The organism is Streptomyces sp. NPDC045431 (genome assembly GCF_040646655.1).
Taxonomy (GTDB): domain Bacteria; phylum Actinomycetota; class Actinomycetes; order Streptomycetales; family Streptomycetaceae; genus Streptomyces.
The window spans coordinates 1-55,487 of record NZ_JBEZAQ010000012.1 but is presented as its reverse complement, the minus strand read 5'-3'; the positions used below and the strand labels follow the sequence as shown (position 1 = coordinate 55,487).

Here is a 55,487-nt window from a genome sequence, read left to right as displayed (position 1 = left end):
CGGGCCAGCTCCGCGTCGAACTCCAGGCCCAGCAGGACCGCCAGGTTCGTGATCCACAGCCAGATCAGGAAGATGATCACGCCGGCGAGGGTGCCGTAGGTCTTGTTGTACGAACCGAAGTTCGCCACGTACAGGGCGAAGCCGCCGGAGGCCACCATCCAGATGAGCAGCGCGACCAGGCTTCCCGGTGTGATCCAGCGGAAGCCGCGGCCCCGGGCGTTGGGCGCGGCCCAGTACAGGATCGCGATCATGATGGTGACGAGGAGGACCAGGACCGGCCACTTCGCGATGGACCACACGGTCATCGCGGTGTCACCGAGACCCAGCGCCGTACCCGCCTGCCGGGCGAGCGTGCCGGTGAAGACCACGATCAGCGCGCTGACCAGCGCCAGCACCATCAGCGTGACGGTGAGCGCCAGCCGCAGCGGCATCACCTTCCACACCGGGCGGCCCTCGGGCATGTCGTACACCGCGTTGGAGGCGCGGATGAACGCCGCGATGTAACCGGAGGCCGACCACACCGCGGCCAGCAGACCGACCACGGCCATGATCGAGCCGACCCCCGCCGAGCCCTGCAGCTGCTGCACCGCGTTGGTGATGACGTCCCGCGCCGCGCCGGGCGCGAACTTCTGCAGGTTGTCCAGCACCGACCGGGTGACCGAGTCGCCCGCGAGGCCCAGCAGCGAGACGAGGACCAGCAGGGCCGGGAAGAGCGAGAGCACGCCGTAGTACGTCAGGGCCGCGGCCCGGTCGGCGAGCTCGTCGTCCTTGAACTCCGCGAGCGTCCGCCGCAGCACGGCCCCCCAGGACCGTTTGGGCATGTCGGTGGGCTCGTCGGGTGCCCTGTCCTCGACCTCGGGGTCGGGCCCGGGGCGGTCGTCGCGGTGAACGTCGCGGTGGCCGCCGCCGCCCTGGCCGGGGCCGGTGACGGGGGGCTCCGGTTCGTTCCTGTGCTGCCGTTTCGTCATCCGTGCCATGGATCCGCGAGTAACCGCTGGGACGGTGGTTCAACCCTCCCGCGGCGCGTCCGGATCCTCCCCGGTGCCGCCGCCGGTCCCCCCGCTCTCCAGGGGTTCCAGGGTGGCGGCCACGTACTCGGCCTCCCGCTCCGCCTGGGACATGTCGGGGACGAGGAAGCCGTCCCCCGGCCGCTCGGGCGTCCGGCCGCCCCCGGAGAGGCGCTCCCGCCACCGCTCGGCGAGCTGCTGCTGCCGCTCCTCCGGTTCCCGCTGGACGCGCGCCCGGCTGGCGGAGGTGAGGGCCGACAGGAAGTCACGCAGAACGTCGTTCATGGAGCCAGTGTTCTCCCGCCGGTCCCTTTCGGCACCCGTAAAACGGTTTGCTCGCCGTGCCGCCGGGCGCCGACAGTGATCCGATGCACCAAGCACCCCCATGGACCGTCCGGGCCGCCCGGACGGACGACGCGCCGCTGATATGCGAGCTGCTCAACGCCGTCGACACGATCGAAACGGGCGCGCCCGACACCGAGCTGCACAGCGTCGAGGCCGACCTCGCCCACCCCGACGTCGACCTCGCCGAGGACTCGTGGCTCGCCTTCGAGAACGGCCGGCTCGTCGCCTACGCGCTCGTGCTGCCCGCCACGAGGGCCGAGCGCGTGAACATCGACCACTACGTCCTGCCCGCGCACCAGGCCGCCGGCGAACGGCTGCTGGAGCTGGCCGAGGGGCGGGCCCGCACGCGGGCGGCCCGCAGCGGCGCGCACCGGGCGGTCGTCCACCTCCACCTCAACCACGAGCCCACCACCGACACCGCCCTGCTCGACGCCCGGGGCTGGCGGCGGGTGCGGCGCTACCACGTCATGAGCCGGGCCATCTCGCCGCAGGGCGACCCGGTGCCCGAGCCGCCCGCCGGGGTGACGCTGCGCGACTGCACCGACGAGGCCGACCGCCGCCGCGCCCACGCCCTCGTCGAGGAGACGTTCGCCGGGCACTTCGACCACCGGAGCCGTACGTACGAGCAGTGGCGCCACGACATGGACGCCGCGCAGTGCGACTGGTCACTCGTCTGGATCGCCGCCCTGGAGGGCGCCGGCGACGCCGCCGTCCTCGTCAGCCGCAACGACCGCGAGTCCATGGCCTGGGTGAACAACCTCGGCGTCCGCGAGGACGTACGCGGCCGGGGCCTCGGCGGCCACCTCCTGCGGCACGCCTTCGGCGCGTACGCGGCCCTGGGCCGCCGGACGCTGGGCCTGGGCGTGGACACGCTCAACACGACGGGCGCCCTGCGGCTCTACGAGGCGCACGGGATGCGGAGGGAGTACGCCGTCGACACCTGGGAGGTGAGGCTTCCCGTGGCGGCCTGACCGGGAAGAGGCCCCCGAGGCGCCCGCACGCCCCCCACGGCGGATCATGGGCCCGTACACTCGTGCCCGGCTTACCCCAGCGGCGGGGCGAGCGACGAGCGACCAACACGCTTTACCGGAAAGGTATTTCGACATGGACTCCGCTGTACTGGGCGATGCCCCGATCTACGACAGGCTGATAGCGGAAAGAGGAGACGTCCCCACCGACGTCCGCCGCGTCGCCGAGGAGACCCTCACGCAGGTGGGCCGCGCCATGGACTTCAGCGGGCTGGGCGGGCGCCAGGCGTACACGCCCCGCATGCCCTTCCCGCCCGCGCCGACGGGCTGACGCGCGACGGGCTGACGGCCGGCGGGCCGACCCGCGGCGTACGGAGGTCCCGGCGGGCTGCACAACGGTGCGGACCGCCCACACCCCCGCCCCGACCGCGCTCCGCCCCGCCCTCACCCGTTCGCCGCCGTCCTGTTACGGCCGTGCCCGGCGGGGTACCCCTCAGCCCCATGGAGATCGGTTACAAGCTCGCGGCAGAGTCCTTCGGACCCGGTGAACTGGTCAGGCAGGCGGTCCTGGCGGAGGAGGCGGGGTTCGACTTCGTCGAGATCAGCGACCACTTCCACCCCTGGCTGGACAACCAGGGGCACTCGCCGTTCGCCTGGACGGTGCTGGGCGCCATCGCCGCCCGGACCAGCCGGATCGGACTGGCGACCGGTGTCACCTGCCCGACCGTGCGCTACCACCCCGCGATCATCGCGCAGGCGGCCGCGACCCTCGCCGTCCTGTCGGAGGGCCGCTTCGTCCTCGGCGTCGGCTCCGGTGAGCGGCTCAACGAGCACGTCGTCGGCACCGGCTTCCCCGACGCCGTCAGCACCCGCCACGAGCTGCTCCGCGAGGCCCTGGAGATCATCCGCCTGCTGTGGCGCGGCGGCTACCGCTCGTACGAGGGCAAACACCTGCGCCTCGCCGACGCCCGCGTCTTCGACCTGCCCGCCGAGCCGCCCCTCATCGCCGTCGCCGCGAGCGGCGCGGCCTCCACCCGGATCGCCGCCGAACTCGGGGACGGCCTCTTCGCCACCGAACCCAAGGCCGACATCGTCCGCCAGTACCGCGAGGCGGGCGGCGGCGGCCCGCGGTACGCGGAGGTCCCGATGGCGTGGGCCCCCGACGAGCACACCGCGGCCCGCGCCGCGCTGGAGACCTCCCGGTGGGCGGTGACGGGGTGGAAGGTGATGAGCGAGCTGCCCAACCCCGTGAATTTCGACGCCGCCACGACGACCGTGCGCGAGGAGGACATCCTCGGCCGGTTCGCCTGCGGAAGCGACCCCGAGCGCTACGTGGAAGTGGCGCAGGGTTTTGTCGACGCGGGCTTCGACCGCCTGGTCATGCAGAACGCGGGCCCCGACCCGGACGGTTTCATCGACTTCTACCGCAGCGAACTCGATCTGCGGATGCGTCAGCTGAAGGCCGACGGGGAAACCGGCTGAACGCGGCCTGATGCGGGCCTGATGCAAGGCCTGCACGTCGACGCTGAGTCGAGGGTTGTCAACTTTCTGGTGGGCGAGCTATATAGAAAGCCGTAGGGCATCCCACGCAGTGAGGAAGACGAGAAAGGCGACTCGCACACCCATGCTCACCACCGTCCCGGCCCCGCGGTCCCACACGCCCCTCTCGTACGACGAGTTGGTCGACCTCGTGAAGCGCAACGGCCTGTACGCCACACGGGCGCAGGCGGACGCCATCACGCGCAGCGTGCTGGCGGAGCTCGGCCGCCAGGTGACCGGAGACGAGAGAGTGGAACTCGCGCAGCGGCTCCCCGCAGAAGCGGCGCGCGAGTTCGCCTCGCAGATCCCCGCGACCACGGCCGTGTCCGGATTCGGTTTCGTCCAGCAGATCGCCGCCCGCACCGGCGCCGGCCTGGGCGCCGCCCGCTGGGACACCGGCTCGGTGCTCCGCGCCGTCGCCCGTCTCGCCGGCCCGGAACTCCTCGACCGTCTGCTGACACGACTCCCCGACGGCTACGCCCTGCTGTTCGGCCAGGCGCAGCTGACCCGCCCCCAGGCCGCCTGAGAGCGGGCAAGGGGACGGGCCCGGGCCGGTCAGTCCTCCACGGCGTCCAGCACGTCACCGAGGTCCACGAACGTGAAGCCGGTGGCCGCGCGGTCGCCGTCGCCCGGGGTGTCGTGCCCGTCCTGGACGACGAGGAGCCCGCGCGGGTACCGCGTGCCCAGCGGGGCGTTGAGCACGGCGGCGCCGTCGCACTCCTCCGATCCGTCCAGGACGGAGGACGCGGCCGTGACGCGGAAGCCGCCTTCGTACTCGTTGGCGTCCGCCACCTCACGGTCGTAGAGGGCGAAGGTGTCGTCGCCCTGGCTGGAGGCGAGGAGGTAGCCGTCGCCGTCCGCCTCGGTGAGCAGGGTCAGCCCCTCGACATCGGCCGACAGCCGCGAGCCGCCGAACCCCGGATCGGCCCCCGCCACGCACTCGTCGCTCGGCTCGTCGTACACCGCCGGCACGCCGTACTCGCGTACGCGGTCGATCAGCCGCGGCGCCGTGGTGAGGTCGGCGCTCAGGCGCCAGATGCCGACGTCCTCCTGACCGGCGTACAGCACGCCGTTGGCCGGGTCGACCACCATGCCCTCGACCTGCGGCAGTTCGCCCGGCTCGGCGCACGGGGACCAGGTCGACCCGTCCGGGAGCCGGAAGGCGGAGGGCAGGTCCACGGTCCGCACCTTGCGGTAGCCCACCGTGCCGTCGGCACCGGCCGTCAGCTCCAGGAGCGCGATGCTCGTGCGCTCGCGGCGGCTGACGAGGGCGTACGAGCGGCCGGTCGCGCGGTCGGTCCAGGTGGCCAGACCGTACGCGGTCCGCTGCTCCTCGATCTCGCTCTCGTCGGCGGAGAAGACGGGCGGCGCGGCGGGGTCGGTGACGTCGACGAGCGGGCCGCCGGGCGCACCGGGCCGGATGCGGTAGACGCGCAGCCGGTCGTTGCCGCGGTCGGTGGTGACGGCGACGTCGGCGCGCCCGGTGGGCAGCCGCAGACCGTGGACGAGGTCGACGTTGTTGAACCGGCCGCCGGGCGGTGTCGCGAGGGACTGCACGGGCCGGGCGTCGAGGTCGTAGACCCGCAGGCCGCCCTCCTTGGCGGTGCCGATGACCAGACTGCGGCCGGGATCGGCGGCGTTGCGCCAGATGGCGGGGTCGTCCGCGTCGGCGTTGCCGCCCGCTTCGTCGTCGTACAGGGTGGGCGTCTCGGCCCTGGGGGTGACGGACGGCAGCGCCTCGGCGCCACCACCGCCCGCCTGTGCGGGCGGGGCGGTGGCGGTCAGCGACGCCAGCGCCGCGAGCGCGGCGACCGATGCGAGGACGGCCGGGGGGGTACGACGGACCCTGATCACGCACGAACTCCTTCATGCCGGGAACATGACACCTTCGGCCAGGGATCTTGGTCGGTTCCCGCGTCGCCGGGTCGTCTTCCGCCCGTGAAGGAGGTGTACGGCGCGTGAACCTACGCGTCCGGTGTGTCGCCCTCGGCCTCTCCCGGCGCCGCCTCGCCGTCGAGGCTCGTGGTGGCCGACTCCAGGGGGCCGAGGAGGTCCGGGGTGCTCAACCCGCCGCCGCCGGGCGCCGCTTGGGCGGAGGGAGCGGGGCTGAGGGCGGCGACCGCCGCTCCGACGGCGAGGGACGCGACGGCGAGCATGCTGCGCTTCTTCATGCCCTGTTCAACCGCGAAACCCCGCCCGGCGTCACGACCGACCCGCCTCGTACGGATGTACGGGTGGCGCCGCGGCCGGTCTCATGGCGCCGGATCGCGCGCGTCGTACCGCGCGAACCCGCGCCAGCGCAGTGCCAGCAGCCCCACCGCCACCACGCAGGCGACGCCGCCGCCCGTCACGGCGAGCGCGGGTGTGGTCAGGTCGGCCACCGATCCCGCGACGAAGTCACCGAGGCGCGGGCCGCCCGCGACGACGATGAGGAACACGCCCTGCAGACGCCCGCGCATGTCGTCGGGCACCGCCGCCTGGAGCATGGTGTTGCGGAAGACCATGCTGACCGTGTCCGAGAACCCGGCGAGCGCGAGGAAGAGCACGCCCAGCCACAGCTCGCGCGTCAGCCCGAAGACCGCGACGGCGGTCCCCCACGAGGCCACCGCGAGGAGCACCGCGAGCCCGTGCCGCCGGATCCGGCCCTGCCACCCCGAGAACAGTCCGCCCAGGAGCGCGCCGAAGGCGGGCGCGGCCACGAGCAGCCCGGTGGTGCGCGCGTCACCGCCGTACCAGAGGACGGCGACGGCCGGCAGCAGGGCCCGGGGGTGGGCGAGGATCATCGCGCAGAGGTCCGAGAAGAACGTCATCCGCAGGTTGGGCCGGGTGCCGAGGAAGCGCAGCCCGTCGAGGACCGAGGCCCGTCGGGCGCCGTCCTCGCCGCCCTTCCGGTCCGGGAGCATGGCGGGCAGTCGCCACATCGCGTACAGGGCGGCGCCGAAGGTGACGGTGTCCACCAGGTAGGCGGCCTCGTACCCCCACAGGCCGACGATGAAGCCGCCCAGCATGGGCCCGACCAGTGTGCCGGACGTCATCGTCATCGAGCTGAGCGCGTTGGCGGCCGGCAGCTGCTCGGGCGGCAGCAGCCTCGGGATCATGGAGCTTCGGGCGGGCCCGTTCAGCGCCTGGCAGACCGCTTGCAGCGCGACGATCCCGTACAGGAACCAGACGTGGTGGAACCCGGCGAGCGTGGCCGCGGTGAGCGCCGCGGACAGCACGGCCGAGCCGGTGGCGCTGCCGAGTCCGAGCTTGCGCCGGTCCATCGTGTCGGCGGCGGCGCCGCCGTACAGGCCGAAGAACAGCAGCGGTACGAGGGAGAACAGGCCGACCAGGCCGACCGAGAAGGTGGAGCCGGTGATGTCGTACACCTGGAGGGAGATCGCCAGGGTCGTCATGCCCTGACCGACCCAGGAGACGGTGTTCCCGAACCACAGACGCCGGAAGTGCACCGAGGACCGCAGGGGGGTCAGGTCGGCCAGTATCCGGCGGCGTACGGCGGTGGGCGCCGCGGTCACGGCCGGTCCACCGCGCGGCCGGAGGGGCGTGCGGGCGCGGAACCATGTGCGTGGTGCGTGCATCTGCGTATCGGCATGGGCAGCAGCATAGGGTTTGACCTTCAAGTCGCTTGAACGCCGACACTCGCAGACATGGACGACAACGACGGTTCCGACGACAACGACGGCCTGCTGAGCATCGGCGCCTTCGCGCGCAGAGTGGGACTCGCACCGAGCGCGCTGCGGTTCTACGACGACTGCGGCGTACTGTGCCCGGCCCGGGTCGACGAGGTGACGGGCTACCGCTACTACGCGCCCGGCCAGGAGCCCCGCGCTTCGCTGATGCGGCGCCTGCGGGAGGCCGGGGTACCGCTCACCGACGCCTCGCTGGTGCTCGACGGCCCTCCGGAGGAGGCGCGCGCGGTGCTCGAGGCGCATGCGCGGAAGGCGCGGGAGGCGGCCGACGCGGCCCGGTCGGTGATCGGGGAGGTTCTCGGCGGCGGCGTGGGGGACAGCGCCGCCGGGACGTGGACCCGGGCGCGTATCGGGGGAGCGGAACTGGCGAGTGCGGTACGGCAGGTGGCGCCCGCCGTCGCAGGCGCGGCCCTGCGGGAGGAGTTCCCCGCCCTCGGCTGCGTCCTCGTCGAACTCGACGGCCAGGAGGTACGGCTGGTGGCCACGGACCGCTACCGGCTGGCCGTCCGGACGCTGCGGCCGCTCGCGATCGAGGGCGGGCCCCGGCACCTCCTGATCGACGCCCGCGCCATGAGGGAGCTGGCGTCCTGGGCCGTACGCCGGTCCGAGATCGTGATCGAGACCGACGGCGGAGGCGGCACACGCCTCACGGGCGACGGCCACACCCGGGCCGTGACGCCCGTCGGCGGGCCCTTCCCCGACTACCGCCTGGTCCTGGACGGGCTGCCGGCGCCCCGGACGCGGATCATCGCGGACCGGACCGCCCTGCGCGCGGAACTCGCCACGACCGGGGAAGGCGGCCCCGTCACACTGTCCACCGAGGACCAGCACCTCCTGCTGTCGCCCCGGCGCGGCGCCCGTGCCCCAGCGCGCCATCCGCACCGGGGAGCCGCCGCGCGTCTCCTTCGACCCCGAGGTGCTGCTCGCGGCGCTCGATGCCGGGGTCGGGCCCGACGTGCTCCTGGAGGTCTCCTCACCCTCGGAGCCGGTCGTGGTCCGCTCCGCCGACCAGGGAAGCTTCACCACGCTCGTGATGCCCGTCAGAGAGAAGGCCGCGTGAACGCCGAGAACCCCGTCGTCCGGTTGTGCGCCCAGGGCATGCGGGCCGAGGCCGAGGGCCGGGACAGCGACGCGCTCGCGCTCCTCCTCGCGACGCGGGAGGCGGAGGAATGAGGACGCAGCGGCGCCGGCCGTAGCCCCGCGCGGGCGGGCAGGGGCTCGGAGGCTCAGCCCGTCAGGTCGATGACGACCTTGATGTCGTCGTCCTGCGCGGCGAAGGCCTCCTCGGCGCGCTCCAGCGGCACCCGCCGGGTGATCGTGCGCTCCAGCCAGTCCCGGTCCGCCTTGGCGAGTGCCTCGGCGGCGTGGCGGTAATGGCGCAGGTTGGCGTTGACGGAGCCCACGACCACGTCGTTTTCCAGCACCAGCTCCCGGTTGATGGTGCCCGCGTCGACGGACAGCTGCCGCCCCTGGGGCGACACGCCCGTCAGGCACACGATGCCGTATGGGGCCGTCCCGGCCATCGCGTCGAAGACCAGGTGCCCGGCCCCGGTCGCCTCGATCACCACGTCGGGCCGTACGGAGGAGGTCACCCGGTCGATGTCCTCGCTGTGGTACGTCGCCCCGAGGCCGGCCACCAGGTCCGGCTTCGGGCCGGACGTCACCCGGTCGAGGACGTGTACCTCCAGTCCGCGCTGTACGCCGAGGAGCGCGGCCAGCAGTCCGATCGGCCCGGCCCCCGTCACCAGGGCGCGCCGCGGTTCGAACCAGGCCCGGCCGCCCACGCGCTCCACCTGCTCCCACGCCTTGGCGACCACGGTGGTGGGCTCCAGCAGCACGCCGACCTCCTCCAGGCCGGGGTCGAGCCTGACCGCGTAGTCGCTCTCCACGGTCCAGGACTCGCTGCCGTACCCGTGACGCTCCTTGATGCCGCGCTCGGTGTAGCGGCCGTTGCGGCACATGTCGAACTCGCCGTGGGCGCAGGCCCCGCACGGCTCCGGGTCGGGGCGGCGCACCACACCGACCACCAGGTCGCCCGCGTCGAACCCGCTGCCCGGCGGGGCCTCGCGTACCCGCCCCAGCGACTCGTGCCCCAGCACCAGCCGCTCCTCGCCCGGTGGAGCCCACCCGTACGCGCCGGCCAGGATCTCCTTGTCCGTGCCGCAGACCCCCACCGCCAGACCCTGCACCAGCAGCTCGCCACGGCCCGGGACCGGCTCGGGGACGTCCCTCACCTCCAGGGATTGGGGGGACGAGGGACGGACGGTGACAGCGCGCATCGGCTTCTCCCTGGGCATGCGGAACTCGGGGTGCAGCGGCCGGGCGCACGCGACCACTGCACCACGCCTGGCTTCTCGCGGGTACCCGGCCAAAGGGTGCCAAACGGCCGAAACAGTCCGCGGGACGCGTCGGACACGCCTCCGCCACCCGTCACCCGACGTCCGCCGGCCCGCCGATCCGCCGGCCCGCCGATCCGCCGGCCCGCCGATCCGCCGGCTCACCGGGACTGCGCGAGCCGGCGGAAGCCGTGGGGTCGGCGGCTCAGTCGACGGCGGCGAGGACCGCGTCGGCCATGGCCTGCTCACCGGCGGCGTTGGGGTGGAACGGAGCGGCGGCGTTCGTGCTGAGCGGCTCCATCCAGCGGGTCCCGGCCGGCTTGCACGCGTCATGGCCTATGGACTTGGTGTACGTGTCGACGTAGACCGCGCCGTGCGCGGCGGCCTGCGCGGCGATCATGCTGTTGAGGCGCTTGTGGGTGTCGCGCAGCCACGGGGCGTCGCCCTTGGCGATGGAGACCACCGACGGGCAGTTGGTGCCGTCGTCCGGCAGGATCGCGGGGTATCCCGTGATCAGGATCCTCGCCTGCGGGGAGCGCTCGCGGATGCCCTGGACGGCGGCGGCGATCTTGGGGGCGGTGGCGTTGATGGTCTGGGCCAGTCGGTCGGTTCCGGTCCAGGTGTAGCTGGTCTTGCAGGGGGAGCCCGACATGTTGAACAGGCCCAGGCTCACGCAGCGGACGATGATGTTGGCGAAGCCGATGTCGTTGCCGCCCACGGTGAGGGTGACCAGGTCGGTGTCGGCGCTGAGCGCGTCGAACTGCGGGGGTGTGGAGGCGTGCTGCGCCGATGTCAGGTGCACGGTGGTGGCACCGCCGCAGGTGACGTCCTTGTGGGCGGCGGGCGTCAGCGCGGCGTTCAGCAGCGCGGGGTAGTTGCGGCTGGAGCGCGTGCAGGTGGAGTCGGTCTGGTCCGGTACGCCGGCTCCCGAGGCGTACGAATCACCCAGGGCGACATAGCGGTTGACCGCGGCCTCCTCGGCGACGGCGGGACTCGCGCCGGCCCCGGCCGCGGTCGCGAGGGCGGCAGCGGTGGCCGTGAGGGTGAGGACGGCCCGGGTGCGGGTGCGGGTACGGGTACGGGTACGGCTGGGGGCGCCGGTACGGCGGCTCGACGGAACTGATCGCATGACGGTGCCTCTCAAGTGGGGAGGGAGCGCCTGCCGTTGGCGGTCGGGACGGTTCGGCGAGGCGCACGGCGTCATGGAGGCGAGGCGGGCCCGTCCGCCTGCCCCATGACACCGCGAGGGCACTGCGCGCGCAGTTACTGATCAGTCGTACTGGCACGTAATATGAGGTCGGAGTGACGGCCCGTCAAGGGATCTCGCAGGAAGTGGTTCAATTGGATACTTGTCTGCCCGAGCCCCTCGTCGCCGAGCTCTTCGATGCGGCGCCCGAACATCGGCAAGCGGCCCCACCCTGTGGCCGTCAGCTCCTACGGTGACGGGTATGAGTACCGACGACGTCAATCCCGATGACGGCATCAATCCCGATGACGAGTGGCCCCTGCCTCCCGCCTGGATGTTCGACTGCGCGGACTGTGTCCGCATCTACTCAGCGATGAAACGCACCCTGGCGGAGATCGACATCCTCAGCCTCACCGTGGAACCCGGCGTGGATTACGACCCGTTCGACAGCGGCCCGGGCTCACAGATCCGTCTCGCACACCATCTGGCGACCGCCCACCGGGAGTTGCTGCCCGACTGGCTGGGGGGCTGCGCGCGCTGCGCCGATCACCAGCGATGGCTCGCCCGGAAGGGCACGACCGGTGACGAGCTGGTCGCCGCCGAGCACCGGGCCGCTCATGTCTTCATTCCGCCGAGCAGAGTCGGCCTCTTCTAGAGCCGAGAGGCCGAGGGCCGAGAGCCCGGCCCCGGCCGCCCCACCCCCGCACCCACCCCTGGAGGAACCCATGTGCGCCGCGAAGATGCACGCGGACGAGCCGGACACCGGCGAGGCGCTCGTACACCGGCTGATCAGCGCGCGGTTTCCGCGGTGGGCAGGGCTGCCGGTCGCGCCGGTCGCCTCGGCGGGTACGTCCAACGCCATGTACCGGCTGGGCGAGGACATGGTCGTCCGGCTGCCCCGCACGGCGGGGGCGGCCGGTGATGTGGCGAGGGAGCACACGTGGCTGCCGCGGCTGGCCCCGGAGCTCCCCGTACCCATCCCCGTACCGCTGGGCAAGGGGTGCCCCGCCGAGGGCTATCCGTGGCCGTGGTCCGTCTACCGCTGGCTCGACGGCGAGAACCCCGCCCTCGGGCGGCTCGCCGCACCGGACGCCTTCGCCCGCGACCTCGCGGAGTTCGCCGCCGCGCTGCACGGCCTCGACACCGTCGGCGGCCCCGCCTCGTACCGCAGCGAAGCCCTGGCCGCGAGGGACACCGAGACCCGCGCCGCGATCGCGCACCTGCACGGAATCCTGGGCCCCGACGCGGCGCACGGCGCGACCGGCACCTGGGACGCGGCTCTGCGCGCCCCCGCCTGGTCCGGTCCGCCGGTCTGGATCCACGCCGACCTCCAGCCGGGCAACCTGCTGACCGTCGACGGCCGGCTCAGCGCCGTCATCGACTTCGGGTGCGTGGGCCTGGGGGACCCCGCCGTCGACCTGATCGCCGCCTGGTACGTCCTGCCGGCCGAGGCCCGCGGTACGTTCCGGGACGCCGTCCGGGCCGACGACGCCTCCTGGGCCCGGGGGCGCGGCTGGGCGCTGTCCACCGCGCTCCTCGAACTGCGGTACTACCGGGACACGAACCCGGCCATGGCGTCGATCGCACGGCACGTCATCCACGAGATCCTCGCCGATCAGGAACGCGCCGGGGTGTCACCCGTATGATCGTGCTCCCGCCGGGGACCTCTCCTCACCCCTCCAGCCAGTCTCCCGGGACCGCCTCCCGCAGCCCCTCCAGCGCCGCCTCCGTACGCGCCCGGGCATACAGGCAGAGCCCCTCGACCTCCCGTATCAGGACGTCCTCGCCGGCGAACCAGCGCGTCCCGCGACCTACGGGCGGCAGTTCCCGGAACTGCCGCTCCACCTCTTCGCTCTCCTGCTCCTCGATCTCCAGGTAGTCGGAGAACCCGTCCGGGAACAGGACCACTTCCGCCATGACCATCTCGACGCACGCGGCGGTCAGGCTGGAATCCCAGGGCTCCCAGCGCTCCCGCGACGCGTCCGCCAGGTCGGCCCGGATCACCGTGCCGGGGTCGTCGCCGTCGAGCTCGTCCAGGAGGACGCCCCAGCAGGCGGCGCCCTGGTTCTCCGCGCGGTACACGAGCGCGCCGTCGACGACGTACAACTCCTCGGGTGCCAGCAGCGTGTCGTGGTTGCTGGTGAGGTCCCCGCGACGCCCAAAACGCAGGTACGTCTCCCGGAGCGCCGCCGGCAGGCGCAGACCCAGGCGCCGCTCGGCGGCCGCCACCTCCGCCGGGCTCCAGCCGTCGCCGGGGCGCAGCGGCTGCTGCCAGTACGCGGCGAAGCCGGCGATGAACGGCCAGGCCTTCGCGCGGTCGCGCAGCGCCCCGGTCAGTCCGGCGTGGATGTCGAACGTTTCAGCCATGCCCGCACCCTACGGCCACGCACTGACAACGCCCCATGGCGCTCCTGGCGGTGCGGTACGCCTCGCGCAGGTCGTCACCGTCGTACCGGTAGCGGGCGAGACGGCGCAGAGCGCCGTCGGCGTTGACCGCCACGGTGTGGGTGAGCTCGCGGAACAAGGGTATGTCGGAGCCCGAGTCCCCGTACGCGACGCAGGAGTCGCGGTCGAGCCCGAGCGCCGTACGGATGCGGTCCATGACGAGGACCTTGTCGGCGGGGGTGAGGATCCGCGCCGGGTCGGGTGCCGCGCGCAACGGCAGCGGCGGGAAACCGGAGGCGATGACCTCGTCCACGCCGAGCGCCGTCAGGCGGCCGGCGAAGAAGTCGGGGGACATGGTGATGACGGCACTGTGCTCACCGCGCTCGCGGATGTCCGCGACCACCTCCGCCAGCCCGCCGATCCAGGGAGCGCCGGCGAACACGTCCGCCACCGTCTCGGCGGCCAGCTCCCGCCACAGCACGCACAGTTCGGACGCGAACCCGCGCGTGTCCACGGCTCCCGCCGCGAAGGCCGCCTCCAGCCGGACCAGCTCCGGCAGGCAGCCCAGGCGGCGGGCGATCTCCAGGCCGGCGGTGGTGCCGCGCAGCAGGGTGCCGTCCATGTCGAACACGTGCAGGCGGCTCAACGCCCCGCCCCCGGGCCGCCCGGGCGGCCCGGGACCTCCGGGGCGGCCTGCGCGGCCGCCGGGTACAGGGCCCAGCCGTCCGGGGCGGGCCGGTTCAGCCAGGCGGCGAGCAGCGCCGCGCTCGGCGGGAACAGCGGCGCGGGCAGATCCTCGGGCCGGGCCCAGACCCACCGGTCCAAGACCTCCGGCTCGCACACGGAGGCGACGGCGTCCTCGGCCGCGACCCGGGCCAGCACACCCGCCGTCATGTGGACGCGGTCGCCCTCGGTGTGCAGGGCCACGGCGAACACCCGCGCGCCGCCCGCCCCCGTGATGCCGCTCTCCTCGGCGGTCTCCCGGAGGGCGGCCTGCTCGAAGCTCTCCCCGGCCTCCACGTGACCCCCGGGCAGACACCACGAGGCGGGCTCGCCCTGCTTGATCCGGTGCCCGATCAGCACGGCGCCGTCGGGCCGCAGCAGTACGGCTCCGACCCCGACGACCGGCCGGGGAGGCTGCGCGGAGGTGCCCGTCACCGCTGCGGATCCGTCGCGGTGCACCTCACCCGAACCGCCTCCGCCCACGCGCCCTGTGCGCCCCATCGTTCCCCTCGTGTGCCGCTGAGCCACCCTCGTCATGGGTGGCCCCTCAACCTACTAAAGGCCCGGCTCCGGGCTCTGCCGCAGTGCGTCCCGCAGCTCATCGAGGCTCGGAGGCCGGAGCTCGGGTATGGGGTGTCCGATGTCGGACGGCCAACCGGGGCGGAAGCGGGCGACGAACTCCGCGAAATCCCGTCGCAGGTACCGGGGATCGGACGGCTTCAGCCGGACCTGCCGACGGTCGTCGGCCCACCAGATCTGGAACGTGGTGACGGTCCCCTCCGCCGGCCAGTGCTCACTCTCCTCCGGCAGCAACACGACGTCGACGAAGCCCCCGACGCCCAGGCCGATGTCCACGAAGATCCCGGTCGCGCCGGGCTGGGGCACCCTCACCACCGTGCCCTCGAAGACCTGACCGAAGCGCAGGCCCCTCCGTATCTCCGCCCACTCGTCCTCCGTCACCACGGCCGCATCATCGCACCCTCGTCCGGATCCCCGGGGCCCGGGGGAAAGGCGGGGACGCAGGGGCGCACACTGGTCGGGATCCTGATTGAGGAGTCCGTACCGGGTGGGGTCAGTCGGGCAGATCGTCCAGTATCAGCCCCAGCGCGGCCGCCAGTTCGATCGTCCTGCCCGGTGTCGGGCACTGCCTGGCCAGACTGGTCTGATCGAGACGGCCGTTACGGGCTTGGAAGAGAACCTTCGCAGCAGGATGCCGGCGCATCGCGTCCGGGGTGAGCCCGTCGGCGGCTCGATGCGCTGCGGCGACCAGGGTGGGGAACGTCGCCTGCAGAGCCGCGGCCCACTCCTGGAGTGCCTCCAGCCACCGGTGCACCGCTGGGTCGGATGTGGAGGAGAACCGCTCTGCCGCATCAGCCAGCTCCCGCCAGGTGGCGCCGTGCCAGGGTCTGGCCTGCAGAACGGGCAACTGCCACTGGCGCTTGACCGCCGACCAGTGGTCCGCGCGCGCCTGCACCGAGTGGACCGTGAATCCCGGGAGACACAGGGCGGTCAGGTTCCAGCCGTGGCAGGCACCGGTGTCGAGACCGAAGATCCTGCCGTCGCGGATCAGCGGTTCCCGGCCGGTGACGTGATGGCCGAACACCACCGGCTTGGCATCGGTGTAGTGCTCGTGCCACGAGCCGTCCGGGAACAGCGCCGTGAGCTCGCGTTCACCCCTCGTCGAGCCACAGAGGATCTCCTCCCGCTGGTCGGCCAGAGGAATGCCGGACAGCATCGCGGCGTGGACGACACGGACGTGCTCGTTCTCGAAGTAGTACGGCAGAGTCCGCATCCAGTCGACCGTTTCGGCGTACTGGTCGCCCAGTTGCAAGCGCGTGATCTCCTGCGCGTAGGAGAGGATGCCGCGTACGTGCTTGCGCTCATGGTTGCCCATGACCACGACCGAGTTCGGGCGCTCACGGAAGAGCCCGACCACCGCACCGGGCGCCGGGCCGCGGTCGACCAGATCACCGACGCTGACCAGCAGGTCGTCCGGCTGGATGTCGACCTCGTCGAGCAGTTCGAGCAACTCGTCGAAGCAGCCGTGGATGTCGCCGATGATGATCGTGCGCCGCATGCGGACGATGCTAGGGAGGCGGCGGTGCGGCGAACAAAGGGTTTTGTGCGCCGAGACGGCTCCCGTGGCGCACTCATCGGCTAACGGTGCCCGAGCGCCGGAGCACCGGACCGCAGCGGAAGCGTCAGGTGCGACGGGGCCAGGGACATGCGGGCGCCCGGCGGGTTGTGCTGCCGGTAGAGGGGGTCCGTGGTGTCGACCACCAGACTGATCCGGTTGCCGGCGGGAACGTCGTACGCCGTCGCCCCCATCTCCAACTCCACGGTGAACGGCACCCCGGGGACGCGGTCGCGGAAGGTGAACGGCACGTGGCTGATCAGCCGCCCGACACCGAGGGGTTCCACCTCGTAGAGGTAGGCGAACAGCGTTCCCCGCGCAGCGCTGGGCGTGACCGACAGGGTCAGCGAGGGCGTCCCGCGTACCGCCAGGGGCGTGGGCCGGCCGGGCAGCAGGTCCCAGACGGCCGCGCCCGCGCCCGGCAGGAGCGGCATGACGACCGGCTGCGGCAGGCCGTGCTTGTCCAGGGTGGGGGACAGGCCCGGCAGGCCCGCTTCCGCACCGGTGAGCACGCCCGTGCGGACGGTGGCGGTACGCGGCACCAGCGGCCGCAGCGCCGGCCGCCGACCGGTCATGGCCTGCCAGCCGGTGTAGCCCTCGTCGCCGTGCCCGAGGCGGGGCCGTACGAGCAGCGGCCGGGGCTCGCGAGCGGTGGCCTTCCGGTCCCGGACGTAGGTGTCGAGCCATTGCTGCGTGCGCCGGCACGGGGCGATCCGCAGGTTCAGGCCGCAGTACACCAGCGGTTCGACATGGTCACCCGGCCGCAGCTCCAGGTGTTTGGGGCCTTGCAGGGCAGTGAAGAAGCGGACCATCTGGGCGGGAGGGGCGACGAACATGTCTCCCCAGTTGTGCACCAGGAAGACCGCGGGGCGGTGCGCGTTGAGCGCCTTCAGGTGGTGTCGCGGTGACCGCGTCTTCGCCCACGTCCGCATGGCCGCGGTGGCGGACCCGGTGAGCGCCTCCCGTGCGTACGCCGTCAGCTCGGGCGACGGACGCCCCAGCAGGCGGGCGGAGGCCGCGAGGACGGCGATCTTGGCCCGTTCCTCCGTCGTTCGCCCGAGCAGAGCCTCCTCCAGGTCCGCCCACCCGCCGATCGCGGCCACCGCGTCGATCCGCGGATCGGCGGCGGCACCCAGGAGGCCGATCCCCGCTCCGTAGGAGTAGCCGAGGACGCCGATGCGCTCGGGGTCGACCGCCTGACTGCGTACGGCCCAGTCGATGACGGCCGACAGGTCACGGACATCGCGGGGCCCTGCCGTGTCGATGGTGCCGGTGGACGAGCCCCACCCCCGTGGGGAGTACGCCACCACGAGATAGCCGGCGTCGGCGTAGTGGCGGGCCTCGAGGAGGTAGGGGAGCCTGCCGGCGATCCACGTCCCGGGCATCACCAACAGCGGCGGCCGCGCCCCCCGGGCCCGTACGGTGGGGGCCGGGGCGTACACCATGGCGTCGAGGGTCACCCCGGGCTCGGTCGCGATGCGTTGCACGGGCGGCAGCGGAACGACCGCCTGTGCGGTGGCCCGGGGCGCCGCGGACGGCGTCGCGGACCAGGCCAGCCCGAGGGCGGCGGCGACGGCCACGGCCGCCGCGCCACGGCGGCGGCGTCGTCGGTGAGACGGGGAGCCTGCGGGCGGTGGCTGCAGGGACAGGGGCAGGGGCAGGGGCATGGGGCGGCATCCGTCATCAATGCGTACGTGCGTGCACGCGTGTCCGGTCGGTGTGGGGGCTGCGCGCTGGTGAACGACCGCACACGCCGATGGTCACCGCGCCGTCCCGAGGCCTCCGGACTCCGGCTCGTGGAACGCGAGCGCCCTCGCGGGGCAGAGACCGGCGGCCATCCGCGCCGCCGCGCGGTGGGCGGTGGGCGGCTCGGCGTCCAGCAGGATGACGAGGCCGTCGTCGGGATCCTGGTCGAAGACCTCGGGAGCGGTCAGCACGCACATCCCCGCGCCGATGCAGCGCTCACGGTCGACGCGCACGTGGGCCGCCGGCCTCACCGCGACCCCTCCTCGTCCCAGGTGACCGGAAGGCTCTTCACCCCGGCGATGTCCGCCGTCTCCGGGCGCAGGACCACCTCGTCGGCCGGTACGGCCAGGCGCAGCGTCGGGAAGCGGTCGACCAGCGCGCGGAACGCGACCCGCATCTCGACGCGGGCCAACTGCTGCCCGAGGCACTGGTGGATGCCGTGACTGAAGGCCAGATGCCCGCCGTACGGCCTGTGGAGGTCGAGCACATGCGGATCGGCGAAGCGCTGCGGGTCGCGGTTGGCGGCGTGCAACGACAGGACCACCGTCGTGCCGGCCTCAATGGTGTGGCCGCCCAGCTCGACGTCCTCCAGCGCCGTCCTCATGAACGTCTTGGCGACGCTCAGGTACCGCAGCAGCTCTTCCACGGCCCCGTCGGTGAGCGCGGGATCGTCGCGCAGCGCGGCCAGTTGCTCCGGGTTCTGCAGCAACGCGAACGTGCCGAGCGCCAGCATGTTCGCGGTGGTGTCGAACCCGGCCGCCAGCAGGATCAGGCTGATTCCCTTCAGCTCCTGGTCGGTCAGGTCGGTCCCGGTGAGTTCGCTGAGCACGTCGTCGGTGGGGTGCACCCGCTTGGCGGCCACCAGCTCCGCCAGGTACTCCTGCGTCGCGGTGTAGGCCGCTATCAGCTCCTCGTCGCTCGCCTCCCCGCCCATGAAGGTGTCGATCTGCTCCTGGAACGAGCCCCGGTCCTCGTACGGGACCCCCAGGAGATCGCAGATCACCATGGTGGGGATGGGCTTGGCGAACGCGGTCACCAGGTCCGTCGGCGGCCCGGCCTCGGCCATGGCGTCCAGGCGTTCGGCGGTGATCTGCTCGATGCGCTCGGTGAGCAGGCGCATCCGCCGTACGGTGAACTTGCCCACCAGCGGCTTCCGGTAGCGCCCGTGCCGAGGCTCGTCCATGAGGAGGAACTCGCCCGGCGGCGCCGGAGGAAGCTCGAAGTCGACGACGTTCATGAGCTCCTTGCGGGAGCTGAACCGCGAGTCGGCCAGGACTTGCCTGACCAGGTCGTAGCCGGTGATCACCCAGCCGGGTTTCGCGGCGGGGCCGGGGTGGGTGTAGCGGCTGATGGAGCCGTGCCGGTGAGCCTCGGTCAGCTCGGCGGGCGGGTCGAAGGGGCAGCCGGGGGGACGCGCCGTCGGCAGGGTCGTGACGGTGTGCAGGGACTTATCCATGGCCATTCCTCAAGTCGCGATATGACGTGTTCGGTGTTGCCTGAAAGCTATGGCGCCTTCGTGCGACCGTCAATCGGCAATGTGGCATAACTCCAGCTCAGCCTAGGCAAATTGATGCAAGGCGCTGGCGTCGAATGCAACGTCACGTTGCAATGGGTGCCCGGCGAAGGCAATACTCGCGACATGCCAGGAGGACGACTGACCCAGCAGGACCGCCAGCGCATCGCGGCCGGACTCGCCGACGGACTCTCGTACGCCGAGATCGCCAGGCGGCTCGACCGCTCCGCCTCGACGATCAGCCGGGAGATCGGACGCAACGGCGGCCCCGGCGACTACCGGCCCCAGCACGCCCAGCGGGCCACGGCCCGGCGAGCGCGGCGCGGCAGGCCGGCACCCGCGCGGGCGGCCCGCCCGCCGGGCGGCGGCCCGATGGAAGAGGAGATCATCCAACTGGCGGTCAGGTCGGGCATGTCGAGGATGACGGCGCGCGTGCACGTCGACCTGCTCCTGTCGGAGGACGGCAGACGCACCGCGGCCGAACTGACCCGCAGACTGGGCGTCAGCCCGGCCTCCGTCTCCGTGGCCGTGAACTTCCTGGTCCAGCACGGCTTCGTCCGGCGCGAGCGCGATCCGCGACGGCGGCGCGACGTCTACGTGGTCGACGACGAGGCCTGGTACCACTCCATCGAGGTCAGCGCGCGCCAGACGCTCCAGGTGGCCCAGGCCGCGATGGCGGCGGCGGAGACACTCGGCCCCGACGAGCCCGCGGGACGGCGGCTGTCCAAGGGCGGGAGGTTTCTGGAGCGGGTCGTCCTCGACATGCAGGACTCGGCCGACCGGTGGCGCGCCCTTCTGGGGTGACGGACTTCGTGAACCTCACCGGGGGCGGCACACGGCCTTGCTTATACGATCAACAGCCCGGCCCGCCGCCGGTCCAGGGGACCGGACTCGGAACGACGGAAGTCAACCAGGGGGAACCATGGCAGAAGTCGGCGGATGGATCTGGAAGAGCAACCTGCGTCCCTTCCTCGAGCTGTTGTCGCGCTACGCCGCCTACGACTTCGACGCCACCGACTGGGAGACCGTGGCCCTGGCGGTCGAGGAGACCGATGACGAGCGGTCCGAGTGCTGGTACGCGTATCCCCTGGTCGGTGACGTGCACGAGATTGCGGTTCTGCTCGCGCGCGCGGTCGGAGGCGAGGAAGTCTCCGTAACGGTACGGGGAACCATGACGGCCGGACTCCAGCTCCGGGCGGACACGCTGCTCTCCGCGTTCGCCAGCGGTTGAGGCGCCGGCGGCCGGTGCCGGTCCGCGGTGGCGCGCCGCCCCGAGCGCCAAGCGCGGCGGCGCTCGCCCGCACCGCACGCGCCTTGCCCTCACCCGACCGCGGCGGGGATCATGCGGCATGCGCCCGGATCACTGGCACCTCACCGAAGACGTCGACGCATTCCTCGCCCACGCCGGGGCGTTCCTGCGCTCGCGCCCCGTCCCGCACATCATGCCGCTGACCGTGATCGCGAGGCTGCGCGCCCGCGGTGCGGACGCCTACGGTGCGCAAGCCACCCTCTTCGGCCACCTCGAGCGGACGGGCGAGGTCCTCGCGACCCTGCACCGCCTTCCCTCCCGCGGCCTGGGGCTCACCCCCCTCACCCCCGAGCAGGCCGACGGCCTTGCCGCCCACCTGGCCGCCCTCGGGCACTCCCTGCCCTACGTCAGCGCGGACGACGGCACCGCCACGGCCTTCGCAGAGGCCTGGCGGCGGCACACAGGAGCGGAGCCGGTTCCGCGCGTCCGGCTGTGCCTGTACCGGCTCGGCACGCTCACCCCGCCCACGCCGTTTCCGGCGGGCCGGGGCCGGCTTGTGGGGGAGCGGGACCATGACCGGCTCATGCGCTGGTGCGCCGAGTTCGCCGCGGACGTCGGGGAGGACGTCTCGATCGACGCCGCCTCCTGGGCCGGCACACGCTTCGCCGACAAGCGCTACACGTTCTGGGAGACCCCGGACGGCACGCCCGTCTCCATGGCGGGCGCCAACCCGATGGTCGCCGGCATGGTCCAGGTCGACCCCGTCCACACCCCGGCCCACCTGCGCGGCCGCGGCTACGCGGGCGCCGTGACGGTCGAGGTGAGCCGGGCCGCGCTGGCCGCGGGCGCCGAGGAGGTCGTGCTGTTCACGAACGCGGCCAACCCCACCAGCAACGCCCTCTACCAGCGCCTCGGGTACGTCCCGGTCACCGACTGGACCGTGTACGACTTCACATGAGCCGACCGAACCGGCCGACCGAAAGCCGACCGAACCGTCCGGTCGGGCTCAGAACGACTGGAACGCCCGGGTGAGTTCGGCGACGGCCGCCGCCAGGGGCGCCGCGGGCTGGGCGAAGAGCGCGAGCCGCTCCAGGGCCCGCCGTACGACCCCGGGCTCGGGAGCGTCCTCGTCGAGCTCCTCGCGCAGTCTGCGCAGCTCGGCCCGGGGCGACTCCTGGTCCGGCAGGGCGGCCCTGTGGTCGTCCAGCAGGCGCTCGACGAGCAGCAGCAGGGCGTCCACCTGGGCGCGCTGGTCCGTTCCGGGCGGCTGGATGGAGACGCGCCCGGCGACGGCCCGCGCGTGCGGGCCCACCGCCTGGTTGGCGACCTGGCTCTGACCGCCGTACTGCTGCACACCGAAGTTGAGCACGCGGGACGGCTCGTCGGGGGAGGGGGACTGGGGAGCTTGACCGGACACGTGCCTCTCCTATCGCTGGGCGGGGCCACCGGACCGCGCCGGGTTCCCGGCCGTGGGTGCGGCTGTGGCCGTGGCCGACTCTGCGGTCGCCTGGGCGCCTTGGCCCACGGCCTGGTTCCCCACCACGCTGACGCCGCCCGTCTGCAGGACACCGTGGTTGAGGATCGTCTGCGTCTGGGTACGGAAGTCGGCCGTGTCCACGCCGTGTTCGTCCAGGAAGTCCCGGACGGCCGCGAGGGCATGCCGGTCCAGGGCGTTCAGCACGCGCTGCGCGTCGCCGAACTGGAAGTGGTGGAAGTACTCCGGGCCCTGGACCTCCTCGCGGACGCTCACGCGGGCGCCCCGGTCGTAAGCGGGGTCGTCGTCCGCCGCCATCTTCTCGTGGAGCAGTCGGCGGGCCCGGCGGCGCTCCGCGAGGACGTCCGCCAGCCAGGACCGGGGCGCGCCCCACAGCGCCGGGCCGGTACGCCCCAGCGCCTTGACCGTCAGCGCCAGACGCGCGTCGTCGGGGCTGCGCAGAAGCACGTCGACCGCGTGCAGATCGCGCCGTACGGGCCCGAGGACGAAGCGCTCGCAGCGCAGGTGGAGCGTCCTGCCCACCACCGCCACGTGCAGGAAGTGGCTGGGCACGACCTCGCCGCCCCACAAGGGGAGGTGAGCCGCCAGGCAGTGGCGGGCCACCCCGTCGGGGTGCGTGGCGATGCGCTCCAGCTCCTCGGCGGGAAGCCGGGTGGCGGGCGCGCGCAGCGGGTCGGGCAGGAAGGGCCCGTCCTCGGTGAGTTCCCGCCCACTGACGAACACCCGGTCCTCCACGGCGAGTCCCACGAGCCGCGCGTCGTGCGTGAGGGCGCCCGGCGCCCCGTCGTCATGCCACCGGCCGGGGCCGGGGACGACCGGCAGCCCGCCCGCCGCCGCGCGCAGCCGGTGGCGCAACCGCTCCACCACGTCCCAGGCGGTGAAGTCGGCGACGGCCGCCGGCGGTTCGTCGCGTCCCGCTCCGGGCGCGGGCTCGGCCGGCAGTAGCGGCAACGACAGCGTCCACTGGGACTCCTGCCTCCCGTACCCGATGAACGGCGAGAAGCCGCTGTAGCACGTGACGTTGCCGCGCTGGGCCTCCGCCACCGCCGCGATCCGCTCCGCCGCCCACGGCTCCACCGCGCCCGGCCGTGGCAGTGCCTCCGGGTCGAAGGCGTCACGCCGCAGCGCGCCACGCAGCCGCGCGTCGACGTCCGCCTCCTCGGCGGTGACGGTACGCAGCGCGAGTACGCCGCCCACGATGACGGCGACGAGCGACGAGATGCCCCACGAGTAGCCGCCGACGAGCCACTTCACCAGGCCGGGGAGCGGCAGGGACGACAACCACGTACCCGCCAGCACGCCCACCAGGAGGAGGGCGACCGCCGTGCCGGCGAGCCGCCACACGGCCCCGGACGCGTACGGCAGTTCCCGTCCGCGTACCGCATGCTGCCGTGCCCGCGGCCGGGCGGCCGACCCCAGGGCCCCGAAGGCCACCCGGGCGAAGACCAGCCACAGAGGACCGAACAGCGCGATGACGCCGAAGGCCACGGTCAGCTCGCGGTCCCGCTGCCGGCGCAGCCGCCGGGCGGTGAGGCTGTGCCGGGCGACCGGCACCAGATCGACCCCGGGCGACACGGCGATCGCACCGAGCCCGTCCCCCAGCACGTCCTCCACCACACGGCGGGCGAAGGCCGGGTCCGTGTACGCGGCGGCACACAGGTAGCGGGTGGCGTCCCTCGGCCCGGCGCCGGTCGCGACGGCATCGGGGACGTCCGGGGATACGTGCGTCATGGCGGTGCTCCGTTCACGGAGTGCGCGCGGTGCGCGGATACGTGATGCCGTCCGGCCCCGGGCCTGCGCAGCCGTGTACGTACCCGCGTACAGGAACGCGATCAGGAGGCCCAGCAGTACGCCGAAGACCAGACCGTCGACGAGGAAGGTGACGAGGATGCCGTCGGCGTCCCGGCCGTAGGCGAGGAACACGCCGGGCCCGGCGTTCGCGACCACGGTCCAGGACACCACCATGCTCAGGACCGAGACGAGCACCCCCGCCCCCAGCGCGGCGGCCCACCGTACGCCTGTCGCGGGAGCGCGGCCGACCAGCCGGGGAACGACGAGGACGACCCCGGCCAGCAGCGCCGCGGTCCCCAGGTTGGCCGGCCAGCCCACCTCGCGGGCCACGGGGTCGGTTTCCGGCGACAGGTCCCACTGAGGGACGAACAGCGCCTGGTGGACCAGCGAGAGCACGTGGTTCTCCGGCCACGACGCGATGAGCGCCTCACGCGTCCACGGGCCGCCCAGCACGATCAGAAACACGCAGAGGAAGACGATCCTCCCTCTGTCACCCGCACGTCCCACGGCACCCACCCCCGCCAGATCCGAGACTCCGTACTCTAGGAAGCGGGCGGCCGGGTGTCAGCCGAATGCGCGACAACTCCCTTGACGAGTACGGCACGTGGCGCGGGGCAGGCGCAGACGTACGATCGGGGTGTGACGATCACGTACGAGTGGCGGGGCGACGTCGACAACACCGCCCTCAACGCGCTGCACGCCGACGGCTTCGGCCACCCCGTCGCACGGACCGACTGGCGGGACCGACTCCAGCGCCACAGCCTCGGCTGGGTCTGCGCGCGGGAAGACGGCGCTCTGATCGGCTTCGTCAACGTCGCCTGGGACGGCGGGGCCCACGCCTTCCTCCTGGACACGGTCGTCGCCCGGCAGACCCGGTCGAGAGGGGTCGGAGCCGCGCTCGTCGCGGCCGCGGCCGAAGGAGCCCGTGCCGCGAAGTGCGCGTGGCTGCACGTCGACTTCGAGGAGCACCTGCGTCCGTTCTACGTCGACGCCTGCGGCTTCACGGAGACGCGAGCCGGGCTGATCGCCCTATGAGCGCGGCGGGCCCCGGCCCTCCGGTTGCCGTCCCTGCGAGCGGAGCCGATACGGTGCTGACGTGGTGATCAATGGGCACGATGGGGCAGGGACGGCGCTCGTCCTCGCGGCCTCACCCGTCGGCAAGGGACGTCTCATCGACGCGGTGAGCGTCCTGCCGGCGCTCGCGGCGGTACCTCCGGCGGCACTGACGGGAACGGCCGCGGCGACGCTCGTCGAACTCGCCGACCCACTCGAACCGCAGGCGGTGCTGACCCGTCTGCGCGCCGCCGTGGCCTCACCCGGGCCGCTGGCGCTCTACATCACCGGCCAGCTCCACCTGGACCACAAGCAGCGTCTGCCGCACTTCGCGCTCGCCCGTACGACACCCTCCACCCTGCGCTACACCGCACTGCCCTGGCACTGGATCGCCGGCGAACTCAAGCTCCGCCGCCCCGGCACCACCGTGGTGGTCGTGGACCTGGTCGCCGACACGGCGGTGTGGGAGCGGCTGGCGACGCGGCCGTCCGAGCTGGCGCTCGGCTACGGGATACGCGTCTACGGGCGCATCGCGCCACCTCCGGACCGTCGTACGCTCGCGACCCCCGACTACCTGAGAGCCTGTACGTCGATCTGGCGCAGCGGAGCACGCCCGTCCCTCGCCGACCTGCACGCCCAGGCCGCGGTGCAGGCCGGTGCCGAGGGCAGCCTGCTGTTCGCCGCCGAGCCCCCGTCGGGCGCCGGGACGGCGCAGGGGCCCGCTGTGCCCCCGCAAGCGGCAGCCCCGGCGGCCCCGGTAGCGCACGTGACGCCCGTACCGCCCGTACCGCCCGCACCCGGCGGTACGCCGGACCCGCTGCCCGCGATCCTCGGCGCCGCGAAGGCCGGACGCCACGGAGAGGCCCAAGCCGCCGCTCAGGCGTGCGAGCAGGAGGCCCTGCAGGCGTACGGGCCCGGCTCGCCGCAGGTCATCCACTGGCTGGAGGTCCGCGCCGACCTCGCCCGCCTCGCCCACGACGCGGCGCGAAGCTGCGAGCTGTGGATCGCCGCCGCCGAGGCCCGCCTCCAACGCCAACAGGCCCCGGACCACCCGGACGTCGAAGGCGCCGTCGACCGCGCCCACCACCAGTGGGAACAGCTCCGCGACGCCCAGGCCGCCCGCGCGCTGGCCCCCGCCCTCGTCAGACTGCGCAGCCGGGTCCCGGGGCGGCAGCGCGGCGCCCTGCAGCTGCTGCGGCGCAGGGTCGAGGCCTTGCACACCCCGGCGCCCCCACCGCGGTAGCGGGCTCGCCCGCCGGTCTCCTAGGCGGCGCTGCGGGACTGGCGGCGGTAGCCGCCCGGCGCCAGCCCGTACTCGCGTTTGAAGGCCTTCGCGAAGGCGTACTCGGAGCTGTATCCGGTGCGGGCGGCCACGGTCGTCAGAGGCACCTCCGACTCGCGCAGGAGTGTGGCGGCCGTGGTCATCCGCCAGCGCGTGAGGTACGCCATGGGCGGCTCGCCCACGAGCGCGGTGAAGCGGCGGGCGAAGGCGGCCCGGGACAGGCCCGCGGACCGGGCGAGGGACTCGACGGTCCACTGGGCGTCGGGCTTCTCGTGGAGGGACGCGAGCGCCGGGGCGACGGCCGGGTCGGTGAGGGCCGCCGCCCAGCCCGTGGCCGTGGCCGCGGGCTGGGACTCGAACCAGGCGCGCAGGATGTAGAGCAGCAGCGATTCGATCAGCGCGGGCACGATGCCGGCGGAGCCGATGCGCGGGTTCTCCAACTCGGCGGCGAGGAGGCCGACGGCCGCGCTGAGTTCGGGGTGGTGGCCAAGCCCGGTGGAGAGGTGCACGACCTCGGGGAGCTGGCGGACCAGCGGATGAGGACGGGCCTGGTCGAGGTGGTAGTTCCCGCACAGCAGGGTCGTACGGGGGCCGTCGCCGCCGACGGTGACGGTGCCGATGGGCCCGTCGGGGTGGAACTGGTCGGGGCGTTCCTCATGGGCGGGCGTGGAGGGGTGGTCGGCGAGCGCGTGCCCGGGGCCGTTGCGCAGGAACACCACGTCGCCGGGGTTCAGGACGAACGGCTCCAGGCGCACCGTGTCGTCCATGGGGACCAGCCAGCACGTCCCGCGCAGGACCACGTGGAATCCTGCGCCCGCCGCCGGGGGCAGCCGCAGGCCCCACGGCGCCCGGCCCTCGGTCCGTACGGAGGTGGGCACCTGGGTCTTCATGGAGTTCAGGGCCTCTGTCAGCACGTCCATCGCACCACACCTCCGCGTCTCTCTTCCCTGCCGGGCTCAGGCTATGGTCAGGACGACCTTGCCCTGCACGCGCCCCGAGCCGACCAGTTCATGGGCCTTGGCCGCCTCTTCGAGCGGGAAGGTCTCGGCGATGTGGGGGCGGAGGCGCCCGGAGTCGACGAGCGCGGCCATGGCCTCCAGGGAGGCGTAGTCGGGTTCGACGGAAACACCGGCGAAGCGACGCCCGGCCGCCTCGATCCGTGCGGCGAGTTCCCGGTTCCAGTGCTCCATGATGCTGACGAGGGTGCCCCCGGGGCGCAGGACTTCGAGGGAACGCGTGCCCTCGGAGCTGGAGTCGAAGACGACGTCGACGTCCCGGACGGCCCCGGCGTAGTCGGTGGTGCGGTAGTCGAGCACCTCGTCGGCGCCGAGGGAGCGTACGAACGCGTGCTTCGGCTCGCTCGCCAGGGCGATCACGTGCGCGCCCCGGGCCTTGGCGATCTGGACGGCCAGGTGCCCCACGCCGCCCGCCGCCCGGTGGATCAGCACCCGCTGGCCCGCCTCCAGCCGCGCGGCGTCGACCAGGCCCTGCCAGGCCGTCAGTCCCGCCAGGGGAAGGGCGGCGGCCTGCACATGGTCGAGACCGGCCGGCTTGCGCGCCACCTGGCGGGAAGGGACGGCGACGTACTCGGCGTACCCGGTGGCGGCCCGGGGGAAGAACGGCATGCCGAACACCTCGTCACCGGGCTTGAACCGTGCCCCCGGCCCCACTTCCTCGACGACACCGGAGACGTCCCACCCGACCCCGAACGGCGGCTCGCCGAGCAGCGGCAGGGCGCCGGAGCGCACGGCCGCGTCCACCGGATTGACGCCGCTGGCGTGCACGCGGATCAGCACCTCGGCGCCGAGGGGAGCGGGGCGTTCGGTCTCCACGACTTCCAGTACCTCGGGTCCGCCGAAAGTCTTCTGGACGACAGCGCGCATGGCGGGTGCTCCTTCAAGTCGACTGCTGGAGCGGCAGGTTGTCCGGCCGCTCCTCGATGCCTCGACTCTAGGAAGAACCAATGAGCGGGTGAATGTTCCGCTGTCTCCCGTAGATGTCCCAGCGTCTCGCCGAGCGGGTGTCCTGGCCATTCGATGCGGGCTCTGTGGGCGTGTGGCGTCCGGTGAGGCGGCGCACCGCGCCGGATCTCGAACCCGTGCATTCCGGGGGGCCCACCGGTCCGCGGCCGCGTGGAAGTGAGCATCTGGAGCACCGGCGCCCGTGGAATGACCTCCACACCGCGACGGGCGTCCGATTCGTCGACTTCGAGCAGGCCTCACTGGGCAGCGGCCTGATGGAGCTGGCCTATCTGCGCATCGGCTTTCCGACCTGCTGGTGTGTCACTTCGGCGGCCCAGCCCCTGCTGGAACGGGCGGAGCACGCCTACCGCGAGGCGTGGCGCACCGCGACCGGCTCCGAGGCCCACGACGGCCGCGAGGCCCACGTCGGCCTCGCCGACGCGTGTGCCGGCTGGCTGCTCCGCGGCGACGCGCTCGTCGAGCGGGCACGCCGCGGGAGCGAGGACCACCTGGCGCGGATTCCGAGCGGGGACTGGAAGTGGGGCACGGTGACGGCCCGGCAACGGCTCGTCCACCGGCTCCGTGTCGTCAGCGGGATGACCGTCGGCCACCCCCCCTCTCAGCGGCGTCGGCAGCCTCACCGCCGGCATGCGCCGCACCATGCTCACGCGCTGGCCCGGGCTCCGGCCGGTCCCGGCGAAGCGGCCGTAGAAGTCGGACTGGCAGTATTCCCCGGCAGGCACGGTGCACGGTGCACGTGGCGGGAGGTGGAGACGATGGGCGACTTCTTCGAGCGGATCGTCGACGTCGAGGTGACCGGCGAGGAGGCCGGGCCGCTCGCGGAGCGGATGGTCGCCTGGATGGTCACCGAGGGACTCATCACGCGGGAACTGTCCAGCACCGGGGTGTACAGCACGACCGTGGACCAGGGCTACGTGCCGGGCCCCGACTGGGCGCGGGCCGTCGCGGACTCATCGGACCCGTCCTGGCTGCCGGGCCCGGTCGCCGTCATCGTCGGGCGCGACTACCACGTCGGTGGCCAGGGCGCGGACGAGGCCGAGTACGCCGTCTGCCCGCGGTGCGGCGGCAGGACCGTGTTCATCGACTACCCCGAGGAGTTCGAGGCGGACGACAAGGTGTGGCAGCCGTTCAAGGCCGCCATCGCCGACTGGAAGGAAACGGGGGAGGGGAGCGCCCCCTGCCCTGCCTGCGGTGCCTCGGTGCCGGTCACCGAGTGGCAGTGGGAATCCGGTTTCGCGGTGGGCGCCCTCGCCTTCGACTTCTGGGGCTGGCCGCCGTTGTCCACCGACTTCTACGCGACGTTCAGGCGGCACCTGGGGCACCGCACGGTGGAGCACATGGGCAAGATCTGACAGCGCCTCGCCGCGTCCTGTTCGGGCTGCTCCACCGTGAAGGTGACCGCCTGCCCCCAGCCGGCGCGCGAAAGCCAGTCGCGTACGTACCCACTGAGCATCGACCCGGCAGGGCGGTGCCGCTGGTCAGGCGGCACGCAACCGGTGATCGTCCGGTACCGGCGCCGCCTCCCCCTCCGCGTGGAGAGGGGAGGACGGCCCGCCGGACGTCCGTCACAGGTCGCGGATCTCGAACTCCGACCGCGCCTTGCCCAGGAGCTCGTCGGCCTTCTTCTCCGCTTCCTTTCCGGCGGGCAGGGAGACCGTGAGGGTGAGCCGCTCCTGGCGGGAGGTGACCACGACGAGCGTCTTGTTCAGACGGCGGGGTGTGCCCTCGGCCTCCACGCTGTGGGTGGTGGTGAACAGCGCGGCGTCCCTGCCCTGGTGGTTGTCCGGCTTCACGGCCGCCACGGCCGGCTGACCGCCCTGCGGCGGTGTGGCCTCGGTGTACTCGCGCTTCCAGCGCTCCGCGGTCGCCAGCGGGGTCTCGGTGACGTTCTTCAACTCGTCCACCAGGATCGACGTGTCACCGGAGGGCGCGGTGTAGCGGGTCGCGGTGTAGGGGCCCGCCTGGTTGTCCAGTGCGTCCTCGGTGGTGATCTTCCAGTCCGCGGGCGCCGCGACGGAGAGCTGCATCCGGTATTCGTCGTACCGCTTCCACCCCTCTGGCAGCTCGTCCCCGGTGAACTGGAACACCAGCGTCGTGACCAGCGCGAGCACCGCCGCCCCGGCGGCGGCCACCAGCGCGTAACGCTTCCTGCGCGCCGAGCCGTCGCCGGCCGCGAGGGGCCCGCCGGAGCCGGGCGGCGCCGTGGCGGAGCGGGCGGTGTCCTGGACCGGCCGGGTCTCGCGGGGCGCCGCGGCGGCACGCAGCATCGCCAGCGCCTCCGTGGCGGACAGCCGGGCCTCCGGCTCCTTGCGCAGCAGTCCGCGGATCACGTCCCCCAGGTCCCCGGCGTGCTGGGTGGGCGGCAGCTCGGCCAGCAGGATCGCCTGGAGAGTGGACGGGGTGGTCTGGCGCCGGAACGGCGAAACGCCCTCGACGGCCTGATAGAGCATCACGCCCAGGGACCACAGGTCCGACTCGGGCCCCGGCCTGCGCCCCAGTACGCGCTCGGGGGCGACGTACTCGGGGGAGCCGACGAAGCCGCCGGTCTCGGTGAGCTTCTGCTCGCCCTCGACCTGGGCGATGCCGAAGTCCGTGAGGACGACTCTGTCGTGGCGGCCGACCATGACGTTGCCGGGCTTCACGTCCCGGTGCACACTCCGGCCTCGTGGGCGGCGGAGAGCGCGCCGAGCACCGCGACACCGATCCGGGCGGCCTCCGGCGAGGGGAGCGTGCCCTCGTCGAGCAGGTCGGCGAGGGACTGGCCGCGTACCAGCTCCATCACGATCCAGGGGCTGTCGTCCTCGGTGACGACGTCGTGGATGGTGACGACCGAGGGATGGTCGATCCGGGCCGCCGCGCGGGCCTCCCGCTCCATGCGCTGGTGCGCGTTGTGGCGCTCGCCGGCGGTCAGCGTGTCCGGCAGGCGCGGCTCCTTGACGGCCACGTCGCGGTCCACCACCTCGTCGCGCGCCCGCCAGACGGTCCCCATGCCTCCGGCACCGAGCCGCTCCAGCAGCCGGTACCGCCCGCCCACCAGCCGCCCCGCTCCGGCCTCGGGCCCGGGCATGCCCGAGGCGCCGGCCCTCCCCGGCACCTCCGGCTGCACGCGCGGCGCCACCTGCGGCGGTCCCGGCGGAGGCAACGGCGGCTGCGCCGGCGAAACCGCCGGTCCCGGCGGCTGGAGCTCGTAACTGGTCGGATCCTGCTGCCCCCCGTGAATCGTCATGGCCTCATCATGCCAACGAACGCAGCTCCTTGCCGCAGCGACCGCGACCGCGACCGCGACCGTGACCGCGACCGCGGACCCGGGCGAGGGTGAGGGCCTCAACTCCGGTGCCGCGGCGTAGGACTGGTACACGGCGGGCGGCTGGTCGAGCGGCAGTCGGTTGAGGCAGCGCGTCCAAGGGCCGGAAACGCCGGGTTCCGATGGTTTCCTCCTGCTGCTGCGGAGTGCCCGCCCGGCGGGCCGGTCAGCGGTCCTGCGACAGCTCCAGGAGCTCGGCGAAGGTTCCGCCGGCGTGGACGAGGTCGTCGTAGCGGCCCTGTTCGGTGATCCGCCCGTGTTCCATCACGACGATGTGGTCGGCGATCTTCGTGTTCTCCAGCCGGTGGGTGACCACGATGGTGATGCGCTCGGCGGCGATGGCCTTGATCCGCTCGAAGATCTGGTGCTCACCGCGCGGGTCCATCTGCGAGGTCGGCTCGTCGAGGATCAGCAGGCCCGGACGGCGGTACAGGGCCCTCGAACAGGCGATGCGCTGCCACTGGCCGCCGGAGAGCTCCGATCCGCCGAACACGTCGCGGGCGAGGAGGGTGTCCAGCCCTGCGGGCAGGTCCTCGACGGCTTCGCGCAGCCCGACGGCGTCGACGGCGTCCCACACGGGTCCGTCGCCGTGGGTGCGGGGCTGGCCGAGTGTGACGTTCTCCCGGACGCGCAGCGGCCACTGGGCGAAGATCTGCGGTACGAGACCGGTGTTCGCCCATACGGTGGCGGGGTCGACGTCGGCGAGGTCCGTGCCGTTCCAGGTGACCTTGCCCTTGTCGGGCAGGTAGATCCCGGTCAGCAGCCGGGTCAGGGTGGACTTTCCCGAGCCGTTGGCCCCCACGATGGCCAGGATCTCGCCGCGCCGCAGCGTGAGGGACACGCCGTCGACGGCGGGCTTGTCCTTGCCCGGGTACTGGTAGACGGCTTCGTCGACCTTGATCTCCTCGACCGGGGCGGTCACGGTACGGGGGCCGCGCTTCGGCGCGCGGCGCGCCGCGTCGTCGAGGAAGGACTGCATGTCGCCGAGGTACAAAGGCTGGTGTGGAAGACCGCGGCTCCGTTGAGGACCACCTGCGACAGGGCGGCGAGCGTCGTCTGCACGGCGATGACGGCGGTGGCGGCGACGGCGAGTTCGATCCGGCCGGACACGGCGAGCCAGGCCAGCGCTCCCCAGGTGACGACGAGGAAGAAACCGCCGGCCAGCGAGGAGAGCAGGGAGATCCGCAGGGTACGCGGTGTGGCGGCGAGGGTACGGCGATCGCACCGGTCCGACAGGGCGCGGTACCAGAAGACCAGGTAGTCGGTCATCGAGTTGGCGCGGACCTCGTCGGCGTACTTCGAGGTCGTGGACCACCACCGCATCATGCCGCGCACATTGCGGTCGGCCACGTTGGCGTAGTGGGTCTCGTAGTCCACCCGGGCGGTCAGGACGGCGCCGATGCCGGCCGGGAGGACGGCGAGCAACAGCAGCGGCAGCATCAGCACGTTCAACACCGACAGGACGCCGCCCGCGGTGGCCATGCGGATCAGGGCGGACACGAACCGCTGGGCGTCGCCGACCATCACGTGCGTACGGATCACGCCCATCTCGGCGGCCTCCTGCCGGTCCGAGAACCCGTCCTCCGCGTAGGCGGAGGCCTCGACCCGGCACACCGCTTCGACCAGGGCGGTGTCCATCTCCGTGGTCAGCCTCGGCGTGATCCGCCGCTCGGCGTAGGTGGCCGCGGATCCCGCTCCGCGACCGAGGGCGGCGGCGAGGGCCACCACCACGAGTGCGGGCAGAGCGCTGCGGAGCCGGTCGGCGACGGCGTCGTCCGAGAGGATCGGTTCCATGGCCTCGGCGGTCGCGGTCAGCAGGACGGCGGCCGAAACACCGGTGAGCGCCTGGCACAGGACCAGGAGCCGCACCGCGCGCCGGTCGACCCTCCACGACAGCCCGGCGATCCCGCGCAGCACGTTCGGGATCTGCGCGCACATGCGCCGGAAGGAGACCTCGGCGAGCGGGTTGACGGAGTACTGCCCGCTGTAGGTGATCTCCGCCGGAGGAGGAAAGGGCGGCGAGGTGTTCTGCTTCTCGTGGGTTGCGGCCGAGGTCAAGTGGCCTCCCTGGTCAGTCGCGGCTGGGTCGTGAGGCTCAACGACGCCACGGCAATTTCGAACACCTGTGTTTCGGACGGACCGTGAACCTTGAGATAGAGCGCGTGACGGAGCATGTGCGATGCATCGACCCATACCGCGCAAAGGGCCCGGCTCTGCACGGCAGTGGCCAAAACGCCGAGGGTGCCGCCGCTCGCCCGGGTGACGCTCCCGCAGGCGGCCAGAGGGCATCAGTGGGCAGCCGGAGGGGGCCGGGAAAGCGCCGCAGGTCGCAAGGGGCATGATGTCCGCATGCCCGAGCACCGCGACCCGCTGTCAGACCTGTGGCCGCTCGCGCCGTCCGACGCGACCCACTGGCTGCTCGAACGGTGCGGCGACGGCGTGACCGGGTTCATGCCGCCGGCGATGCCCGACGCGTGCTGGGTGCTCAACCCCATGTACGAGCGGGACCAGGAGCACGAGCGCGCGCAGGAGCACGAACGCCCGCACGGGCAGGGGGCGGCCGAGATCTCGTACCACGAGTATCAGCAGGCGCGAAGGGCGCAGGGCCAGGTCCAGCCCTTCGGAATCGGGGGCGTCGACCTCACGGACGTGGGCGTCGCCACAGGAGGCGGACTCGGCCGCGCCGAGCACCCCGGCCCCGGCTGGCGACGGCTGCGCTGGGCGGAACTCGCCCGGCGGACCGGCGACCCCGTCGTGCCCGACGGACTGCTGCCCTCCCACCGTTGCTTCCCCTCGGTGAAGAAGCACGACAGCTGGCCGCTCGGCATCCTCCCGCCCACCGAGGGAAGCCTGGACCGCACGACCTGGAACCGGTTGATCGACGTTCTCGTCGAGCACGCTCCGGCGGGCCCGGACACCCGCTGCCTGGCCTACTACAACCCGCTGATGCTCAGGACCACGGATTTCGACGCCCTGCGTGTGCGCGCGGGGCGCCTCGGTGACGCGGAGCTGCTGTACGACGCCCCCGAGGCCGACTTCAGCCCGTCCAACCTGTGGGCGGACGATCGCTCGTGGGTCCTCTGCACCGACTACGACCTGTGGGCGACCAAGGTCGCCGGCCCACCGGCCCTGATCGAGGCGCTGCTGCACGACTCCGAGCTCGAAGCACTCCGACTGCCGTGGGCACCCTGAGGCCCAGCCGCACCCGCGGACCTGCTGACCCGCGGACCCGCGGACCTGCTGACCCGCGGACCTGCTGACCCGCGGACCTGCTGACCCGCGGACCCGCGGGCCTGCTCACCCACTGAGCAGCCGTCACGTTCAGATATGGGCCCGGATCTGCTTCACAGGGTGGCCCAGGCGGTTCGCCAGCGCCGTGAGCTCCTCCTCGCCGAACGCGGGGTAATCGGGGTTCCAGATGGCGACCTCGAACCGGGCGAAGCCACAGGGCCAGTCGTAATCCAGCGCGTCCAGAGTGGTGGAACCCCCGCAGCACGGGGCTTCGATCGCGAGCGTCGTGAAGCCGTCGTCGCAGTGGGCCTCAAGGAGATCAGCCCACCACTCCGTGTCGATGGACGCCTGGCACAGGGGACAGCCGATCCTCTCCAGGTTCCCCCCGCAGTCGACGGCGGTGATCTCGTCGTGCCACGTCACGTCGATCTCGGCGTCACCTTCGACGACTCCGGGGGTCAGTTCCCGGACCAGGGAGAGGAGGTGGTCGACCGCATCGCGTTCCGGCTGCCACCGCGGATCGGTCGGAATGATCGACAGCACGTCCTCGCTCATGACTCCCTCATCTGGCCAGGCCCACTGCGGCCTCCCGGCGTGATGGTACCGAGTGCACGGTCCGGGGCGGCATCCGCATGGGCGGGGGACGCCCGCCACGGCCACCCCATGCTCACGGAACCCGGCAGCGGGCATTCCGGCAGACGGGCCGATCAGTTGCGCTGTTGACCTTGTCACTGGCGGCAAGGTCGCACGATGACCCGCATGGACACCACCGCACCGCACAGCAGCAGGATCGTCGTCGTCACCGGAGCCGGCACCGGCATCGGCCGGGCGACCGCCCGGGCCTTCGCCGCCGAGGGCGCCCACGTGGTCGCGATAGGGCGGCGGAGCGAACCGCTCAAGGAGACGGCGGCAGGGCACGAGGGGATCGTGCCGATGCCCGCCGACATCACCGCTGCGGGGGAGCCGGAGCGGATCGTCCACGCCGTGCTGGAGCGCTACGGCCGGCTGGACGTACTGGTCAACAACGCCGGTATCGTGCGCAGCGGCGCCCTCGGCACACTGTCGCCGTCGATGATCACAGCTCAGCTCGGAACGAACCTCGTCGCTCCGGTACTTCTCGCCCAGGCCGCGCTGGCGCCCCTGGAGGCATCGCGCGGCGTGATCGTCAACGTCAGTACCTCGGTGGGGCAGCGGGCCTGGCCCGGCAGCTCGGTGTACGCGGCGACGAAGTCGGCTCTGGAGCTGCTGACCCGTAGTTGGGCGGTCGAGCTGGCGCCGCGCGGAGTCCGGGTGGTGGCGGTCGCTCCCGGGGCGATCGACACACCCATCGGCGAGCACCAAGGCCTGACGCCGCAGCGGATGGCCGCGGTGCGGGAGTGGCAGCTGGCGCACACCCCCCTGGGCCGGATCGGGCGCCCGGAGGAGGTGGCCTGGGCGATCACCCAACTTGCCGCGCCGGCCGCGTCGTTCATCACCGGAGTGGTGCTCCCGGTCGACGGCGGAGCGGTCGTGGCGTGATAGGACGTGGTCCAGGAGGTGGGACGGATGCGGATCGGTGCTCTGGCCAGGGCAACGGGGACGAGTCCACGTGCGCTGCGGCACTACGAAGAGGCGGGGCTGATCTCCTCCGAGCGGGCTTCCAACGGCTACCGCGTCTACGACGAGCGGGCCGCGGTACGGGTCCGCAACATCCGCCACCTGTTGTCGGTCGGGCTGACCCTGGACGACGTGCGGGTGTTCCTGCCGTGCCTGGACGGTGATGTGACCGCCGCACCGCCATCGGACCAGGGCCTGCAGGTGGCGCTGGACCGGCTGGCGGTCCTCAACGAGCGCATCGCGGCCCAGATCGCGGTCCGGGACCGGCTGCAGGCCGCGCTGCGGGAGCAGACGGGAGGCGGCCCCGTCAACCGTGGTGGCCTGATCGGCCGTCCCGGTCCCGGTCCAGGTCACGGCCGCGGGGCCGTGACCGAGAGCAGGACCAGGACCGGGACCAGGACGGGGAGCAGGACCGCGGGCCGGGACCGGGATGCCCCTTCCGCCTCCCAGGCGGTCGGCGTCAGCGAGTGACGCGGGCCGACGACGGGCCCCTGTGCCTCCGGCGTCACCCGAGCCCGCACCGCAGGTGCCGACGTTGGGCGTTCGGCGTACTCGGGCTGCCTCAGGCTGCCTTCGTGGCCCGGTCCAGCGCCTGCTCCAGGTCCGCCCACAGGTCCTCGACGTGCTCGATCCCGACGGACATCCGCACCAGCCCGGGGCCGATGCCGGCCGCGTCGAGGGCGGCGGCGTCGAGCTGGCGATGGGAGGTGGAGGCCGGGTGCATCACCAGGGTCTTCACATCGCCGAGGGAAGCGGTCAAGGCGGCCAGGCGCACCGCCTCGATGAACGTGCGGCCCCCCTCACGCCCGCCCGCGAGGTCGAAGGAGACCACCCCGCCGCAGCCCTTCGGCAGCAGCCGCCGCGCGACCGCGTGGTCGGGGTGGTCGGCGAGCGCCGGGTGGTGGACGGCCGCCACCGCCGGGTGCGCGGCGAGCCGGCCGGCCAGCTCACGGGCGTTCGCACTCTGCCGCTCGATGCGCAGCGGCAGCGTCTGCAGGCCACGCAGGGTCAGCCAGGCGGCGAACGGATCGGTGATGGCGCCCTGTTCGATCGCGTAGTGGCGGATACGGCCGTACAGTTCGGCGTCCTTGAAGACGGCGATCCCGCCCAGGACGTCGGCATGCCCGGCCAGGTACTTCGTCGCCGAGTGGATCACGATGTCGGCGCCGTACTCGATCGGCCGGCACAGCAGCGGCGAGGCGAAGGTGTTGTCCACGGCGCTGGGCACGCCCGCCTCGGCGGCGGCCGCGATCAGGGCGGGCAGATCGGCGACCCGGGTGGTCGGGTTGGCGATGGTCTCCAGGTACAGCAGCCGTGTCCGGGGCCGGAGCGCCTGCCGCACCTCCTCCGCGTCGGTTCCGGAGACGTACGTCACCTCCACACCCCAGCGCGCGGCGAGGTCGGTCAGCACCGCGTACGTACCGCCGTAGAGGCACCGCTGCGCGACGACATGGTCCCCGGCGGAGAGCAGGCCGAGCAGGACACCGTTGATGGCGCCCATACCGGAGGCGTAGGAGAGGGCGGCGGCTCCGCCTTCCAGCCGGGCGACGGCGTCCTCCAGGGCGCGGACGGTGGGGTTGCCGAGACGGCTGTAGACGAAGGCGTCGGGCGAGTGGAAGGCCTCGGCCATCGCGTCGGCGGTGTCGAAGGTGAAGACGTGCCCCTGGTGGAGGGGGACGCCCAGGGGTGTGCTGCCGGTGACCCGGACCTCGGGAGGGTGAACGGCGAGGGTCTCGGGCCGCAGCGCTGCGGTGTCGTCGTGGCTCATGGAACTTAGTGAAGGCGAAAGCCACTTGCGGCCACAGGACCAATCCCGTCAGATTGGTCCGGCGATGGAACCAATTCCTCTTCCCCTCGACGACCTTGTCGCCCGCCTCGGCCGCTGGTCGGCCGGCCGTGGTCCGCTGTACCTGCTCCTCGCCGCCCGCCTCCGGCAGCTGATCGACGACGGGTTGCTGACCGCCGGCACCCTGCTGCCGCCCGACCGGCGGCTCGCCGCCGCGCTCGCGGTCGGCCGGACCACGGTCGTGACGGCGTACGACACCCTGCGCCAGGAGGGGCGCCTGGTGCGGCGCCAGGGCAGCGGAACACGCGTCGCGCGGGCCGCGATTCCGCCGGGTCCCCGCGTGCGCGAGACGTCCAACCCGCTCTTCCTCCACCTGCTGGAGGCGCCGGACGGCGTGATCCTGCTGAGCTGCGCGGCACCGTTGGGCCTGACGCCCGAAGTGACGCAGGCGTACCGGACGATGACCCTGCCGGACGGTGATCTGGGCTACCACCCGGCCGGGCTGCCGGCACTGCGGACGGCGATCGCGGCGCGGTACGCCCGGCGAGGTGTTCCCACCGGTCCGGAGCAGATCCTGGTCACCACCGGCGCCCAGCAAGCACTGGCGCTGCTGATCCGGCTGCTGGTCGCACCCGGCGACGGGGTGCTGATCGAGTCGCCGACGTACCCGGGGGCGCTCGACCTGCTCAGGGAGGCGGCGGCGATACCGCACCCGGTGGCCGTGGGGCCGGACGGCATCGACGTGACAGAGGCGATCAGGGTGATGGACCGCCACCGCCCCGCCTTCGCCTACGTCATCCCCCGCTTCCACAACCCGACCGGCACCGTGCTGCCGCCCCTGCCCGGGCGCCGCCTCGTCGAGGCAGCCAACAGCCTGGGAGTGCCTCTCGTCGACGACGAGGTGCTCGCCGACCTCGCGTTCGACCCCGCACCGGCGCCGCCGCCCCTGTCCTCCTACGGCGAGGTCATCGGCGTCGGATCGCTCAGCAAGGTCGTGTGGGGCGGGCTGCGCATCGGCTGGGTGCGCGGCCCCGCGGCACTGATCTCCCGGCTGGCCCGGCTCAAGGCCATCCACGACCTGGGCAGTGACGTGCCGGCGCAACTGGTGGCGACCCGCCTGCTGGACGCCTACGAACCGCTCACGGACTCACGGGTACGGACCCTGCGCGCCGCCCACGACCACCTCCGGGCCGAACTGGCCCGCCTGCTGCCGTCCTGGACCTGCCCACCGGCCACAGGCGGCCAGACCCTCTGGGTGCACCTCCCGTACGGTGACGGCGTCGCCTTCACCCAAGTCGCGCTCCGCCACGGGGTGGCAGTCCTGCCCGGAGCCACGATGGACACGCTCGGCGGCAGTACCGCACGCCTGCGCCTGCACTTCCTCCAGGACCCCGACGTCCTGTCGGAGGCGGCACGACGGCTAGCCACGGCCTGGCACGAGTACGCACCGGACGACACCGCACCGAGCGCCACCGCACCCAGTGCCACCACACCCAGCGCCATCACACCGAGCAGTCCAAGGCCGGAGCCGGCCCCAGCGGCTCTGAACGCGATCACCCTCTGAACGCCCGGCCCCCAGCGCCCCCGCCCCGGCCTCACCTAGAAAGGGTCCCAGGCGCTGAAACCCGCGGCCGGCTCGGGCCACGGGACCAGCGCGGGACGCGGCGCCCGCAGCAGCGCCACGGCCTCCTCGACCCGGCCCAGCTCCACCAGCAGCGGACCAAGGACGCGCCGGTGGTTCAGGCGGTCCGCGTCCAGGAGCGCGACGGCCTCCTCCGGGCGCCCGGCACCGGCCAGCAGACCGGCCAGGCTCTGCACCGCGTACGGGCTCGCGCCCTCCGGATGCGCGCGGGCCTCCTCCACCGCCTCGTCGAGTCGCCCGCAGGCCGCCATGAGCGGGCCCCGGAGCCGGAACAACTCCCACTCCTCCCGGCCCCGCCGGTCCTTGAGGGCGTCCAGGTACGCGAGTCCCTCCTCGGCGCGGCCCGCAGCGGCGAACAGACCACACAGCACGTCGAGCATCCAGTCGTCGGCGCTCCCGCCTTCCGCCCGCAGCACGTCGATGGCCTCACCACCCCGCCCGTGCCGGGCGAGCAGGTGCGCCAGCAGCGCGAGCGCGTGTCCGCCATGGTCCTCCGCATGCCGTCGATACACCTCGACCGCGCCGTCCACGTCACCCTGGGCCTCCAGCACCCGCACCAGACGTTCGACGGCTGCCGGACGGCCCTCACCCGTCGCGTAAGCACGCAGCTCGTCGATCCGGCCGTGCCGCACGAGCAGTTCGGCCAGCGGGTCGCGGTTGTCGACCGGTACGGAGCCGTGCGTGCGCAGCACCGCGATCGCCTCATCCGTCCGGCCCTGCCTCTCGTGTACCGATGCCAGCAGGTGCACGGCGTTGAACGGCTCCCGGGACCGTCCGCCGCACTCCGGGCCGCCGCACCGGGGACACGGGCGCTCGGGGTCGAGCCGGGCCGCCAGCAGTGCCGTGAGCTCCTCGCCCCGGCCCAGCCCGAGGCCCACCTCGACCAAGGCCTCGGCGAGCAGCCAGTCCGCGACGTGGGGCAGCAGCAGCGCGTAAGCCTCCTCACCCCGCCCGTGCCGGGCGAGCACCATCGCGAGGTCGCGCAGCGCGCACCGCTCCCCGTCTTCCGCGAAGGGCCGGGCGAGGGTGATGGCTTCCTCGCCCCGGCCCCCCTCGTCCAACAGCCGGACAGCCTCCGCGGCCGCCGTCCACCAGCCGGTGTCGACGTACGGGGCCAGCACCCCGAGTGCCTCCTCCCGCTGGCCCCGGTCGGCCAGGAGGCGCGCCCAGGCGCGGGCGCAGAACCAGTCGCCGTCTTCCGCTACGGCCTGGGCGCGTACGACGTCGGCGTGACCGAGGGCGAGGAGGCGGTCGACGAGATCCGGCGGCACGCACTCGTCGTGCATGCGCGTCCGGCGGTCGAGTGTGGCGGCGTCCATCGCCGCACCCTAACGGCCGTTCCCGCACCGGGGCGGTGCCGGGTGGGGCTCCTACGCGCTCGGCGGCGTCCAGCGCGTCCGTCGGCCGGTCAAGCGGTCCAGCCCACGCCCGTATGCACACCACCCCGAACCCCCGTCGTACGCCGGGCGTAGGCTGTGGATCATGCCCGACGACTCCCCGCTCCTCCAGAGTCTGCGTACCGCCGTCGCCGCCGCACCCACCGACGTACCCCTGCGACTGCACCTCGCCCAACTCCTGCTGGACGCGGGCCGGTCAGACGAAGCCGTCGCCGAGGCGGCCGCGGCCCTCCAGCACGCGCCGGGCGACGCCCAGGCCCGGGACCTGATGGCCCGGGCGATGGGCACCCCGGCGGCACCGGCCGCATCGGCGGCGCCGGCGGCACCGGAGGCATCGGCGGCACCAGCGGCACCAGCGGCATCGGCGGCGCCGGTCGCACCGGGCACACCGGCCTCGCCGTCGGCACCGGCGCCGACGCGACAACCGCCGCACCGGCGGCCCGGGTTCGACTGGAAGGCCGCCGAGCAGCAGGTCGGGGACGTCGTGCCGCCGCGCTTCGTCGAGACGCCGGTCCGCGCGGACGGGCAGGACGACCCCGGGGACGCCGACGCGTGGGACGTGGAGGGGCCCGGCACCGTACGGCTGGCCGACGTCGGCGGCATGCAGGGCGTGAAGGACCGCCTGGAGGCCGCCTTCCTCGCCCCGCTGCGCAACCCGGAACTGCGCAGGCTGTACGGCAAGAGCCTGCGCGGCGGCCTGTTGCTGTACGGTCCGCCCGGCTGCGGCAAGACGTTCATCGCGCGGGCCGTCGCCGGGGAACTCGGCGCCGCGTTCCTGTCGGTTTCGATCAACGACGTGCTCGACATGTGGATGGGCAACTCCGAGCGCAACATGCACGAGGTCTTCGAGACCGCCCGCCGCCAGGCGCCCTGCGTGATCTTCCTGGACGAGCTCGACGCCCTCGGCGCCAAGCGCAGCCGCACCGCGCACAGCGGCATGCGCAACACCGTCAACCAGTTGCTCACCGAACTCGACGGCATCGACTCGGCGGCCAACGAGGGCGTGTTCGTGCTCGCCGCCACCAACGTCCCCTGGGACGTCGACCTCGCCCTGCGCCGCCCCGGCCGCCTGGACCGGACGATCCTCGTCCTGCCGCCGGACGCCGCCGCGCGTGAGGCGATCCTCCGCTACCACCTGCGGGACCGGCCCATCGAGAACATCGACCTGGGCAAGCTCGTCAAGGCCACCGACGGCCTGTCCGGCGCGGACCTGGCCCATGTCTGCGAGGCGGCCGCGGAGCGGGCGCTGCTGGACTCGGCGCGCACCGGAACCGTCCGCATGATCGGCATGAAGGACCTGCTGGCCGCCGCGAAGGAGGTCGTCCCGTCCGCCGAGCCGTGGTTCGCCTCCGCGCGGAACGTGGCCATGTTCGCCAACCAGGGCGGCATGTACGACGACCTGGTCACCTACCTGAAGAAGAGGCGCAAGCTGTGACCACGGCCGTACACCCCGCCGTGGAGCGGGCCGACCTGCTCATCGACCTCAAGCGGTACGACGAGGCCAGGGACCTGCTGGCCCGCCGGCTCGCGGAGGACCCGGAGGACGTACGGGCCTGGGTCAAGCTCGCCCGCAGCCACCTGTGCGACGAGAAGGACGGCGCCAAGGCCCTGGAGGCGACGGAGCGGGCGCTGGCGCTCGACCCCGAGGACATCGGGGCGCTCGTCATGCACGCGCACGCCCTGCGGGAAGCGCGCCGCTTCCCGGAGACCGAGGGTGTGCTGCGCGAGGTGATCCGCCTCGCCCCCGACTACTGGTACGGCTACGCCCTGCTCGCCAACTGGCTCTGGCGCGTCAAGTCGTTCCGCGCCGGCCAGGCCAACGGCGGCGAGATCCCGCGCGAGGCGTATCTGGCCGCCCTGCGGGAGTCCGGCGACCTGGCCCGGGAGGCCATCCGGCTGGGGCCTGAGGAGGTGTACGCCTACGAGGTGGCGTGGTCGATCGCCGACCTGGCGGGCGACCGGAACGCCGCCGACCAGCTCGACGAGGCCATCCTCCGCCTCGACCCGCAGCACGAGGAAGCCCTGGAACGGTGGACGAAGAGGACGGCGGCGGCCCCCGGCGTCAAGGCGGCGGAGGCCGCCACCCTGTACGCCGACGCCCTGGCCTCCGCCCCCGACTCGGCGCCGATGCGGCGCGGCCTGGACGAGGCCTCCTACCGCCTGCTGCGCGGCGTCCGCTGGCTGGCCCTGCTCTGCCTGGCCCTCGCCGCCGTGGGCGTCGACCTGTTCGCCACCCAGGGCGAGACCCGGCGCGAGCTCCCCCTGCCGCTCGGCCAGCGGCTCTGGGACCTCGTCCCGATGGCCGTCATCTGGGCCCTGGGCGCCCTGCTGCGGTACCGCCGCCTCCGCGCCGGTATCCGGGTCAACCTGCGCTCCCTCGTACGGCGTCGCGCGTGGCCCCGGATCGTCCTGGGCCAGGCGGCGTGGGCCATGCTCTGCGCGCTGCTGATCACCCAGATCCCCTGGACGGACCGTACGGTCCCGCACGTGCTGTTCTGGGCCGGCCTGGTCCCCGCGGCGGCGACGATGTGGTTCGACCGGAAGAAGACCGGCTGACGCGAACGAGCGGGCGCACTCCGCGACCGGCAGGCCGTACAGCCCGCTGTTCCGACATACGTCCAGGGGTACGGCGTTCACCGCGAGCGCCTGGCTCCCCTAGGACACTGTGGAGTCATGACCGGCTCCACGACCACCGTGCACGGCGTCCGCTCCTCCTCGCGGAAGGAGTCCGCCGACCCGGTGCGGGAGTTCATCACCGCCACCAGGGGCGGCCGCCCCCCAATCCGTCGGAGAGGCGGGCGGGGTACGCGTTCGGGCCACCTCGGCTCCGGCCCGAAGAGAGTCGTGCTGCACAACCTGTCCGGACCGCCCCGACGGCCCCAGGAATTCCCCACGGTGCACCACTCCGGCCCAGCAGGGTGCGCACGCACTCGGCTTGGAACAAGCAGCACGACAGCTCGGCCACCGAGGTGGGACGCGCCCGAGGCGTAGCGATGCGATGCACACCAGGCAAGCCGCCCGCCCCCTCCCTCGCGCCGAAGTGAAGGACGCACTCTCATGAGCACAGACGCTTTTCGCCCCACCGTCGGCGCCGTGGTACTGACCATGAACGACCGGCCCGAGGAATTCCCCCGCGCCATGGACTCCCTCCTCGCCCAGGAGGGCATCGACCTCGACGTGGTGGTCGTGGGCAACGGCTGCACACCGCGCCAGGTTCCACCAGGCGTGCGTACCGTCGCACTGGAGGAGAACGTCGGCATCCCCGAGGGACGCAACGTCGGGGCAGCCAACGTCAACGGCGACTACCTCTTCTTCTTCGACAACGACGCCCACATCCCCGACCCCGACGCGCTCGCCCGGCTCGCCGCCGAGTTCCGACGCGTCCCGCGGGCGGCGTACGTGCAACCCCGCATCGCCGACCCGGACACCGGCGTGACGCTGCGCCGCTGGATCCCGCGCCTGCGCGCATCGAATCCCGCCGAGCCCGGTGTCGTCACCGTCATGGCGGAAGGCGTCGTCATGATCCGGCGCTCGGCCTTCGAAGCGGCCGGCGGCTGGCCGGGGCACTTCTTCCTCTTCCACGAGGGCATCGACCTGGCCTGGCGGCTGTGGGACCACGGGGGCCTCGGGCTGTACCGGCCGGAGGTCGTCGTCCACCACCCGGCGACCGACCCGGCCCGCCACGACAGCTTCCACAGGCTCAACGCCCGCAACCGAGTGTGGCTGGCCCGCCGTAACCTCCCGCGCCTGCTGATCCCCTTCAACCTCCTCACGTGGACCCTCCTCACCCTGTGGCGCGTGCGCGGCCACTCAGCGCGCCGGGCCTCGATCAAGGGCTTCACCGAGGGCCTCGGAGGAGGCCACGGAACACGGTCCCCCATGAGCTGGACGACGGCCATGCGACTCACCCGTGCGGGCAGGCCTCCTGTCTTCTGACTGCCTTCGCGTGCCGGAGGACGACCGGCGCATGCCCGTGGTGTCCCACGGCCGAGGCAGGGTGATCCGATCCGGCGCCAACCGCAGAGCTCAACGGCATCGTGCGGACGTTCCGCACGGCGCAGCGCCCGCGCCGAACGCCCTGACCACCATCGGTCAGCCCCAGGTGAGCGGGTCGAGATGGAGGTAGAAGCGCAGGCGGTCGTGGTCGAGGACGATGCCGTACCTCTCGGCGAACGCCATGTCCGCGGCCCGCGCCCGCTCCTCGTCCGCCCATGTCTCTCGCGCGTTGGCGAGCAGCAGCGCCAAGTCGGCGTAGCGGTCGGCCAGTCCGAGGCGGCCCAGGTCGATGAAGCCCGACACATCCAAGGTCTCCGGATCGAGGATGATGTTCGGCAGGCACAGGTCTCCGTGGCAGACGACCGTGTCGGCGGCTTCCTGCTCCCGCCGCCGTGGCACCTGTCGGGTGAGGCGGTCCAACAGCTCGGACGGGGGCGTGTGCTGCTGTTCGTCGGGCAGGAACTCCGGGTTGACGGCGTTACGGGCCACGACGTCGCGCGCCACAGCGACCATGCCGTCCAGGTCCCGGCGGAATGGGCACTGCGACACGAGCACCTCGTGCAGTCGGCGGACCGCGTCCGCGATGCGCTCCCAGGCGACCTGCAGATCCTCAGCGGGCACCTGATCAGCCGGTATCCCGGAGACGGCACTGGTCAGCAGGCAGGCGCCCGCGTCACCGGAGTGCCAGTCGAGCACTCGGGGACCGGGTACACCCTGACCGTTCAGCCAGGCGACCCGGTCACGCTCGGCCTCAAGGTCGGCTGCATCCGCGGCGGAAACGCATTTGGCATACCGGGTGGCGTCCCCGCTGCGAAAGACAGCGGCTCCCGACTCGCCCGTGGTGACGGCCACCCAGTCGCCGTCGTCGAGACCGAGGAACGCCGGGGATATGGCCTGAAGCCCGGGGTGATCGCTCATGACGGCCACCTTAACCAGCCCGCTACGGGCCTCGGGACCGCAACTTCCCGCAGGAACGCGCGTCTGCCCTGTAGAGCTGCAGGGCGGCAGTACGGCGGAGCCGCCATGGGCCGGGGCCTGCATGCGGCGCCGGGCGGCCCCGGCTAGGCCCTCACTTCCAGACGACCCCGAAAGGGCTGCACGGAACGATGACCTCCCTGTGCTGGGTCCGTAACGGCCAGATGGGACGCGGTCCGCGAACGCGCCGAGCGCGCAGAATTTTCCAGGGTCGGTCACATCGGCCGGTTCATGGCACCGCATACGGGGGATCACCATGCACGCTGCCGCTGCCCGCAAGAACGGGAAGAACTGGAAGAGCTACACGCTGGGGATAGTCGCCGTCGCCACGCTTCTGTCGACCACCGCCTGCGAGCCGGGTGGCACGGATCCTGGCACCGGCGGCACTTCGTCCGGCACTCCGAGCGCGACGGGTTCGGCGAAGCCGAGCCAGTCCAGCGTGAGCCCTTCCGCCGACCCCACTGCTCCGCCGAAGCCCACCGCCTCCGCTGAGCCGACCGCAGCCGTCCCCTGCAGCGACGAGAACGTCACCATCACCGCCACGGCCGAACCGCGCGACGAGCTCCGGCACCTACTCCTCACAGCCGTCAACAACGGCGACCGACCCTGCACGCTGTACCACCACCCGACCGTGACCTTCGAGAACGACAGCCTGCCGCCCGTCGTGCCGATGGAGTCCCCGACGCGGGGCCTCGCCACCATCGGCCCGAAGCAGAAGGCGTACGCGGGCCTGCTCCTGTACCGCGTGGAGGAGAAGGTGGCCACCGTCGAGACGCTGACCGTCGGCTTCCAGGGCCGCGTTCCCAACACCGAGGCAGGCAACCCGATCAGCGCCGAACTGCCCACCGGGGTGACGTTCTTCCACGTCGGCTCGAACCCACAGGTCACCCTCTGGAACAAGGACCTCAAGGCCGTCCAGAGGTACATGTTCGCAAGGTGACGGGCCGAACCGCACGAGGGCTCGACGAGCGGGCGGGCGGCGTTGGCGGCCGGCCATGCTGCGCTGTTCCGTCGGGTGTCCGAGGTCGGGCGTTTCAACCGTTGAGCCATCGGCGCAGGACGCGGCTGACTGCCGGCATGGCGGCGTAGGTCATCAGGACGTTGTAGACGCATGCGATGACGGCGCTGCCGACCGCCACGGGCAGCATCGTCAGGTGCGGCACGAGGACGTAACTGCCGAGCAGTGTGATCGGGTAGATCGCGAGGGTGGCGCTGATGGCCATTTTCCAGCGCGGGGGTGCGGGGCGCGTGGAGCCGGGCTTGGCGAACCATGTTTCCATGCCGGTCAACTCGCGCCGGGCGATTTCCGTGTGGCGGTGTCCCTCGCAGTTGGCGAACCATGCCGCGCGTTGTGGTGACTCCTGCCAGGCCCGGCACGCCTCCGCGTCACGGAAGCGGTGTACCAGGAACCAGGGGGCGCCGTCTCCGGAGGAGCGGAACAGCCCGTACCCGAGGTGTCCTGGGAAGCGGGACGCGGAGTCGAGGATTCCCTGTGCCCACTGCTCGAAGGCGGCTTCGTAGCCGGGTTCCACTTGGCGGGCTATCAGCAGGGTCACCTCCCCGGCATCGGCGGGGACGGCGGCGTGCTCAAGGCTCGGCGCAGACATTCGATGGTCCTCCTCGTCTCACGCCGCGCCCAGGGACACCTTACGGTGTCACCCCACCGCCCGGCCCGGCCGCCTGGGCTGCCCGGCCGGTGCGTCGCGTCACCGGGAGCCTCCGGGAGCCCCGGGAGGCGGCGACGGCGCACCGCACCGCGCGGGCTGCCACACCACTACGACGGCCGCCATCACGGCGTGGTCGGCGGGGCGAGCGGCAGCGCGCGCGAGGCCCACACCGGCTGTGCGGTGGTTTCCCTCGTTCATGGTCAGACCGGACGGTCGGCCGGTGCCGTGGCTACGGCCGCACAACCGCGCATGGTCTTGGTGACGATCAGGATCGCCGTCGCGCACGTGCGCTTTCTGCGCCGGTGCGATGGCGGTCCGGCGCCGGCACATGGAGGCTGTGCACGGGCCCGAGGACGCCGTTGGCAAAACGGCGCCCCTACGGCGCCGCCCCCGCCGGGCCGGTCCTGGTCGCCCGCGCGGGATGGGCGTACAGCTGGCTGGAGCGCGCGCAGCGCCTTGATCTGCCGGCCGCGGCAGGAAGCTGCCCGTGCCGGGTATCTCTTGCGGCGCGAGGTGCCGATCGTGGTTTCCTGGCCCGCATCGTCGGCATCGGGATGCATGGGCAGCAAGCTCAGCGCCCCAGGGCTCAGGATGAGGTGGCGGGCTGGTCGAGGTGCCGCATCGCTTCGCAGTGGGCGCTCATCCGGCAGCTCACGCTGCCGCTGGTGAACATGATCGCTCCGGCGAGGGAGACCGGCAGCGAAAGCCCCAGGACGGCCAGGGCCTCGGGCCAGTCTCGCTCGTGTTGACACCAGTCTCCGCGGCGCAGGCCGTCATTGGCGGTAGCCCGGTCAGTGAACAGACGTGACTCGCATTCGGCCGGGTACTGGTCGCCGGCGTCCGTGTCCGCCTCGTACGGCGTCATGAGCAGTACGGCGCACCACACCCACAACACCGTGGCCGCGGACAGCAGTCCGATGCCCCACGCCCGCACCCGCCTGGCCCGGTCGCGGAAGTCCAGGTCGTAGTCATGTGTTCGCATGCCGCCTGAAGCTAGCAGCACCCCTCAACGGTCGCGTGCCCGGGCAGCGGCACCCCGGAAAGGTCCGTCCCGGAGCCTTGCGCGACTGGTCGTTCCCCACATGCCGTCCCCTGATGTTCCCACCTGCGGCTCCTGTGGCCACGGGGTTCGCTGGCCGGGGCAAAACCGGGGCAAAAGGCGTCGCACGGCCTGTGACAGCGGGCGCGTGGCCGTCCGCCGCCCGGTGCGGGCGGTCGTTGCGGCGCGGCATGGTCGTGGTTCAGTCGTCGAGCAGCCGCCATGCTGTCAGCGCGAGCCCGGCCCGGATCGGATCGGTCCGGCGGGCTCGGTCAGCTCGATGCCCAGGATGTGGGCGATGGCGGCCACGTCGGCGTTGTCCCGCGCCCCCTCGTGCGGCACCTGCGCCAGGAGCACCAGCGCCCCCAGCGTGTCGTAGGGGACGACCGGTCGGCGCGGTGTGGGCTTGCTGCCAGGAGCGGGCGGGGCTTTCGGCGGCGCCGATGCTCGCGCGTACCCCTGCCGGAAGACACGTCGCGTCCACCGTGGTGGAGAGGAGGACGCCCACGTCGGCCAGGTGTGCCGCCTTCACCGGGCGGGCCGGGCAGCTCAGGCTGCCGATCCGGTCGAGCGGCAGCCGGGAGCGTACGGCGACGGCCCGTACCGGCAGGTCGGCGGCGAAGCCAAGCAGCCGCAGTGCACGCACTCGGGCCGCCTCGTCGCAGCCGGAGCTGATGACGACCTCGATCAGGGCGGGGTCGGCCATGGTGGTGCGGGCAGGGCCGTAGCGCTCGACGACCGCCGCGGCGGCCAGCGCGAGGCGGTCCAGCAGTACGTCGTCGAGCGGATTGGGCGCAGTGGGGGGCGCTCCAGCCACACCGTGCCGATCTCCTCCTCGTCCAGGATGATGGACGCCATACTCGACGCAGGTCCGGGCGGGCCGTCGGTTGCCTGCCGGCCATCGGGCGCCATGCGGATCACTCGCCCCGTGCCCGTGAGCGGCGCAGCAGGGTGTCGTAGAACATCACGACGCGGATCGCGCCTTCGACTTGCGTATCGAGCTGTGACAGCCGTACGACCAGTGACTCCATGGCCCGGCATAGGCGCCGATCGGCGCGCTGATCGCCCCGGAAGGGCGACGGTTGGCGGATGCCGGCGAGGGCGGCAGGCACGGAGGATGGCCGTCATAGATCCCGAACTCGAAGCGTTCATCGCACTGTTCCCCCTGCCGACCTGAAAGACTCCGCCGCCACCCGCGCGCAGCTCGCCGAACTCGCCGCCGCGGTGCCCCCGCCCGACACGACCGGCATGGACGTCGAGGACCGCACGGTGCCCGCCGAACTCTGCCCCAGCCGCGACAAGGACATCGACTAACTACGCGCTCGCCCTGCTGCGGGCCGGCGTGCCGGTCGAGCTGCACCAGTGGCCCGGTACCTGCCGGTCCTGCGGCGCGCCTTGGCCTAGAAGATCAATTCCAAGGGATGCCTGCGGAGGGTGTGGGGTGGGCCGCGGCCGAAGCCACCGCGAGACGGTCAGACGGCGGGCTGCCGACCCTGGTTGTCGAGGCGGCCGCGGGCGGTCAGGCGTCAGGGTCGACTTCGGGGTGCGTAAACCGCACGGGCTTGCCCAGCGACCGGGCGTAGGCGATCTCGGCTCGGGTGCTGTCTCCGATGTAGTCGCCGACTACGAGCACCTCATCGGCGAGCCGGATCTTCGCCCGGTGCAGATCGTCGAGTCGAACCTTCAGCGCCTTGGCCTCGACAGGATCGGACCAGAGTTCGTGTGGCGCCTTCATGTCGCAGCCCGGTTTGACGACGATCTTTCCGGCTTTGGTCTCCCGCAGATCGGCCTCGTTCATGTCGGTCATGAAGCGGGTGGAGCCGCAGATCGCGACGATGCGCGGGAGGTTCAACAGCTTCTTCGCGTGGGCGAGCTTCTCCTCGGGGGTGAACAGTTGCGGGTGTGACACCGGTTCCTCCTGGTGTGCGGTCCAAGGGGTGCCTGCGGAGACGTGGACAAGGGTGTCCAAGATCGTTTTATGGCAAACGACGTGGACACCCTCGCGGCAGCACCCTATGCGACGACCGACGACATGCTGGAGGAGCATCCCGCCCTGGCGCCGCGCTGCACAAAGCCGCCACCCACTGCGGCGTCTTCTGGGGCCACGACGGCACAGTTTGGGGAGCCGGAACGATGTCTCCGACCAGCACCGACGGCGAGCGGCAGATGCCTATCGCGATCAACCTCATCAGATGGAACAGGCCCGACCCCTCCGGCGGCCCGCAGCACCACCCCATCGACGACGCGCTCTCAGCCCTCTACCGGCAGGCAATGTGCGGGGCTACGCCCACCCGGACAAGAGGCCCGGCGCACCGCCCGTGCCCCGCCCGGCACACGCCCGCCGACCCCATCTGCCACCCGGCCAACAGCATTGGGCTGCACCGACAGGCGCCACAGCATCGAGTGGTTCGCCACGGGACGACGACTGGTGACCGTCCACGGGAGTCACAGCAGGTGGGACGCGATCCGCAGTGGCGCGGGGACACCGATGGCATATCGCGGACGGCCCGCACTCTCCTTCGCGTGAGTGCGGGCCGTCGCTGTTGCGGGTCAGCAGCTGGAAGCGGAGCTGATACGGATCTTGTCGACCACCCACGAGTTGAAGGTGGTGGTGGTGTTGGGCGGGGTGCACCAGGTCTTGCCGTTGGTGAAGTGCGTGTACACGACGTCGTCGCGGCGGGTGTTCACCATCGAGGTGGCGCCCTTGCTGGAACCGAGGTTCTGCCAGCTGCTGGTGACGTCCTTGAACTGGCCCGTCTTCGTGGAGCCCTTGTAGAAGCAGACGTACGGGTAGGGGCAGCTGGCGGCGGCTTGCGGGGCCGCCGAGGCCAGCGGGGCGAAGGCCAGGCTGGAGCCCACTGCCACGGCGGCTGAGCAGAGGGCGAGGCGTTTACGAATGTTCATCGGGTCGGTTTCCTTCCCGGTGTCACGGGCCGGGTCCCCCTGTTGGATCCCCCGAGTTGGCCCGCGGTGAGAGTGACGCGGCGCCGACGGTCACTCGGCGCCGCCCTGTTGCCGGCGTACAACCTACGGGCGGCACCAACGCCCCGCGTAGACGGTCCCCGGTCAAACTTCGGCGGCAAACGGTTCACGCCACAATCGCATCGAACGCTCTCCCACAGAGCGGCTGCCCGTCCCTGTGCCGTGGCGGGCCGGTGATGACCGACGCGATAGGACATGCTGACTGCGCGCTGCTGGAGCATCGACGAGGCCGCGCTACTGCGGGGCACCTTCGGTGAGTGAACACGTGAGTGAGTGGAGCGAGCATGGACATCGAGATCCAGCCGCACGTCGGCGTGGGCCCTTTCCGGTTCGGTATGCCCTTCGACGAGGCGATGGAGATTGGAGAAAGGCTGGGCCGGATCAGCAGTCAGCCCGGGCGCGAGCGACCGCCGGGGGTTTTCGTCGTCAATCTCGACGACTCCGCCTTTCAATTCGTCCTGTCATTCCCCGAAGGCGGGACACTGATCGGGGTGGAGCTGTGGCGTTTCCGCAAGGAAGACGCGAATATCCGGGCTGCTTTCGACGGATTGGATGTCTTTCGTATTCCCAGTGAGCAGCTGGTTGAACGGCTGCAGGGAAACGGGCACTCGCTGTCCTACGACGATGATTTCGGAACGTACGCCTTTCCCGAGCTCAAGATGTCCTTCGCCAACAACAGCTCCTACGCATACCCCGCCGACGAAGAGGGGTATCCGCTGTACTTCGACTATCTCCTGGTCACCACGAGGCCTGTTTCATGACGTGGCGTTCGGCGGCGGCAGCGCAACGGGAAGTCCATTGCGTCCCATGAACCCCCTACGTCGGCCGTCTCGCCGAGCACAGGGAGCACCTCCGTCGACGGTCTGGACGCGGTCCTGCGGAACCGAATCCGCTCGCACGCCATCTCTCCTACGAACGGCGAAAAGCGGGAAATATCACGTGACGGAATGAAGCATCTCCGTTTCGGAGCAGGCAAGACATTGGTCTGGTAATGGTGCCGGACGGGCCTGCGGAGCCGTACCGCGTCTTTGGGGCGACTTCTGCCTCTGCATGACGAGCGCACCCAACTCATCGCCGTCACTGACGCCCTCCATGGCCTCTGGGATACTGGAACAGGTTCAACCGCGAGGAGGGCGTCTTCTCGTCCGTGGACCAGAAGGCCGTCTGGACCGAGCGCATTCCGGTGAAGGAGAAGTGAGCCGATGCCCCGAGCACGTCTGCCGGCGGCCGCCGCCGTGCTGGCTCTGCTGACCTGCCTGCCGGGCTGTTCGTCGGCGTCCACCGCTGTCGAGGGCTGCATGGGGAAGCAGGCGGCCGGCGCGACCTCCGGGGAACTCGCCGGCACCTACCGGGGCGAGGGTGACGCGCAGGGCGTGACGCTCACCCTGAAGGCGTCGCAGAGCGAGCCGGGCAGTGGCACGGTCACCGTGCACGACTGGCCGACCGGAGACTGGTACCGGGACGAACTCGGCGAGTCCTTCGACGGGTCCGGCACCTGGTCCGTGGTGCAGGGCGGCACCTCGGCCACCGAGTTCGGGCACCTGTCCCTCTCCTTCACCGCACCGCACCGCTTTCTGGACGGGGACACCCTCGATTCCCTGTCGATCGCCGAGGGTGACGGACGCACCTATCTCTACGCGGAGGACGACCCGGACGTCTGCCCCGCTTTCCGGCTGCGGCTCCAGGGCGGCTGAGCCCGACGCCCCGCGCGGCAGCCGGCGAGGGTACCCCCGACCCCGCGGGGGCCCTCACCGGCTGGCGGTGCCGGAGGCGATACGTCAGGTGCGTACCAGCTCCCGGCCGATGTCGGGCAGGGCCCGGTCCCCGGTCCAGCGGCTGCGGCAGCCACCAACCCGGCTTGCGGAGCAGTGCCGGGACGACCGGGACCATGGACTGGGTGGAGCCGGCGAAGACGGTCCTCATGGTCACGGCCGCGGCCGTGACGACCCGAGCGCGTGCCGGAAGCCAGTCACCAGGGCCTGGCTCGGTTGCTCGCGGTGGACGCGAGCCTTACGGATCCGGATTGCGAGGAACACCTGGTAGTCCATGGCCGGCCGAGACCTGCCGACCGCCAGATCGGCATCATCGACATGACCGGTCCGGTTTCCTCGATGCCCATCAGGCCGGCCGGCTACCCGGGCTCACCGGCTTCGCGCTCCACCTGCTCCGGGACCTCGACACCGTGACCGCCGGCCTCACCCTGGGCTGGAGCTCGGGCAGCATCGAAGGCGCCGTGACGCAGCAAGAAGATCAAGAGGCAGCCCTACGGCCGAGCCGGATTCGGCCCCCTACGCAAGATGATCCTGCTGCAGTAGTCCGGAAGCAGACTCTTGCTGATGCGGCTCCGGCGGGCTAGAACTTCGTGTGATCACTTTTGTTTGTGCCGCCTGCGCCCGCCCTCTGACCAGGCCTGTGCAGCTGTCCGAGACGCTGGTCAGGCCCGAGTTCGACGGAGGGATCGGACCCGACGGGTACCGCCGGGCCCCGGCCACCATGCAGCAGGGGTTCTATGCTCTGGAGCCCGAGCCATGGGGCGCCCCGTTCCTTCCCACGGCCGAATGCGTCGCAGTATTTCCCGGAGGCCCGGCTGTTGCCGATCCCGACGGAGACGGATTCCTCACATCCGCAGGCCCCCGAAACACGATCGTTCTCCATCCCGACGACGCGCCGGACCTGCTGCCCGACCTTGAAGGGGACCACGGAGGCTGCTGCGGGCTGCATGGCCAGGGCGGGCTGAATCGACTGTGCCGTTGCGGCACTGCAGTGGGGACAGAGATCAGCGAGTGCTACACCGCGTACGAACTCCACCTCGACCCAGCACGGGTCCAAGCGCGAGACGCCACCATCGCCTGATCACTGTCGGAGTTCGTGGGACAGATCAAGAGGTACGGATCTGAGGCTCGGACCCTTCCGAATCCTCGAACACCACGATAACTCTCTGCGCTGGCAGGTGAACGAAGGCAGGCGGCTCGGGCATGCCGTGCCCTCTGACCAGCGTGGCCAGGGGGCGGAAAGCCGCCTGTGCTGGGTTGATTAAGGGCTGTCCCGTAACTGCTGGCCACGGGTGAGATGATCTTGTCGTGTCTGGTGTGATCACGGCGTCGGAGCCCTCCTGGATAGCCCCGTTCACCGGGCTGAGCCCACGCCAGTTCGGCAAGCTGATCACCGCGCTCCGGCGCGAGGGTGCGGACCCGGTGCGCAAGGGCCGGCCCTGGAGCCTGCCACTGGAGGACCGCGTGCTGCTGGTCGCCGCGTACTGGCGGGCCAACCTCACTCTGCGCCAACTGGCCCCGCTGTTCGGGGTGTCCAAGTCGGCCGCCGACCGCATCATCGACCACCTCGGACCGGCGCTCACGCTCCAGCCGCGCAAGCGGTTCCGCAAGAACACCGTGCTCATCGTGGACGGCACCCTGGTCCCCACCCGCGACCACACCATCGCCGAGCAGTCG

The 55,487-nt window shown here is 72.2% G+C and carries 51 protein-coding genes and 6 pseudogenes (1 of these 57 running past the window's edge); 26 read left to right on the top strand and 31 right to left on the bottom strand.

Going from position 1 to position 55,487, the window contains the following annotated elements:
• Window positions 1-968 carry the 5' portion of a YihY/virulence factor BrkB family protein gene (locus AB0A69_RS23025; protein ID WP_361424991.1) on the bottom strand. 103 nt of this gene lie to the left of the window's left edge, so only the first 968 of its 1,071 coding nucleotides appear in the window; it begins with the start codon at window positions 966-968; its stop codon lies off the left edge, out of view.
• A 39-nt stretch (window positions 969-1,007) separates the two neighbouring features.
• Window positions 1,008-1,292, bottom strand: a complete 285-nt coding sequence (locus tag AB0A69_RS23020) for a hypothetical protein (protein ID WP_361424988.1) — start codon at window positions 1,290-1,292, stop codon at window positions 1,008-1,010.
• A gap of 83 nt (window positions 1,293-1,375) precedes the next feature.
• On the opposite strand from AB0A69_RS23020, the gene AB0A69_RS23015 reads away from it, so the two are divergent.
• The 4 genes from AB0A69_RS23015 (at window position 1,376) to AB0A69_RS23000 (ending at window position 4,385) form a co-directional block, all read left to right on the top strand.
• Entirely contained in the window at window positions 1,376-2,323 is a 948-nt protein-coding gene (locus AB0A69_RS23015) for a GNAT family N-acetyltransferase (RefSeq protein ID WP_361424985.1), read from the top strand.
• Window positions 2,324-2,456: 133 nt separating this feature from the next.
• On the top strand, window positions 2,457-2,651 hold the full coding sequence (locus AB0A69_RS23010; protein WP_361424982.1) for a hypothetical protein: 195 nt from the start codon (window positions 2,457-2,459) through the stop codon (window positions 2,649-2,651).
• A gap of 170 nt (window positions 2,652-2,821) precedes the next feature.
• On the top strand, window positions 2,822-3,802 hold the full coding sequence (locus AB0A69_RS23005; RefSeq protein ID WP_361424979.1) for a TIGR03557 family F420-dependent LLM class oxidoreductase: 981 nt from the start codon (window positions 2,822-2,824) through the stop codon (window positions 3,800-3,802).
• A 142-nt stretch (window positions 3,803-3,944) separates the two neighbouring features.
• Window positions 3,945-4,385 (top strand): DUF2267 domain-containing protein, encoded by a 441-nt coding sequence (locus AB0A69_RS23000; RefSeq protein WP_361424976.1) that lies wholly within the window; start codon window positions 3,945-3,947, stop codon window positions 4,383-4,385.
• Window positions 4,386-4,414: 29 nt separating this feature from the next.
• Here the strand turns inward: AB0A69_RS23000 and AB0A69_RS22995 are convergent, their stop codons facing one another.
• The 3 genes from AB0A69_RS22995 to AB0A69_RS22985 all read right to left on the bottom strand — a co-directional run bounded on the left by AB0A69_RS22995 (window position 4,415) and on the right by AB0A69_RS22985 (window position 7,374).
• Complete coding sequence (locus tag AB0A69_RS22995; protein WP_361424973.1) at window positions 4,415-5,713, bottom strand: phytase; 1,299 nt, start codon at window positions 5,711-5,713, stop codon at window positions 4,415-4,417.
• Between the two features lie 110 nt (window positions 5,714-5,823).
• A complete protein-coding gene (locus tag AB0A69_RS22990; protein ID WP_361424970.1) occupies window positions 5,824-6,030 on the bottom strand; it encodes a hypothetical protein in 207 nt (68 codons plus the stop codon).
• An 81-nt stretch (window positions 6,031-6,111) separates the two neighbouring features.
• Window positions 6,112-7,374, bottom strand: coding sequence for an MFS transporter (locus AB0A69_RS22985; RefSeq protein WP_361424967.1), 1,263 nt, complete (start codon window positions 7,372-7,374; stop codon window positions 6,112-6,114).
• A 132-nt stretch (window positions 7,375-7,506) separates the two neighbouring features.
• Between AB0A69_RS22985 and AB0A69_RS22980 the strand changes: the two genes are divergently transcribed.
• On the top strand, window positions 7,507-8,721 hold the full coding sequence (locus tag AB0A69_RS22980; protein WP_361424964.1) for a MerR family transcriptional regulator: 1,215 nt from the start codon (window positions 7,507-7,509) through the stop codon (window positions 8,719-8,721).
• A gap of 53 nt (window positions 8,722-8,774) precedes the next feature.
• Here the strand turns inward: AB0A69_RS22980 and AB0A69_RS22975 are convergent, their stop codons facing one another.
• A complete protein-coding gene (locus AB0A69_RS22975) occupies window positions 8,775-9,827 on the bottom strand; it encodes a glucose 1-dehydrogenase (protein WP_361424961.1) in 1,053 nt (350 codons plus the stop codon).
• Between the two features lie 262 nt (window positions 9,828-10,089).
• Window positions 10,090-11,013, bottom strand: a complete 924-nt coding sequence (locus AB0A69_RS22970; RefSeq protein ID WP_361424958.1) for an SGNH/GDSL hydrolase family protein — start codon at window positions 11,011-11,013, stop codon at window positions 10,090-10,092.
• A gap of 319 nt (window positions 11,014-11,332) precedes the next feature.
• On the opposite strand from AB0A69_RS22970, the gene AB0A69_RS22965 reads away from it, so the two are divergent.
• Window positions 11,333-11,725, top strand: a complete 393-nt coding sequence (locus AB0A69_RS22965) for a hypothetical protein (protein ID WP_361424955.1) — start codon at window positions 11,333-11,335, stop codon at window positions 11,723-11,725.
• Between the two features lie 70 nt (window positions 11,726-11,795).
• Window positions 11,796-12,716, top strand: coding sequence for an aminoglycoside phosphotransferase family protein (locus AB0A69_RS22960; protein WP_361424952.1), 921 nt, complete (start codon window positions 11,796-11,798; stop codon window positions 12,714-12,716).
• Window positions 12,717-12,741: 25 nt separating this feature from the next.
• On the opposite strand, the gene AB0A69_RS22955 is transcribed toward AB0A69_RS22960, so the two are convergent.
• The 8 genes from AB0A69_RS22955 to AB0A69_RS22920 form a co-directional block, all read right to left on the bottom strand.
• The gene (locus AB0A69_RS22955) at window positions 12,742-13,437 is read right to left on the bottom strand and encodes an SMI1/KNR4 family protein (RefSeq protein ID WP_361424949.1); all 696 of its coding nucleotides are present in this window, start codon (window positions 13,435-13,437) and stop codon (window positions 12,742-12,744) included.
• The gene (locus AB0A69_RS22950) at window positions 13,430-14,101 is read right to left on the bottom strand and encodes an HAD-IB family phosphatase (RefSeq protein WP_361424946.1); all 672 of its coding nucleotides are present in this window, start codon (window positions 14,099-14,101) and stop codon (window positions 13,430-13,432) included. Before AB0A69_RS22950 ends, AB0A69_RS22955 begins: the two co-directional genes overlap by 8 nt.
• The gene (locus AB0A69_RS22945) at window positions 14,098-14,613 is read right to left on the bottom strand and encodes an NUDIX domain-containing protein (RefSeq protein WP_361424943.1); all 516 of its coding nucleotides are present in this window, start codon (window positions 14,611-14,613) and stop codon (window positions 14,098-14,100) included. Before AB0A69_RS22945 ends, AB0A69_RS22950 begins: the two co-directional genes overlap by 4 nt.
• 120 nt (window positions 14,614-14,733) lie before the next feature.
• Window positions 14,734-15,141, bottom strand: a complete 408-nt coding sequence (locus tag AB0A69_RS22940; protein WP_361424940.1) for a hypothetical protein — start codon at window positions 15,139-15,141, stop codon at window positions 14,734-14,736.
• A gap of 109 nt (window positions 15,142-15,250) precedes the next feature.
• A complete protein-coding gene (locus AB0A69_RS22935; protein WP_361424937.1) occupies window positions 15,251-16,255 on the bottom strand; it encodes a metallophosphoesterase family protein in 1,005 nt (334 codons plus the stop codon).
• A gap of 80 nt (window positions 16,256-16,335) precedes the next feature.
• Entirely contained in the window at window positions 16,336-17,979 is a 1,644-nt protein-coding gene (locus AB0A69_RS22930; RefSeq protein WP_361424934.1) for an alpha/beta fold hydrolase, read from the bottom strand.
• A gap of 93 nt (window positions 17,980-18,072) precedes the next feature.
• Window positions 18,073-18,309: a ferredoxin gene (locus AB0A69_RS22925; RefSeq protein ID WP_361424931.1), complete on the bottom strand. Its 237-nt coding sequence runs from the start codon at window positions 18,307-18,309 to the stop codon at window positions 18,073-18,075.
• Complete coding sequence (locus AB0A69_RS22920; protein ID WP_361424928.1) at window positions 18,306-19,514, bottom strand: cytochrome P450; 1,209 nt, start codon at window positions 19,512-19,514, stop codon at window positions 18,306-18,308. Before AB0A69_RS22920 ends, AB0A69_RS22925 begins: the two co-directional genes overlap by 4 nt.
• 183 nt (window positions 19,515-19,697) lie before the next feature.
• Here AB0A69_RS22920 and AB0A69_RS22915 point away from each other — a divergent pair, with 183 nt between their 5' ends.
• The 3 genes from AB0A69_RS22915 to AB0A69_RS22905 all read left to right on the top strand — a co-directional run bounded on the left by AB0A69_RS22915 (window position 19,698) and on the right by AB0A69_RS22905 (window position 21,778).
• Window positions 19,698-20,375: a helix-turn-helix domain-containing protein gene (locus AB0A69_RS22915; RefSeq protein WP_361424925.1), complete on the top strand. Its 678-nt coding sequence runs from the start codon at window positions 19,698-19,700 to the stop codon at window positions 20,373-20,375.
• Between the two features lie 118 nt (window positions 20,376-20,493).
• Window positions 20,494-20,802, top strand: coding sequence for a hypothetical protein (locus AB0A69_RS22910; RefSeq protein WP_361424923.1), 309 nt, complete (start codon window positions 20,494-20,496; stop codon window positions 20,800-20,802).
• 118 nt (window positions 20,803-20,920) lie between these two features.
• Window positions 20,921-21,778 carry a GNAT family N-acetyltransferase gene (locus tag AB0A69_RS22905; RefSeq protein ID WP_361424920.1) on the top strand — a complete coding sequence of 286 codons (858 nt, stop codon included), beginning with the start codon at window positions 20,921-20,923 and terminating at the stop codon, window positions 21,776-21,778.
• Between the two features lie 48 nt (window positions 21,779-21,826).
• On the opposite strand, the gene AB0A69_RS22900 is transcribed toward AB0A69_RS22905, so the two are convergent.
• Window positions 21,827-22,237, bottom strand: coding sequence for a hypothetical protein (locus tag AB0A69_RS22900; protein WP_361424917.1), 411 nt, complete (start codon window positions 22,235-22,237; stop codon window positions 21,827-21,829).
• A gap of 9 nt (window positions 22,238-22,246) precedes the next feature.
• Window positions 22,247-24,571, bottom strand: coding sequence for a hypothetical protein (locus AB0A69_RS22895; RefSeq protein WP_361424914.1), 2,325 nt, complete (start codon window positions 24,569-24,571; stop codon window positions 22,247-22,249).
• 174 nt (window positions 24,572-24,745) lie between these two features.
• On the opposite strand from AB0A69_RS22895, the gene AB0A69_RS22890 reads away from it, so the two are divergent.
• Together AB0A69_RS22890 and AB0A69_RS22885 are read left to right on the top strand one after the other, a co-directional pair.
• The gene (locus AB0A69_RS22890) at window positions 24,746-25,141 is read left to right on the top strand and encodes a GNAT family N-acetyltransferase (protein WP_361424911.1); all 396 of its coding nucleotides are present in this window, start codon (window positions 24,746-24,748) and stop codon (window positions 25,139-25,141) included.
• 61 nt (window positions 25,142-25,202) lie between these two features.
• Window positions 25,203-26,402, top strand: coding sequence for a hypothetical protein (locus AB0A69_RS22885; protein ID WP_361424908.1), 1,200 nt, complete (start codon window positions 25,203-25,205; stop codon window positions 26,400-26,402).
• A gap of 20 nt (window positions 26,403-26,422) precedes the next feature.
• On the opposite strand, the gene AB0A69_RS22880 is transcribed toward AB0A69_RS22885, so the two are convergent.
• Together AB0A69_RS22880 and AB0A69_RS22875 are read right to left on the bottom strand one after the other, a co-directional pair.
• Window positions 26,423-27,361 carry an AraC family transcriptional regulator gene (locus AB0A69_RS22880; RefSeq protein WP_361424905.1) on the bottom strand — a complete coding sequence of 313 codons (939 nt, stop codon included), beginning with the start codon at window positions 27,359-27,361 and terminating at the stop codon, window positions 26,423-26,425.
• A gap of 36 nt (window positions 27,362-27,397) precedes the next feature.
• Window positions 27,398-28,324: an NADP-dependent oxidoreductase gene (locus tag AB0A69_RS22875; RefSeq protein WP_361424902.1), complete on the bottom strand. Its 927-nt coding sequence runs from the start codon at window positions 28,322-28,324 to the stop codon at window positions 27,398-27,400.
• A gap of 278 nt (window positions 28,325-28,602) precedes the next feature.
• On the opposite strand from AB0A69_RS22875, the pseudogene AB0A69_RS22870 reads away from it, so the two are divergent.
• Together AB0A69_RS22870 and AB0A69_RS22865 are read left to right on the top strand one after the other, a co-directional pair.
• A pseudogene (locus AB0A69_RS22870) lies at window positions 28,603-29,113 on the top strand (aminoglycoside phosphotransferase family protein); the annotation flags it as partial.
• Window positions 29,114-29,178: 65 nt separating this feature from the next.
• Window positions 29,179-29,775 carry a hypothetical protein gene (locus AB0A69_RS22865; protein WP_361424899.1) on the top strand — a complete coding sequence of 199 codons (597 nt, stop codon included), beginning with the start codon at window positions 29,179-29,181 and terminating at the stop codon, window positions 29,773-29,775.
• Window positions 29,776-29,988: 213 nt separating this feature from the next.
• On the opposite strand, the pseudogene AB0A69_RS22860 reads toward AB0A69_RS22865, so the two are convergent.
• A pseudogene (locus AB0A69_RS22860) lies at window positions 29,989-31,649 on the bottom strand (serine/threonine-protein kinase).
• A 244-nt stretch (window positions 31,650-31,893) separates the two neighbouring features.
• Window positions 31,894-33,785 (bottom strand): annotated as a pseudogene (locus tag AB0A69_RS22855) (ATP-binding cassette domain-containing protein).
• A gap of 291 nt (window positions 33,786-34,076) precedes the next feature.
• Between AB0A69_RS22855 and AB0A69_RS22850 the strand changes: the two are divergent.
• Window positions 34,077-34,919 (top strand): hypothetical protein, encoded by an 843-nt coding sequence (locus AB0A69_RS22850; protein WP_361424896.1) that lies wholly within the window; start codon window positions 34,077-34,079, stop codon window positions 34,917-34,919.
• Between the two features lie 129 nt (window positions 34,920-35,048).
• Here AB0A69_RS22850 and AB0A69_RS22845 read toward each other — a convergent pair whose 3' ends face one another.
• On the bottom strand, window positions 35,049-35,513 hold the full coding sequence (locus AB0A69_RS22845) for a hypothetical protein (RefSeq protein ID WP_361424893.1): 465 nt from the start codon (window positions 35,511-35,513) through the stop codon (window positions 35,049-35,051).
• Between the two features lie 195 nt (window positions 35,514-35,708).
• Here AB0A69_RS22845 and AB0A69_RS22840 point away from each other — a divergent pair, with 195 nt between their 5' ends.
• Window positions 35,709-36,476: an SDR family oxidoreductase gene (locus AB0A69_RS22840; protein WP_361424890.1), complete on the top strand. Its 768-nt coding sequence runs from the start codon at window positions 35,709-35,711 to the stop codon at window positions 36,474-36,476.
• Between the two features lie 27 nt (window positions 36,477-36,503).
• Window positions 36,504-36,851 (top strand): annotated as a pseudogene (locus AB0A69_RS22835) (MerR family transcriptional regulator); the annotation flags it as partial.
• A 265-nt stretch (window positions 36,852-37,116) separates the two neighbouring features.
• Here the strand turns inward: AB0A69_RS22835 and AB0A69_RS22830 are convergent.
• Window positions 37,117-38,322 carry an aminotransferase class I/II-fold pyridoxal phosphate-dependent enzyme gene (locus tag AB0A69_RS22830; protein WP_361424887.1) on the bottom strand — a complete coding sequence of 402 codons (1,206 nt, stop codon included), beginning with the start codon at window positions 38,320-38,322 and terminating at the stop codon, window positions 37,117-37,119.
• A 64-nt stretch (window positions 38,323-38,386) separates the two neighbouring features.
• On the opposite strand from AB0A69_RS22830, the gene AB0A69_RS22825 reads away from it, so the two are divergent.
• Window positions 38,387-39,904 carry a PLP-dependent aminotransferase family protein gene (locus AB0A69_RS22825; protein ID WP_361424884.1) on the top strand — a complete coding sequence of 506 codons (1,518 nt, stop codon included), beginning with the start codon at window positions 38,387-38,389 and terminating at the stop codon, window positions 39,902-39,904.
• 35 nt (window positions 39,905-39,939) lie between these two features.
• Here the strand turns inward: AB0A69_RS22825 and AB0A69_RS22820 are convergent, their stop codons facing one another.
• On the bottom strand, window positions 39,940-41,301 hold the full coding sequence (locus AB0A69_RS22820; protein ID WP_361424881.1) for a hypothetical protein: 1,362 nt from the start codon (window positions 41,299-41,301) through the stop codon (window positions 39,940-39,942).
• A gap of 163 nt (window positions 41,302-41,464) precedes the next feature.
• Between AB0A69_RS22820 and AB0A69_RS22815 the strand changes: the two genes are divergently transcribed.
• The 3 genes from AB0A69_RS22815 (at window position 41,465) to AB0A69_RS22805 (ending at window position 45,315) form a co-directional block, all read left to right on the top strand.
• Window positions 41,465-42,814, top strand: a complete 1,350-nt coding sequence (locus AB0A69_RS22815) for an ATP-binding protein (protein ID WP_361424878.1) — start codon at window positions 41,465-41,467, stop codon at window positions 42,812-42,814.
• The gene (locus AB0A69_RS22810) at window positions 42,811-43,935 is read left to right on the top strand and encodes a tetratricopeptide repeat protein (protein WP_361424875.1); all 1,125 of its coding nucleotides are present in this window, start codon (window positions 42,811-42,813) and stop codon (window positions 43,933-43,935) included. Before AB0A69_RS22815 ends, AB0A69_RS22810 begins: the two co-directional genes overlap by 4 nt.
• 501 nt (window positions 43,936-44,436) lie before the next feature.
• On the top strand, window positions 44,437-45,315 hold the full coding sequence (locus AB0A69_RS22805; RefSeq protein WP_361424872.1) for a glycosyltransferase: 879 nt from the start codon (window positions 44,437-44,439) through the stop codon (window positions 45,313-45,315).
• Between the two features lie 156 nt (window positions 45,316-45,471).
• Here AB0A69_RS22805 and AB0A69_RS22800 read toward each other — a convergent pair whose 3' ends face one another.
• The gene (locus tag AB0A69_RS22800; protein ID WP_361424869.1) at window positions 45,472-46,293 is read right to left on the bottom strand and encodes an APH(3'') family aminoglycoside O-phosphotransferase; all 822 of its coding nucleotides are present in this window, start codon (window positions 46,291-46,293) and stop codon (window positions 45,472-45,474) included.
• A 313-nt stretch (window positions 46,294-46,606) separates the two neighbouring features.
• On the opposite strand from AB0A69_RS22800, the gene AB0A69_RS22795 reads away from it, so the two are divergent.
• Entirely contained in the window at window positions 46,607-47,290 is a 684-nt protein-coding gene (locus AB0A69_RS22795) for a DUF4232 domain-containing protein (protein ID WP_361424866.1), read from the top strand.
• Window positions 47,291-47,384: 94 nt separating this feature from the next.
• Here the strand turns inward: AB0A69_RS22795 and AB0A69_RS22790 are convergent, their stop codons facing one another.
• The 4 genes from AB0A69_RS22790 to AB0A69_RS22775 all read right to left on the bottom strand — a co-directional run bounded on the left by AB0A69_RS22790 (window position 47,385) and on the right by AB0A69_RS22775 (window position 50,965).
• Window positions 47,385-47,957 (bottom strand): antibiotic biosynthesis monooxygenase, encoded by a 573-nt coding sequence (locus AB0A69_RS22790; RefSeq protein WP_361424863.1) that lies wholly within the window; start codon window positions 47,955-47,957, stop codon window positions 47,385-47,387.
• A gap of 646 nt (window positions 47,958-48,603) precedes the next feature.
• Window positions 48,604-48,999, bottom strand: a complete 396-nt coding sequence (locus AB0A69_RS22785) for a hypothetical protein (RefSeq protein ID WP_361424860.1) — start codon at window positions 48,997-48,999, stop codon at window positions 48,604-48,606.
• 259 nt (window positions 49,000-49,258) lie between these two features.
• Window positions 49,259-49,873 (bottom strand): hypothetical protein, encoded by a 615-nt coding sequence (locus AB0A69_RS22780; protein WP_361424857.1) that lies wholly within the window; start codon window positions 49,871-49,873, stop codon window positions 49,259-49,261.
• A 702-nt stretch (window positions 49,874-50,575) separates the two neighbouring features.
• On the bottom strand, window positions 50,576-50,965 hold the full coding sequence (locus AB0A69_RS22775; protein WP_361424854.1) for a hypothetical protein: 390 nt from the start codon (window positions 50,963-50,965) through the stop codon (window positions 50,576-50,578).
• 185 nt (window positions 50,966-51,150) lie between these two features.
• On the opposite strand from AB0A69_RS22775, the pseudogene AB0A69_RS22770 reads away from it, so the two are divergent.
• Window positions 51,151-51,336, top strand: a pseudogene (locus tag AB0A69_RS22770) (hydrolase); the annotation flags it as partial.
• A gap of 270 nt (window positions 51,337-51,606) precedes the next feature.
• On the opposite strand, the gene AB0A69_RS22765 reads toward AB0A69_RS22770, so the two are convergent.
• Window positions 51,607-51,960: a hypothetical protein gene (locus tag AB0A69_RS22765; protein ID WP_361424851.1), complete on the bottom strand. Its 354-nt coding sequence runs from the start codon at window positions 51,958-51,960 to the stop codon at window positions 51,607-51,609.
• A gap of 362 nt (window positions 51,961-52,322) precedes the next feature.
• Between AB0A69_RS22765 and AB0A69_RS22760 the strand changes: the two genes are divergently transcribed.
• Both AB0A69_RS22760 and AB0A69_RS22755 read left to right on the top strand, forming a co-directional pair.
• Window positions 52,323-52,799: a hypothetical protein gene (locus AB0A69_RS22760; protein WP_361424848.1), complete on the top strand. Its 477-nt coding sequence runs from the start codon at window positions 52,323-52,325 to the stop codon at window positions 52,797-52,799.
• Between the two features lie 441 nt (window positions 52,800-53,240).
• Window positions 53,241-53,732 (top strand): hypothetical protein, encoded by a 492-nt coding sequence (locus AB0A69_RS22755; RefSeq protein ID WP_361424845.1) that lies wholly within the window; start codon window positions 53,241-53,243, stop codon window positions 53,730-53,732.
• 181 nt (window positions 53,733-53,913) lie between these two features.
• Here the strand turns inward: AB0A69_RS22755 and AB0A69_RS22750 are convergent.
• A pseudogene (locus AB0A69_RS22750) lies at window positions 53,914-54,166 on the bottom strand (MMPL family transporter); the annotation flags it as partial.
• 952 nt (window positions 54,167-55,118) lie between these two features.
• On the opposite strand from AB0A69_RS22750, the gene AB0A69_RS22745 reads away from it, so the two are divergent.
• A partial coding sequence (locus AB0A69_RS22745; RefSeq protein WP_361424842.1) for a transposase family protein occupies window positions 55,119-55,487 on the top strand: 369 nt, incomplete at its 3' end.

Excerpts from the sequence above, each read along its gene's own strand:
- AB0A69_RS22960 (WP_361424952.1), top strand. The coding sequence starts at position 11,796 with ATGTGCGCCGCGAAGATGCACGCGGACGAGCCGGACACCGGCGAGGCG.
- AB0A69_RS22820 (WP_361424881.1), bottom strand. The coding sequence starts at position 41,301 with ATGGACGCCGCCACACTCGACCGCCGGACGCGCATGCACGACGAGTGC.
- AB0A69_RS22910 (WP_361424923.1), top strand. The coding sequence starts at position 20,494 with ATGGCAGAAGTCGGCGGATGGATCTGGAAGAGCAACCTGCGTCCCTTC.
- AB0A69_RS23000 (WP_361424976.1), top strand. The coding sequence starts at position 3,945 with ATGCTCACCACCGTCCCGGCCCCGCGGTCCCACACGCCCCTCTCGTAC.
- AB0A69_RS22965 (WP_361424955.1), top strand. The coding sequence starts at position 11,333 with ATGAGTACCGACGACGTCAATCCCGATGACGGCATCAATCCCGATGAC.
- AB0A69_RS22825 (WP_361424884.1), top strand. The coding sequence starts at position 38,387 with ATGGAACCAATTCCTCTTCCCCTCGACGACCTTGTCGCCCGCCTCGGC.
- AB0A69_RS22875 (WP_361424902.1), bottom strand. The coding sequence starts at position 28,324 with ATGCGCGCTGTCGTCCAGAAGACTTTCGGCGGACCCGAGGTACTGGAA.
- AB0A69_RS22905 (WP_361424920.1), top strand. The coding sequence starts at position 20,921 with ATGCGCCCGGATCACTGGCACCTCACCGAAGACGTCGACGCATTCCTC.
- AB0A69_RS22850 (WP_361424896.1), top strand. The coding sequence starts at position 34,077 with ATGCCCGAGCACCGCGACCCGCTGTCAGACCTGTGGCCGCTCGCGCCG.
- AB0A69_RS22935 (WP_361424937.1), bottom strand. The coding sequence starts at position 16,255 with ATGCGGCGCACGATCATCATCGGCGACATCCACGGCTGCTTCGACGAG.
- AB0A69_RS23020 (WP_361424988.1), bottom strand. The coding sequence starts at position 1,292 with ATGAACGACGTTCTGCGTGACTTCCTGTCGGCCCTCACCTCCGCCAGC.
- AB0A69_RS22970 (WP_361424958.1), bottom strand. The coding sequence starts at position 11,013 with ATGCGATCAGTTCCGTCGAGCCGCCGTACCGGCGCCCCCAGCCGTACC.
- AB0A69_RS22795 (WP_361424866.1), top strand. The coding sequence starts at position 46,607 with ATGCACGCTGCCGCTGCCCGCAAGAACGGGAAGAACTGGAAGAGCTAC.
- AB0A69_RS22930 (WP_361424934.1), bottom strand. The coding sequence starts at position 17,979 with ATGCCCCTGCCCCTGCCCCTGTCCCTGCAGCCACCGCCCGCAGGCTCC.
- AB0A69_RS22840 (WP_361424890.1), top strand. The coding sequence starts at position 35,709 with ATGACCCGCATGGACACCACCGCACCGCACAGCAGCAGGATCGTCGTC.
- AB0A69_RS22865 (WP_361424899.1), top strand. The coding sequence starts at position 29,179 with ATGGGCGACTTCTTCGAGCGGATCGTCGACGTCGAGGTGACCGGCGAG.
- AB0A69_RS22975 (WP_361424961.1), bottom strand. The coding sequence starts at position 9,827 with ATGCGCGCTGTCACCGTCCGTCCCTCGTCCCCCCAATCCCTGGAGGTG.
- AB0A69_RS22760 (WP_361424848.1), top strand. The coding sequence starts at position 52,323 with ATGGACATCGAGATCCAGCCGCACGTCGGCGTGGGCCCTTTCCGGTTC.
- AB0A69_RS22785 (WP_361424860.1), bottom strand. The coding sequence starts at position 48,999 with ATGCGAACACATGACTACGACCTGGACTTCCGCGACCGGGCCAGGCGG.
- AB0A69_RS22990 (WP_361424970.1), bottom strand. The coding sequence starts at position 6,030 with ATGAAGAAGCGCAGCATGCTCGCCGTCGCGTCCCTCGCCGTCGGAGCG.
- AB0A69_RS22880 (WP_361424905.1), bottom strand. The coding sequence starts at position 27,361 with ATGGACGTGCTGACAGAGGCCCTGAACTCCATGAAGACCCAGGTGCCC.
- AB0A69_RS22765 (WP_361424851.1), bottom strand. The coding sequence starts at position 51,960 with ATGAACATTCGTAAACGCCTCGCCCTCTGCTCAGCCGCCGTGGCAGTG.
- AB0A69_RS22800 (WP_361424869.1), bottom strand. The coding sequence starts at position 46,293 with ATGAGCGATCACCCCGGGCTTCAGGCCATATCCCCGGCGTTCCTCGGT.
- AB0A69_RS23015 (WP_361424985.1), top strand. The coding sequence starts at position 1,376 with ATGCACCAAGCACCCCCATGGACCGTCCGGGCCGCCCGGACGGACGAC.
- AB0A69_RS22955 (WP_361424949.1), bottom strand. The coding sequence starts at position 13,437 with ATGGCTGAAACGTTCGACATCCACGCCGGACTGACCGGGGCGCTGCGC.
- AB0A69_RS22915 (WP_361424925.1), top strand. The coding sequence starts at position 19,698 with ATGCCAGGAGGACGACTGACCCAGCAGGACCGCCAGCGCATCGCGGCC.
- AB0A69_RS23005 (WP_361424979.1), top strand. The coding sequence starts at position 2,822 with ATGGAGATCGGTTACAAGCTCGCGGCAGAGTCCTTCGGACCCGGTGAA.
- AB0A69_RS22755 (WP_361424845.1), top strand. The coding sequence starts at position 53,241 with ATGCCCCGAGCACGTCTGCCGGCGGCCGCCGCCGTGCTGGCTCTGCTG.
- AB0A69_RS22845 (WP_361424893.1), bottom strand. The coding sequence starts at position 35,513 with ATGAGCGAGGACGTGCTGTCGATCATTCCGACCGATCCGCGGTGGCAG.
- AB0A69_RS22830 (WP_361424887.1), bottom strand. The coding sequence starts at position 38,322 with ATGAGCCACGACGACACCGCAGCGCTGCGGCCCGAGACCCTCGCCGTT.
- AB0A69_RS22920 (WP_361424928.1), bottom strand. The coding sequence starts at position 19,514 with ATGGATAAGTCCCTGCACACCGTCACGACCCTGCCGACGGCGCGTCCC.
- AB0A69_RS22815 (WP_361424878.1), top strand. The coding sequence starts at position 41,465 with ATGCCCGACGACTCCCCGCTCCTCCAGAGTCTGCGTACCGCCGTCGCC.
- AB0A69_RS22790 (WP_361424863.1), bottom strand. The coding sequence starts at position 47,957 with ATGTCTGCGCCGAGCCTTGAGCACGCCGCCGTCCCCGCCGATGCCGGG.
- AB0A69_RS23010 (WP_361424982.1), top strand. The coding sequence starts at position 2,457 with ATGGACTCCGCTGTACTGGGCGATGCCCCGATCTACGACAGGCTGATA.
- AB0A69_RS22980 (WP_361424964.1), top strand. The coding sequence starts at position 7,507 with ATGGACGACAACGACGGTTCCGACGACAACGACGGCCTGCTGAGCATC.
- AB0A69_RS22805 (WP_361424872.1), top strand. The coding sequence starts at position 44,437 with ATGAGCACAGACGCTTTTCGCCCCACCGTCGGCGCCGTGGTACTGACC.